This window comes from Stenotrophomonas sp. SPM (assembly GCF_003105135.1).
In the GTDB taxonomy this organism is placed as follows: domain Bacteria; phylum Pseudomonadota; class Gammaproteobacteria; order Xanthomonadales; family Xanthomonadaceae; genus Stenotrophomonas.
The window spans coordinates 1-56,862 of record NZ_QETL01000002.1; the positions used below are offsets into that span (position 1 = coordinate 1).

General features: G+C 67.7%; 49 protein-coding genes, 1 tRNA gene and 1 pseudogene (1 of these 51 only partly in view). 28 read left to right on the forward strand and 23 right to left on the reverse strand.

The features are described from left to right. On the reverse strand, nt 1-449 hold a 449-nt coding region (locus tag DCO49_RS01410), incomplete at its 3' end, for a hypothetical protein (RefSeq protein ID WP_116862561.1). Nucleotides 450-607: 158 nt separating this feature from the next. Here DCO49_RS01410 and DCO49_RS01415 point away from each other — a divergent pair. Both DCO49_RS01415 and DCO49_RS01420 read left to right on the forward strand, forming a co-directional pair. Then, complete coding sequence (locus DCO49_RS01415) at nt 608-1,570, forward strand: pyridoxal-phosphate dependent enzyme (RefSeq protein WP_116862480.1); 963 nt, start codon at nt 608-610, stop codon at nt 1,568-1,570. Then, the gene (locus DCO49_RS01420) at nt 1,555-2,199 is read left to right on the forward strand and encodes a YdcF family protein (RefSeq protein WP_165835659.1); all 645 of its coding nucleotides are present in this window, start codon (nt 1,555-1,557) and stop codon (nt 2,197-2,199) included. Before DCO49_RS01415 ends, DCO49_RS01420 begins: the two co-directional genes overlap by 16 nt. Before the next feature lie 53 nt (nt 2,200-2,252). Here the strand turns inward: DCO49_RS01420 and bioC are convergent, their stop codons facing one another. From bioC to bioB, 5 genes are all read right to left on the reverse strand, one after another. Beyond that, nucleotides 2,253-3,137 carry a malonyl-ACP O-methyltransferase BioC gene (gene bioC, locus DCO49_RS01425; RefSeq protein ID WP_116862481.1) on the reverse strand — a complete coding sequence of 295 codons (885 nt, stop codon included), beginning with the start codon at nt 3,135-3,137 and terminating at the stop codon, nt 2,253-2,255. A gap of 12 nt (nt 3,138-3,149) precedes the next feature. Next, nucleotides 3,150-3,929 carry an SDR family oxidoreductase gene (locus tag DCO49_RS01430; protein WP_116862482.1) on the reverse strand — a complete coding sequence of 260 codons (780 nt, stop codon included), beginning with the start codon at nt 3,927-3,929 and terminating at the stop codon, nt 3,150-3,152. 29 nt (nt 3,930-3,958) lie between these two features. Then, nucleotides 3,959-4,738: a pimeloyl-ACP methyl ester esterase BioH gene (gene bioH / locus DCO49_RS01435; protein ID WP_116862483.1), complete on the reverse strand. Its 780-nt coding sequence runs from the start codon at nt 4,736-4,738 to the stop codon at nt 3,959-3,961. A gap of 19 nt (nt 4,739-4,757) precedes the next feature. Beyond that, the gene (gene bioF / locus DCO49_RS01440) at nt 4,758-5,981 is read right to left on the reverse strand and encodes an 8-amino-7-oxononanoate synthase (protein WP_116862484.1); all 1,224 of its coding nucleotides are present in this window, start codon (nt 5,979-5,981) and stop codon (nt 4,758-4,760) included. 79 nt (nt 5,982-6,060) lie between these two features. Next, complete coding sequence (gene bioB / locus DCO49_RS01445; RefSeq protein WP_116862485.1) at nt 6,061-7,104, reverse strand: biotin synthase BioB; 1,044 nt, start codon at nt 7,102-7,104, stop codon at nt 6,061-6,063. Between the two features lie 144 nt (nt 7,105-7,248). Between bioB and DCO49_RS01450 the strand changes: the two genes are divergently transcribed. Both DCO49_RS01450 and DCO49_RS01455 read left to right on the forward strand, forming a co-directional pair. Further along, nucleotides 7,249-7,794: a CbrC family protein gene (locus tag DCO49_RS01450; protein WP_116862486.1), complete on the forward strand. Its 546-nt coding sequence runs from the start codon at nt 7,249-7,251 to the stop codon at nt 7,792-7,794. A 9-nt stretch (nt 7,795-7,803) separates the two neighbouring features. Continuing rightward, nucleotides 7,804-8,154 carry a hypothetical protein gene (locus DCO49_RS01455; protein WP_116862487.1) on the forward strand — a complete coding sequence of 117 codons (351 nt, stop codon included), beginning with the start codon at nt 7,804-7,806 and terminating at the stop codon, nt 8,152-8,154. Between the two features lie 30 nt (nt 8,155-8,184). Here the strand turns inward: DCO49_RS01455 and DCO49_RS01460 are convergent, their stop codons facing one another. Continuing rightward, entirely contained in the window at nt 8,185-8,934 is a 750-nt protein-coding gene (locus DCO49_RS01460; protein ID WP_116862488.1) for an SDR family oxidoreductase, read from the reverse strand. Between the two features lie 125 nt (nt 8,935-9,059). On the opposite strand from DCO49_RS01460, the gene DCO49_RS01465 reads away from it, so the two are divergent. Then, nucleotides 9,060-9,971 (forward strand): LysR family transcriptional regulator, encoded by a 912-nt coding sequence (locus DCO49_RS01465; RefSeq protein ID WP_116862489.1) that lies wholly within the window; start codon nt 9,060-9,062, stop codon nt 9,969-9,971. On the opposite strand, the gene DCO49_RS01470 is transcribed toward DCO49_RS01465, so the two are convergent. Together DCO49_RS01470 and DCO49_RS20255 are read right to left on the reverse strand one after the other, a co-directional pair. Continuing rightward, nucleotides 9,968-10,600: a DNA-3-methyladenine glycosylase gene (locus tag DCO49_RS01470; RefSeq protein WP_243402620.1), complete on the reverse strand. Its 633-nt coding sequence runs from the start codon at nt 10,598-10,600 to the stop codon at nt 9,968-9,970. The genes DCO49_RS01465 and DCO49_RS01470 overlap by 4 nt on opposite strands. 8 nt (nt 10,601-10,608) lie before the next feature. After that, entirely contained in the window at nt 10,609-10,767 is a 159-nt protein-coding gene (locus DCO49_RS20255; RefSeq protein WP_165835655.1) for a hypothetical protein, read from the reverse strand. Nucleotides 10,768-10,926: 159 nt separating this feature from the next. Here DCO49_RS20255 and DCO49_RS01480 point away from each other — a divergent pair, with 159 nt between their 5' ends. The 4 genes from DCO49_RS01480 (at nt 10,927) to DCO49_RS01495 (ending at nt 14,133) form a co-directional block, all read left to right on the forward strand. Then, a complete protein-coding gene (locus DCO49_RS01480) occupies nt 10,927-11,613 on the forward strand; it encodes a ComF family protein (protein ID WP_116862491.1) in 687 nt (228 codons plus the stop codon). Between the two features lie 81 nt (nt 11,614-11,694). After that, nucleotides 11,695-13,023 (forward strand): retropepsin-like aspartic protease, encoded by a 1,329-nt coding sequence (locus DCO49_RS01485; protein WP_116862492.1) that lies wholly within the window; start codon nt 11,695-11,697, stop codon nt 13,021-13,023. A gap of 82 nt (nt 13,024-13,105) precedes the next feature. Further along, nucleotides 13,106-13,666 (forward strand): DUF308 domain-containing protein, encoded by a 561-nt coding sequence (locus tag DCO49_RS01490; RefSeq protein WP_116862493.1) that lies wholly within the window; start codon nt 13,106-13,108, stop codon nt 13,664-13,666. Continuing rightward, nucleotides 13,663-14,133, forward strand: coding sequence for a hypothetical protein (locus DCO49_RS01495; RefSeq protein ID WP_116862494.1), 471 nt, complete (start codon nt 13,663-13,665; stop codon nt 14,131-14,133). The genes DCO49_RS01490 and DCO49_RS01495 overlap by 4 nt, the downstream gene beginning before the upstream one ends. 53 nt (nt 14,134-14,186) lie before the next feature. On the opposite strand, the gene DCO49_RS01500 is transcribed toward DCO49_RS01495, so the two are convergent. From DCO49_RS01500 to DCO49_RS01525, 6 genes are all read right to left on the reverse strand, one after another. Then, nucleotides 14,187-15,965, reverse strand: a complete 1,779-nt coding sequence (locus DCO49_RS01500) for an MFS transporter (protein ID WP_116862495.1) — start codon at nt 15,963-15,965, stop codon at nt 14,187-14,189. Nucleotides 15,966-16,070: 105 nt separating this feature from the next. Further along, nucleotides 16,071-17,183, reverse strand: coding sequence for an N-acetylglucosamine-6-phosphate deacetylase (nagA, locus tag DCO49_RS01505; RefSeq protein ID WP_116862496.1), 1,113 nt, complete (start codon nt 17,181-17,183; stop codon nt 16,071-16,073). Further along, nucleotides 17,180-17,956, reverse strand: coding sequence for a DeoR family transcriptional regulator (locus tag DCO49_RS01510; protein WP_116862563.1), 777 nt, complete (start codon nt 17,954-17,956; stop codon nt 17,180-17,182). Before DCO49_RS01510 ends, nagA begins: the two co-directional genes overlap by 4 nt. 34 nt (nt 17,957-17,990) lie before the next feature. Beyond that, complete coding sequence (locus tag DCO49_RS01515) at nt 17,991-19,325, reverse strand: D-tagatose-bisphosphate aldolase, class II, non-catalytic subunit (RefSeq protein WP_116862497.1); 1,335 nt, start codon at nt 19,323-19,325, stop codon at nt 17,991-17,993. 17 nt (nt 19,326-19,342) lie between these two features. After that, nucleotides 19,343-20,281 (reverse strand): ROK family protein, encoded by a 939-nt coding sequence (locus tag DCO49_RS01520; protein ID WP_116862498.1) that lies wholly within the window; start codon nt 20,279-20,281, stop codon nt 19,343-19,345. Continuing rightward, nucleotides 20,274-21,440, reverse strand: coding sequence for an SIS domain-containing protein (locus tag DCO49_RS01525; RefSeq protein ID WP_116862499.1), 1,167 nt, complete (start codon nt 21,438-21,440; stop codon nt 20,274-20,276). Before DCO49_RS01525 ends, DCO49_RS01520 begins: the two co-directional genes overlap by 8 nt. 323 nt (nt 21,441-21,763) lie before the next feature. On the opposite strand from DCO49_RS01525, the gene DCO49_RS01530 reads away from it, so the two are divergent. From DCO49_RS01530 to DCO49_RS01550, 5 genes are all read left to right on the forward strand, one after another. Beyond that, nucleotides 21,764-25,123 (forward strand): TIM-barrel domain-containing protein, encoded by a 3,360-nt coding sequence (locus tag DCO49_RS01530; RefSeq protein WP_116862500.1) that lies wholly within the window; start codon nt 21,764-21,766, stop codon nt 25,121-25,123. A 131-nt stretch (nt 25,124-25,254) separates the two neighbouring features. After that, complete coding sequence (locus tag DCO49_RS01535) at nt 25,255-28,230, forward strand: TonB-dependent receptor (protein WP_116862501.1); 2,976 nt, start codon at nt 25,255-25,257, stop codon at nt 28,228-28,230. A 65-nt stretch (nt 28,231-28,295) separates the two neighbouring features. After that, complete coding sequence (locus DCO49_RS01540) at nt 28,296-29,651, forward strand: Gfo/Idh/MocA family oxidoreductase (RefSeq protein ID WP_116862502.1); 1,356 nt, start codon at nt 28,296-28,298, stop codon at nt 29,649-29,651. 165 nt (nt 29,652-29,816) lie between these two features. Next, entirely contained in the window at nt 29,817-30,521 is a 705-nt protein-coding gene (locus DCO49_RS01545) for a DKNYY domain-containing protein (protein WP_116862503.1), read from the forward strand. A gap of 41 nt (nt 30,522-30,562) precedes the next feature. Further along, nucleotides 30,563-30,877 carry a hypothetical protein gene (locus DCO49_RS01550; protein WP_207776448.1) on the forward strand — a complete coding sequence of 105 codons (315 nt, stop codon included), beginning with the start codon at nt 30,563-30,565 and terminating at the stop codon, nt 30,875-30,877. A gap of 119 nt (nt 30,878-30,996) precedes the next feature. On the opposite strand, the gene DCO49_RS01555 is transcribed toward DCO49_RS01550, so the two are convergent. Next, a tRNA-Arg gene (locus tag DCO49_RS01555) sits at nt 30,997-31,073 on the reverse strand. 129 nt (nt 31,074-31,202) lie between these two features. Then, a complete protein-coding gene (locus DCO49_RS01560; RefSeq protein WP_116862505.1) occupies nt 31,203-32,369 on the reverse strand; it encodes a nucleotide sugar dehydrogenase in 1,167 nt (388 codons plus the stop codon). 143 nt (nt 32,370-32,512) lie between these two features. Here DCO49_RS01560 and ubiA point away from each other — a divergent pair, with 143 nt between their 5' ends. Both ubiA and DCO49_RS01570 read left to right on the forward strand, forming a co-directional pair. Continuing rightward, a complete protein-coding gene (gene ubiA / locus DCO49_RS01565; protein ID WP_116862506.1) occupies nt 32,513-33,406 on the forward strand; it encodes a 4-hydroxybenzoate octaprenyltransferase in 894 nt (297 codons plus the stop codon). Between the two features lie 213 nt (nt 33,407-33,619). Next, the gene (locus DCO49_RS01570) at nt 33,620-35,011 is read left to right on the forward strand and encodes a TIGR00366 family protein (protein WP_116862507.1); all 1,392 of its coding nucleotides are present in this window, start codon (nt 33,620-33,622) and stop codon (nt 35,009-35,011) included. Between the two features lie 74 nt (nt 35,012-35,085). On the opposite strand, the gene DCO49_RS01575 is transcribed toward DCO49_RS01570, so the two are convergent. Together DCO49_RS01575 and DCO49_RS01585 are read right to left on the reverse strand one after the other, a co-directional pair. After that, a complete protein-coding gene (locus DCO49_RS01575; RefSeq protein ID WP_116862508.1) occupies nt 35,086-36,750 on the reverse strand; it encodes an AMP-binding protein in 1,665 nt (554 codons plus the stop codon). 592 nt (nt 36,751-37,342) lie between these two features. Next, nucleotides 37,343-37,963: pseudogene (locus tag DCO49_RS01585) on the reverse strand (YiiX/YebB-like N1pC/P60 family cysteine hydrolase); the annotation flags it as partial. A gap of 156 nt (nt 37,964-38,119) precedes the next feature. Here DCO49_RS01585 and DCO49_RS01590 point away from each other — a divergent pair. The 3 genes from DCO49_RS01590 (at nt 38,120) to DCO49_RS01600 (ending at nt 42,062) form a co-directional block, all read left to right on the forward strand. Beyond that, the gene (locus tag DCO49_RS01590; protein WP_116862509.1) at nt 38,120-38,641 is read left to right on the forward strand and encodes a hypothetical protein; all 522 of its coding nucleotides are present in this window, start codon (nt 38,120-38,122) and stop codon (nt 38,639-38,641) included. 112 nt (nt 38,642-38,753) lie between these two features. Next, complete coding sequence (locus tag DCO49_RS01595) at nt 38,754-40,571, forward strand: M3 family metallopeptidase (protein ID WP_243402625.1); 1,818 nt, start codon at nt 38,754-38,756, stop codon at nt 40,569-40,571. A gap of 210 nt (nt 40,572-40,781) precedes the next feature. After that, entirely contained in the window at nt 40,782-42,062 is a 1,281-nt protein-coding gene (locus DCO49_RS01600; RefSeq protein ID WP_165835656.1) for a TPM domain-containing protein, read from the forward strand. Nucleotides 42,063-42,159: 97 nt separating this feature from the next. Here DCO49_RS01600 and DCO49_RS01605 read toward each other — a convergent pair whose 3' ends face one another. The 3 genes from DCO49_RS01605 to DCO49_RS01615 all read right to left on the reverse strand — a co-directional run bounded on the left by DCO49_RS01605 (nt 42,160) and on the right by DCO49_RS01615 (nt 44,867). Next, the gene (locus tag DCO49_RS01605; protein ID WP_116862512.1) at nt 42,160-42,828 is read right to left on the reverse strand and encodes a VOC family protein; all 669 of its coding nucleotides are present in this window, start codon (nt 42,826-42,828) and stop codon (nt 42,160-42,162) included. A gap of 121 nt (nt 42,829-42,949) precedes the next feature. Next, nucleotides 42,950-44,011 carry an alpha/beta fold hydrolase gene (locus DCO49_RS01610; protein WP_243402621.1) on the reverse strand — a complete coding sequence of 354 codons (1,062 nt, stop codon included), beginning with the start codon at nt 44,009-44,011 and terminating at the stop codon, nt 42,950-42,952. Nucleotides 44,012-44,039: 28 nt separating this feature from the next. After that, nucleotides 44,040-44,867: an AraC family transcriptional regulator gene (locus DCO49_RS01615; protein ID WP_116862514.1), complete on the reverse strand. Its 828-nt coding sequence runs from the start codon at nt 44,865-44,867 to the stop codon at nt 44,040-44,042. Between the two features lie 226 nt (nt 44,868-45,093). Here DCO49_RS01615 and DCO49_RS01620 point away from each other — a divergent pair, with 226 nt between their 5' ends. The 6 genes from DCO49_RS01620 (at nt 45,094) to DCO49_RS01645 (ending at nt 51,804) form a co-directional block, all read left to right on the forward strand. After that, nucleotides 45,094-47,502 (forward strand): TonB-dependent receptor, encoded by a 2,409-nt coding sequence (locus DCO49_RS01620; RefSeq protein WP_116862515.1) that lies wholly within the window; start codon nt 45,094-45,096, stop codon nt 47,500-47,502. Then, nucleotides 47,502-48,803 carry an aminotransferase class V-fold PLP-dependent enzyme gene (locus tag DCO49_RS01625; RefSeq protein WP_116862516.1) on the forward strand — a complete coding sequence of 434 codons (1,302 nt, stop codon included), beginning with the start codon at nt 47,502-47,504 and terminating at the stop codon, nt 48,801-48,803. Before DCO49_RS01620 ends, DCO49_RS01625 begins: the two co-directional genes overlap by 1 nt. Nucleotides 48,804-48,952: 149 nt before the next feature. Then, a complete protein-coding gene (locus DCO49_RS01630; protein ID WP_116862517.1) occupies nt 48,953-49,279 on the forward strand; it encodes a DUF2185 domain-containing protein in 327 nt (108 codons plus the stop codon). Between the two features lie 168 nt (nt 49,280-49,447). Continuing rightward, nucleotides 49,448-49,888 carry a DUF2231 domain-containing protein gene (locus DCO49_RS01635; RefSeq protein WP_116862518.1) on the forward strand — a complete coding sequence of 147 codons (441 nt, stop codon included), beginning with the start codon at nt 49,448-49,450 and terminating at the stop codon, nt 49,886-49,888. Continuing rightward, nucleotides 49,881-51,191, forward strand: a complete 1,311-nt coding sequence (locus DCO49_RS01640; protein ID WP_116862519.1) for a sorbosone dehydrogenase family protein — start codon at nt 49,881-49,883, stop codon at nt 51,189-51,191. Before DCO49_RS01635 ends, DCO49_RS01640 begins: the two co-directional genes overlap by 8 nt. A gap of 205 nt (nt 51,192-51,396) precedes the next feature. After that, nucleotides 51,397-51,804 (forward strand): hypothetical protein, encoded by a 408-nt coding sequence (locus DCO49_RS01645; protein WP_133249375.1) that lies wholly within the window; start codon nt 51,397-51,399, stop codon nt 51,802-51,804. Nucleotides 51,805-51,966: 162 nt separating this feature from the next. Here the strand turns inward: DCO49_RS01645 and DCO49_RS01650 are convergent, their stop codons facing one another. Further along, on the reverse strand, nt 51,967-52,629 hold the full coding sequence (locus DCO49_RS01650) for an exopolysaccharide biosynthesis protein (protein WP_116862521.1): 663 nt from the start codon (nt 52,627-52,629) through the stop codon (nt 51,967-51,969). A 169-nt stretch (nt 52,630-52,798) separates the two neighbouring features. Here DCO49_RS01650 and yidA point away from each other — a divergent pair, with 169 nt between their 5' ends. The 3 genes from yidA to DCO49_RS01665 all read left to right on the forward strand — a co-directional run. Beyond that, nucleotides 52,799-53,632, forward strand: a complete 834-nt coding sequence (gene yidA, locus DCO49_RS01655; RefSeq protein ID WP_116862522.1) for a sugar-phosphatase — start codon at nt 52,799-52,801, stop codon at nt 53,630-53,632. A gap of 333 nt (nt 53,633-53,965) precedes the next feature. Beyond that, on the forward strand, nt 53,966-56,272 hold the full coding sequence (locus DCO49_RS01660; RefSeq protein ID WP_116862523.1) for a TonB-dependent receptor: 2,307 nt from the start codon (nt 53,966-53,968) through the stop codon (nt 56,270-56,272). A gap of 246 nt (nt 56,273-56,518) precedes the next feature. Further along, nucleotides 56,519-56,862, forward strand: partial view of a hypothetical protein gene (locus DCO49_RS01665; RefSeq protein WP_243402622.1) — the 5' portion only. The gene runs 22 nt beyond the window's last position; 344 of the gene's 366 nt are visible here — the first part of the coding sequence; its start codon is at nt 56,519-56,521; its stop codon lies beyond the right edge, outside the window.

Below are 56,862 nucleotides of genomic sequence, written 5' to 3' on the forward strand. Positions count from 1 at the left end.
GGCGGCGCGGACGGGCGAGCCTGGGGCGCAGACGGACGCGCCTGCGGCGGACCCGACGGGCGGCCGGCCTGCGGCGGGCGACGCATCGAGTCCATGTTCCGCCACGGCGAGCCACCGTTGTTCTGTCGCGGCGGCGGCGGCGGACGGTTCTCACCACCGTTGCCCGGACGCGGCGGCGGCGGCGGGCGGTGGTTGTGCGGCGGCCGGTAGACCGGGCGCGAGTAATACGGGTTGCCGTAATAGCCGTAGCCGTAACCGCCGCCATAGCCGCCGTACCCACCGTAGTAGGGGTAGCCATAGGTGGACGGGTAGCCATACGGATAGCGGTACTCCGTCGACGGGGCACCGTGGTAGTAACTGCCACCGCTGCCACCGCCGACATAGTCGTAGGTGGAACAGCCGGTGAGGGCCAGCAACAGGCCACCGGCAAGCAACAGGCGCGTTTTCATGTGGGTCCCCCCAAGGACGGGTGTAGAGCCAGCTTCAGGCGTGGGCATTGAATCGACCCTTAATTGTGCCGGCCCAGTATGAATGGCGATGAAGGCCTGCATGCTGGCATGGCCGGGTGCGTGGCCGCCAGCGTCGGGGCATACGTTAATCTTGCGTCATGAGCGATTCACTGTTGCCCCGCGCCGAAGATGTCCTGGCCGCCGCCGCGCGGATCGCGCCGCATGCCCATGTCACGCCGGTCCTGCGCTCGCACGCGCTGGATGCGCTGGCCGGGGCGCAGCTGGCGTTCAAGGCCGAACATCTGCAGCGCGGCGGGGCGTTCAAGTTCCGTGGTGCCTGCAACGCGGTCTGGTCGCTGGACGCCGGGCGCGCCGCGGCCGGTGTGGTCACCCATTCCTCGGGCAACCACGGTGCGGCGCTGGCCCTGGCCGCCCGCACCCGCGGCATTCCCTGTCACGTCGTGGTGCCCGAAGGGGCGGTGGCCGCCAAGCTGGCCAACATCGCCCGCCATGGCGCCACCCTCTGGCGCTGCCCGCCCACCATCGCCGACCGCGAGGCCACCTGCGCGCAGGTCCAGGCCGATACCGGCGCGACCCTGGTGCATCCCTATGCCGACCCGGCGGTGATGGCCGGGCAGGGCACGGCAGCGCTGGAACTGCTGCACAGCGACGGCCCGTTCGACGTACTGGTGGTGCCGGTGGGCGGCGGTGGCCTGGCCAGCGGCACTGCGCTGGCCCTGCAGCACGCCAGCCCGCAGACCCGCCTGGTGCTGGCCGAACCGGCCGGCGCCGACGACACCGCGCGTTCGCTGGCTGCCGGCCAGCGCGTGACCGCCTTCACCCCGGACACGTTCTGCGATGGCCTGCGCACGCTGGTCGGCGCGCCGAACTTCCAGCTGCTGCAGGCGGCGGGCGCCGAGGTGATCGTGGTGGACGATGACGCCACCCGTGCGGCGATGCGCCTGCTGTGGGAGGTGCTGAAGCAGGTGGTGGAGCCGTCCTCGGCCATTGTGCTGGCAGCGGTGCTGGCCCAGCCGGCGCGGTTTGCCGGCCAGCGCGTGGGCCTGGTGCTGTCCGGCGGCAACGTCGATCTGCCAGCGCTGCGCTGGGAGGTGGCGTGAGCCGCGGCCGTCATCGACCGCGCACAGGCCTGCTGGGCTGGCTGTGGCGCCTGTTCGTGCTGGTGCTGGTGTGGCTGCTGGGCGTGACCGCCTGGATCGTCTGGGTGGGTGAGCGTGACCAGGCCGCCAAGGCCGACGCGATCATCGTGCTGGGCGCGGCGGCCTACGATGCCAAGCCGTCGCCGGTGTTCGAAGAACGCATCCGCCACGGCCTGGACCTGTACCAGGCCGGTTATGCACCGCTGCTGATCTTCACCGGTGGCTACGGTGGCGCGGGCGCGCGCTTTTCCGAATCGCAGGTGGCACGGCGCTATGCGCTGAAGCACGGCGTGCCGGATGACGCGATCCTGATCGAGACCGCCTCGCGCAACACCGTGCAGAACCTGGTGGAAGCCAAGCGGCTGATGGAGCAGCGCAAGCTGCACACGGTCATCATCGTCAGCGACCCGCTGCACATGGCGCGCGCGCTGCGCCTGAGCCAGGCGCTGGGCATCGAGGCGCTGGCCTCGTCCACGCCGAGCACGCGCTTCCGCAGCTTCCACACCAGCTGGCGTTTCCTGGTGCAGGAAATCTATTTCTTCCACCGCGACCTCGTGCGCCCGCCGCTGAGTTCGCCGGCGAATACCTGAGCGCCAGGCCGCGCCGCTGCGCTCGCCGGGCCATGCCCGGCGGCGGCTTTCGGTCAGGGCTGCTTGCGGCGGATCGGGATGGCCGACACGGGTACCGATGCGATGTCGTGGCCGCCTTCGCGGATCGGCGCGCCCGGGTCCGGCGCCCAGGCGTGGGCGTAGATCACTTCCCAGCTGCTGGGAAGCTTGCCGTCGGTACGGCGCATCGGTTCGTACGCGGCTGCAGCAGCGGCGAAACGACCGCGGCCGGTCAGCGTGTGGCGGCGGTCCACCCGTGCATTTGTCGCGCCCATCGCGCGCAGCTCGCGCATCAGCGCCGGCAGGTCGTCGTAGGTCAGGGTGAACAGGTCGCGGTCCAGCACCGGGTCGCGGAAGCCGGCCATCATCAACGCATCGCCGAACTGGGCGATCTGCGCGAAGCGGCTGACATGCGGGCGGTCATCGGCGGCGGCGAACGCTTCATTGAGCTCGACCAGCGTTTCCGGGCCGAAGGTGGAGCACAGCAGCAGGCCACCGGGCTTGAGCACGCGACGGAAACCGGCGAACACCGCCGGCAGGTCGTCCAGCCACTGCAGGCACAGGTTGCTGAAGATCACGTCGACGCTGTTGTCGGCCAGCGGCAGCGCGGCGGCATCACCGCACAGGCGCTGGAACGGCTTCCACCAGCCGGCCTGGCGCTTGGCCTGGTCCAGCATCGGCAGGGCCACGTCCATCGCGATCACCTGCGCCTTCGGCCAGCGCTTCTTCATCAATGCGCTGGCGTGGCCGGTGCCGGCACCGATGTCCAGCACCACTTCGGGCGTGCGCGCTTCCAGGTAGTCCAGCGATTCGATCAGCCGCGATTGCACCTCGCGCTGCAGGGCAGCGGCGGCGTCATAGCTGTTGGCGGCGCGGGCGAACGCGCGGCGGACGTGGCGGGCATCGAAGTGGGACGGCATTGCGGAAGTCTCTTAGAACGTACCGGGGTAGGCGCCGCCGTCGATCAGCAGGTTCTGCCCGGTGAGGTAACCGGCCTGTGCGCTGCACAGGAAGGCGCAGGCGGCGCCGAATTCGTCCGGCGTGCCGAAGCGGCCGGCGGGGATCTGCTGGCGGCGGCGGTCGGCCACCGCCTGCACGTCGCCGTTCTGGCCCGCAGCGTGGGCGAAGTTGGCGCGCAGGCGGTCGGTGTCGAACTGGCCGGGCAGCAGGTTGTTGATCGTGACGTTGTGGCCGACCGTGCGCCGCGCCAGCCCCGCGACGAAGCCGGTGAGGCCGCTGCGCGCACCGTTGGACAGTGCCAGCGTGTCGATCGGTGCCTTCACCGAGGACGAGGTGATGTTGACGATGCGGCCGAAGCCGCGCGCGATCATTGCGTCAACCGTGGCGCGGATCAGTGCGATCGGCGCCAGCATGTTGGCATCCAGCGCGGCGATCCAGTCGTCGCGCTCGAAGGTGCGGAAGTCGCCAGGCGGCGGGCCACCGGCGTTGGTCACCAGGATGTCGACCTGCGGGCAGGCGGCCAGCGCCTGCGTGCGCCCAGCCTCGGTGGTGACGTCGGCGGCGATCGTGCGCACCTCGGCGGCACCGGGCAGGGCGCGCAGTTCCTCAGCGGCGGCCTGCAGGGCGGTTTCGCCACGGGCCACGATCACCACGTTCACGCCTTCGGCCACGAGGGCGCGCGCGCAGCCGAGGCCGAGACCCTTGCTTGCGCCGCAGACCAGTGCCCAGCGGCCGGAAATACCGAGATCCATGCGTCAACCCTGCCGAATGCGGAAAGTGCTCATTGTCCGCCATCGGCCGGTGACAGGCCGGCAACGAAGTGTTGCAGGGCAGCGGCCACCTCGTCGGCGTGGCCGAGGAAGGGCGCATGGCCGCCGTGGGCGACGGTCAGCGCCTGCGCGCCCGGGGCCAGCGCGGCGGCGGCCTGCATCGCGGCCGGCGATACCAGACGGTCGCGCTGGCCGGCGATCCACAGGCTGGGCCTGCCCAGCGTGGGCAGGGCGCCACGCAGGTCGGTGCCTTCCAGCAGGCGCAGGCCTTCCAGCAGGGCGCGCTCGCTGGGGGCGCCGCGCTCGACCAGGCGCTGGCGCAGGGTGCGCAGCTCCTCGCGGGCATGCGCCGAACCCATCACGTCCAACGCCAGGAAGCGCTCCAGGGTGCCGCCGAAGTCCGTGGCCAGATCACGCCCGAACTGCTCGAACACCGCCGGTTCCACCGCGTGCGGCCAGTCCTCGCCGCGCACGAAACGCGGCGTGGCGGCGATCATCGCCAGCCCGCGCACCTTCGGCAGGGTTGCCGCCGCATGCAGGGCAAACAGCCCGCCCAGCGACCAGCCACACCACACCGCTGGCGGCGTGGCCGCGGCAATGGCGTTGACCACGTGCGGCAGGCGCAGCGGCGTGCTGTCGTCGCGGCTGTGGCCATGGCCGGGCAGGTCGACCAGATGCAGGGTGAAACGGTCGGCCAGGCGCTGTACCAGAGGCGCGAACACGCCGCCCTGCAGGGCCCAGCCGTGGATCAGAACCAGGTCCGGCCCGTGGCCGGTGACTTCGATATGCATGGGGTACGGCGCGTGCGGGTCAGGCCAGCGCGGGTAAAGCCGGCGGCAGCGCTTCGCTCGGCCCGGCAGCGACGCGGTCGCGCGCCTGGGCGATGGCTTCGACCAGTTCCCGCACCTGTTCCGGCGTATGCAGTGCCGACAGGGTGACGCGCAGCCGCGCCTTGCCTTCGGGCACCGTTGGCGGACGGATCGCGCCGACCAGCCAGCCGGCCTGCTCCAGCGCCTGCGACATCGCTACGGCGGTGTGGTCATCGCCACACAGCAGCGGCTGGATGGGGGTTTCCGAAGCCATCAGGTCGAGGCCACGGCGGCGCGCCTCACCGCGGAACAGGGCGATCAGGTCGGCCAGCTTGGCCCGGCGCCAATGATCGCGGCGGGCCAGGCGCACCGCTTCCAGTGCCGAGGCGGCCAAGGCCGGCGGCAGGGCGGTGGTGTAGATGTAGGGGCGAGCGGTTTCGGAAAGGTGCTCGACCAGGTCCTCGCGGCCCAGCACCAGTGCGCCGGAACTGCCCAGCGCCTTGCCGAGGGTGACCAGCTGCAACGGCACGTCGTCCACGCCCAGGCTGGCGGTGGCGACGGCACCACGGCCATCGCCGAGCACGCCCACGCCATGCGCGTCGTCCACGTAGAACAGGGCCTGCTGCAGGCGCGCGACCAGCGACAACGCACGCAGCGGTGCAACATCGCCGTCCATGCTGAACACACCATCGGTGGCCAGCATCGCCGCACCCTCGGGCGCGTGCTTGAGCTGGCGCATGGCGCCTTCCGGATCCAGGTGCGGGTAGCGGCGCAGGCGCGCACCGGCCAGCCGTGTGGCATCGAGCAGGCTGGCGTGGTTGAGCTTGTCCTGCACGCAGACGTCGTTCTCTTCGCTCAGCAGCGCCTGCTGCACGGCCAGGTTGGCGGCGAAGCCACTGCCAAACAGCAGGGCGCGCGGGTAACCGAGCCAGTCGGCCACTTCGCGTTCCAGCGCGTCGTGCAGTGCGTGGTGGCCGCAGACCAAGTGCGAGGCACCGGCACCGGTGCCATCGCGCGCGGCCGCATCCTGCAGCGCGTTGACCACGCTGAACTGCTGGGCCAGGCCCAGGTAGTCGTTGCTGCAGAACCCGGTCAACCAGCGCCCGTCAATTTCCAGGCGCACACCATCACGACGGGTGACCGTGCGCCGCGGGCGGCGACGGCCTTGTGCATCGCGCAACGCGCGCTGGGCTTGGAGGCGGGCGGTCAGGTCGGGGCGGGCCATGCTGGCTACAGGCGACGACGGGGCGGCTAGGGTAGCGCGTTGCCGCCACGCCTGCTCGACGCCCCGATCACGCGGCGTGTCACGCGGCGTGGGCGCAGCCACAGCCGGGGCCATCGGCGCTGATATCGGCATGCACGGTACCGCCGTGGTCGTGGCTTTCGGCGTCCACCTGCACCGGCATCGGCTGCAGGCCCAGGCGCGCGAACAGGGCAAGGTCGCGCTCGCTTTCCGGGTTGCCGGTGGTCAGCAGTTTCTCGCCATGGAAGATCGAGTTGGCACCGGCCAAGAAGCACAGCGCCTGCAGCTCGTCACTCATGGCTTCGCGACCGGCCGACAGCCGCACCATCGAACGCGGCATCGCGATGCGTGCCACCGCGATCATCCGCACGAACTCGAACGGGTCCAGTTCCGCGCTGCCATGCAGCGGCGTACCGGCCACCTGCACCAGCTTGTTGATCGGCACGGAATCGGGATGGGCCGGCAGCGTGGCCAGCGCCAGCAGCAGGCCGATGCGCTGCGCACGCGTTTCGCCCATGCCGACGATGCCGCCGCAGCAGGTCTTCAGCCCGGCGTCGCGCACGTGGCCCAGCGTATCGAGGCGATCCTGGTACTGGCGCGTGTGGATGATCGAATCGTAGTAGTCCGGCGCGGTGTCCACGTTGTGGTTGTAGTAGTCCAGGCCGGCGTCCTTCAACGCGCGCGCCTGCTCGCCACTGAGCATGCCGAGGGTGGCGCAGGTTTCCAGGCCGAGCGCCTTCACTCCGGCGATCATCGCAGCCACCTTCGGAATGTCGCGGTCCTTCGGCGAACGCCATGCGGCGCCCATGCAGAAGCGCGATGCACCTGCGGCCTTGGCCTGGCGTGCCTTGGCCAGCACGGCATCGGTATCCATCAGTTTCTGCGCGCTCACGCCCGTGGTGTAGCGCTGCGCCTGTGGGCAATACGCGCAGTCTTCCGGGCAGCCACCGGTCTTCACCGACAACAGCGTGGACACCTGCACCTGGGCCGGATCGAAATGCGCGCGATGCACGCTGGCGGCGCGGAACAGCAGTTCGGGCAAGGGCAGGTCGAAAAGCGCCTGCAGTTCATCGTGCTGCCAGTCATAGCGGATGGCAGGAGCCATGGCGGGACCTTGGAGGGCGTGGAGCGAGGGCGGCAGTGTGGGTGGCTTGGTGAGGCCTGTCAACTACATTGTGCTTGCGATGGTTTACAAGATATTTGGCCCTGACCGCACCGCTACACTGGGCCGCCCAGCAACGGAACTGCCATGGATCTGCCGCGCTTCACCTATCACCCCGATCCCATCGCCACCGGTAGCGTGATCGCCGCCGATACGTCGTGCGTGTGCTGCGGACAGTCGCGTGGCTACGTCTACACCGGGCCGGTCTATGCCGAAGAAGAGTACGGGCACGAAATATGCCCGTGGTGCATCGCCGATGGCTCCGCGCACGAGCGACTGGGCGTCACCTTCAGTGATGAGGAAGGCGTCGGTGGTGGCGGCGAGTGGGATGAAGTCGATGAGGAGATCAGCGACGTGATCGCGCAGCGTACGCCCGGCTTCAACGGCTGGCAGCAGGAACAGTGGTGGACCCATTGCGGGGATGCCGCGCAGTTCATCGGCCGCGCCGGTCGCGCCGAACTGGAAGCGCACGGTGAATCCGCGCTGGCGGCGATCCAGGACAGCACCGGGCTGGACGACGGACCCACGTGGCAGCACTTCCTTGCCGCGTTGGACAAGGATGGATCACCGAGGGCGTACCTGTTCCGCTGCAGGCGCTGCGGTGTGGTGGGTGGTTACCAGGATTGCGATTGACGCGTTCTGATGCAGCCATTTGACGCCCGCACAGGATGCTGGAAGCCAATCACCCGCGAAGAGTTCGATGCGTTGGTTGCCGCCCAGCTCGCCCGCTGCACGCTCGACCAGCAGGCGGCCTTCGCGGCGCAGCGCGTGGCGTTCCATACGATGCCACTGCATCGCCTGGGCGAAGTCGAGCCGGTCTGGGTCGTCGCCCATCTCGCTGACGGGTGGCTGTACTACGAGGATGTGGAAGAGGGATTCGAGATGGGTATCCCCGGCGAAGACGGTGCACTGCCGGAGCGAGCCTGCAACCAGTACGAGCTGACGCACATCCTGTATCAGCAAGCGCATGCCGGCCTGGGCCGGCAGCGCTGATTCAAACTCGATCGCAGTGGCCGACCGGCATTACACCTGGGCCATGCCGCCATCAACGAAGAATTCGATGCCGTTGACGAAGCTGGACGCATCCGAGGCCAGGAAAGCCACGGCATTGGCCACTTCCTGCGGTTCACCGAGGCGGGCCAGCGGCACCTGCGCGGCGAGGTGATCGAACAGGCCCTGGCGGGCTTCGTCGGGCACCAGGTCGCCCAGGCCGGGGGTGCGGATCGGGCCGGGGCTGACCACGTTCACCCGGATGCGGCGCTCCTTCAGGTCCAGCGCCCACGAGCGGGCGAAGTTGCGCACGGCGGCCTTGCTGGCGCTGTACACGCTGAAGTTGGCCGTGCCCTGGATCGAGACCGTCGAGCCGGTGAGGATGACCGAAGCGCCATCGACCAGCAGCGGCAGCGCCTTCTGCACGGTGAACAGCACGCCGCGCACGTTGGTGGCGAAGATGCGGTCGAAGTGTTCTTCGGTGATGGCGCCCAGCGGCAGCATGTCGCCACCACCGGCGTTGGCGAACAGGATGTCGAGGCGGCCGGCTTGGCGGGCAATCTGCGCGTAGACCGCATCCAGGTCGCTGGGCTGCGCCGCATCGGCGCGGATGCCGGTGGCCTGCGCGCCGATGGAGGCCACGGCGGCGTCCAGTTCCGGCTGGCGGCGGCCAGTGATGAAGACCTTGGCGCCGAGGCTGGCCAGGTGCTGGGCGGTGGCCAGGCCGATGCCGGTGGTGCCGCCGGTGACGAGGGCGATCTTGTCGTTGAAATCAGTGCTCATGGTGTTCTCCTGCAAGGGCTGCCGGGGAGGGGTGGTAGCGGGTGGGAGAATGATGGGCGGCGGCGCGGCTGCAATAAATCCTGCGCAATGACAATGACTGTGCATGCACGTGCATAATCGATGGCATGAATCAGCTCACTGCCATCCGTGCCTTTGCCCGCGTCGTCGAGGCCGGCAGCTTCACCCGCGCCGCTGATTCGCTGGACATGCCGACCACCTCGCTGAGCAAGCTGGTGCGCGAACTGGAAACCCACCTGGGCGTGCGCCTGCTGCAGCGGACCACGCGCCGCGTGGCGGTCACCGCCGAAGGCCAAGCGTATTACGAGAAGGCCGGCCGCCTGCTGCGCGACCTCGAGGATGTCGACGCCTCTTTCAGCGCCGCACGCGGTGCACCGCGCGGGCTGCTGCGCGTGGACATCGGTGGCTCCACCGCACGCGATGTGCTGATTCCGGTGCTGCCGGAATTCATGGCGCGCTACCCGGACATCCGCATCGAACTGGGTGTTTCAGACCGCACGGTCAACCTGATCAGCGAAAACGTGGACTGCGTGATCCGCGGCGGCGCACTGGATGACTCCACGCTGGTGGCCCGTCACCTGGGTGATGCGCACCTGGTCACCTGCGCCAGCCCGCGCTACCTCAAGGCGCACGGCATTCCTGCGTACCCGGAGGAGCTGCGCAACGGCCACCGGTTGGTCAGCTACCTGCTGCCGTCCAATGGCCGCGCGGTACCGTTCCGCTTCCGGGGCGAGGACGGTGCGTTCGAGATCAAGGCCGAGCACCGCATCGGCATCAACGAAAGCAATGCGCATCTGGCCGCCGCCGTTGCAGGCATGGGCCTGGTGCAGACCTTCAGCTACGCGGCCGGCGCTGCGTTGCGTAGCAAGGCGCTGGTGGAAGTGCTGCAGCCATGGCGACCGGCACCGTACCCGTTCCACGTGGTGTACCCGAACAACCGGCACGTGACGCCACGGCTGCGGGTGTTCATCGATTGGCTTGGGAAGGTGCTGCCGCCGTTGCTGGCGGGCGAGCGCTAGCGTGTGCGTGGCCGGACCGACACATGTGGATGGTCCGGCACGTGCCAGCGCCAAGGGAAATCCACCGCGCGACTGATGCCGATGCGTGGCCCTACCACCGGTGATGGCGGTGGCGGCGTGCCATCACAGACAATGACGACACCGCGGTCTGCAGTGACCAGGTCTGCGCCATCCAGATCGCGCGTGATGCCCAGTGCCTGGGACAGTTTGCCCGGTCCGCTCGCCAGATCGCGATCACGCTTGGCTGCCGGTCGCGCGGCCTGCATGGCGCCCATGCCGGACACCGGCTCGGCGGCTCTGAGCAGCACGCCAACACCTTCGCCAACCTCGCCACATACCGCGTTGCTGCCCCAGTGCATTCCGTAGCTGAAATAGACATATAGATGACCCGCCTCGCCAAACATGGTGGCGTTGCGTGCCGTCTGGCCACGATAGGAATGCGCAGCGGGATCCTCGCTGCCTGCGTAGGCCTCAACCTCAACGATGCGTGCGGCGCGACCATCGTCACGCACGATCAGCTTGTTGAGAAGTTGCGGTGCTACGACGGTGGGATGCCGGCGATAGAACTCGCGGGGCAGCACTTTCCAGCCGTCGGGCAGCCAATCGCGGGCGGTAGGTCCGGGGCGCACGGAATCGATCAGGGCTTGGCCTGCTCCTGCTGCATCTTCTGTGCCTCCTTCTGTAACCCGGCGTCTTGGGTCTCGCCCTGTTTGACGTACCACAGCAGGCTGGGCAGGGCCATCGCCAGCAGGCCAACGACCAGCACGATGACAACGATCCGGGTCCGCTTGTTCATGTAGAGTCCGAAGAGGTGATACAGATCGGGCACGCTAGCAGCGGGAATGTGCAGTGACCGTGTCGAAGCCTTTCCCGGTAAGCAGACAAGCCCCACTCTGACTGCCGCATGGGTTGACGCCCGATTCCATCGCGAAATGGCCGCACGCAGACTTGTTGAATGCTGAAAACGCTGTTTCCGCGCACTGTCGCGTCGGCATTGCGCGCACTGCTGCCACTGCGCTGCCTGGTCTGCGACGATCCCGGCCACGATGGCCTGGATCTATGCGCCGCCTGCCTGGCCGATACGCCCTGGTCCGGCCGCGCCTGCCTGCGCTGTGCTCTGCCATTGCCCGACAGCGCGCTGCCGGTCTGTGGCACCTGCCGCGAGGAGCCACCGCCGCAGGCTGCCACCCATGCCAGCCTGCTGTACCTGCCGCCGGTGGACCAACTGCTGGTGCGCTACAAGTTCCATCAGGACCTGGCGGCGGGTCGCCTGCTTGCGCAGCTGATGCAGCGCAGGCCGCCATCGTGGGCGTGCCCGCCGCTGGTGGCGGTGCCGCTGCATCCGCGGCGGTTGCGCCAGCGCGGCTATGACCAGGCCGGGCAGTTGTGCCGCTTGCTGCGCCAGCCGGTGTGGCGCGGCCTGTACCGGCGCCGGCATACGGCACCGCAGTCGGAGCGCAGTGCCGAACAGCGCCGCGAGAATCTGTTCGATGCTTTCGATGTGCGCGGTGCGGTGCCACCGCGCCTGACCGTGGTGGACGATGTGATGACCACCGGCAGCACGGTGCTGGAAGTGGCGGAAACGCTGCGGTTGGTGGGCGCGCAGGAGGTGCGGGTGTGGGTCTGCGCGCGGGTACCGTGAGCGCTGTCACCTGCTGCGAACGTACCTGGGCTAACGTATGGGATCTGCGCTGAATCGCGATCTTTGCCCAGGAGTTGTCTGATGGAATGGAATTCCGTACGGCGTAGTCGGCGTCTTGCCCTGCCACTGTGGTCCGCACTGTGTGCCGCGGCCGCAGTGGGCGCGCAGCCCGCACAGCAGCCCAAGGGCCTGCCTTTCCTGGACAGTGAAGTGGCGATGGCCGTAGGTGCCACCGATTACCTGCGCAGAAGTGGTGACCAGTCGCCGGTCCGCGCCTACCCTGCGCGCGCCGCGTATTTCCGCACCCGCGGCGAGATCGCCAACTCCGACAAGTGGGCGCAACGCTGCATCGACGATCCCGCCGTGCAGGCCGAGCCGGATTCGCTCTCGCTGTACCAGTGCCTGGGCATCCTGGCCGGCAACCATCTGTGGCACGGCGAAATTGGTGCCTGGGCCGAGACCATGGTGAAGGTCCGCCGCCTGGGCAGTGGCACCCCTTATCTGGCCGGTTCGGCGCTGTACCAGCAGAGCGCCCTGGGTCAGTTGCCCTTCGAGTCCTTTACCGGGCGCCCCACCGCGCAGGTCGTGGCGCGCCCGGAAGGCGTAGTGGAAGTGCCGGTGCGGTATGAGAAGGGTTGGCCCATCATGGTGGCGACGCTGAGCGGAGGCACCGGCCCCGGCCGCAACGTAAAGGTCGAGTTCCTGGTGGATACCGGCGCGACGCAGTCGTTCATTGCCCCCGCGTTCGCACGACAGTTGAAACTGCAGTCCACGCCGGGCTTCCGCCAGGAAGAGCAGGGCGGCACCGTCGTCACCACCGCGCTGGTCGAGCCGGTCGATCTGGAAATCGGCGGCGTGCGCATCAAGGATGTGTCGCTCGCACAGACGGACGCCATCCCGTTCGCGATCATCGGCCTGGACGTATTGCGGCAACTGGGGCCGCTGCTGCTGTCCGACGACGTCCTGCGCGTACTCGGGCCTGCATGGAAGTACACCGGTTGCCAGAGCCCGCTGCGTGTCACCTCTGATCCCTGGGGCCGCTACTGGAACGTGCGCAGCCCGATGAAGATCGACGGCGTTGACAAGCTGGTGATGGCCGACACCGGAATGACAGGGCTGCTGGAAGTGCGGGACACGCGGGAGCCGCAGCCGGCGGACGCGCGGTGGAATGACCATGCCATCACTACGATGATGGGGCGTGTCGACCGCCGTGTGCGTACGCAGACCGTGCAGGTGGCCGGTGCCGGTCTCGCAGGGCGGCTGCAGGCCACCATCGTGCAGCCACCGGAACGCATGCTGGCAGCGGAAAACTGGATGATTGGCGGCGAGATGCTGAAGACCCACAACCTGCTGCTCAACGCGGACCGCGCGCAGATGTGCTGGCAGCGCCGCGAGGGCGCAGGCAGTTGAGCGCTGGCCTGCGACGGACCTTCATCCGCCCGTGCACGCTGGACGCTAGGATGGGGCACGGAACCTGATCGAAGGAGTGGTCATGCTGTCTCCCGAATCCTCACCGTCGCCGTTGTTGTCGGCCATCGGCCGCAGCTGGTCGATCCTGCTGCTGTATGGCGTGGTCGCCCTGGGCTTCGGTATCACTGCGATCGGCTGGCCGATGGCTGCGGCCACCGCGCTGGCCTGGGCGTTGGGCCTGATGGCCATTGTTGAAGGGGTCATCAGCCTGCTCGCGCTGATCAGCGGTGGCAGTGGCGCGCCACGTGGCTGGCTGCTGCTGTACGCGGTGGCGTCGCTGGGCTTCGGCACGCTGGCGGTGATCAACCCGCTGGCTACCGCCAGCGTGCTTGTGCTGCTGCTGGCCGCCTGGCTGCTGGTGGCGGGCATCTACCGCATCGTGTTCGCCGTGCGCGTGCGCAGGCACATCCAGGGCGAATGGGTGCTGATTCTCAGCGGCGTGCTGGCCATCGTGCTGGGCCTGCTGTTTGCGGCCAACCCGCTGGCCGGGGTGGCTGTCACCACGTTGTGGATCGGCATCGGCAGCCTGTTGTATGGCCTGCTGCAGATCGTGGTGGCACTGAAACTGAGGAAGCTGAAATGAGGGGCGCGCGCGCACTGTTGCTGGGCGCGGCGCTGGCCCTGACCGGATGCATGCCGGCGGCAACGCCTGAGCCAATGACGGGCCCGGCGCATGCACCGCGTCCGGGCGTGGACGTACGCCTGAGCGCGGTCGATGCGACCGGCAAGGGCACGCCCGCGCAGTGGCAGGGTGAGACCCTTGCCCTGCGCGAGCCGCCGATCGCCAGCAGTGCCGATATCGCCGATGTGCGCTATGTGCTGGACCAGGCCAATCACCCCGGCCTGCAGATCCGCTACCGGCCCGAATCGCGCCAGCGCATCCACCATGGCACGGAGGCCCTGGTGGGCCAGCGCGCGGCGATCAGCGTGGACGGCCGCGTGCTGACGGTAGTGACGGTGGCCGGACCGTTCGGTGAATCGATGATGCTCAGTGGGCTGTCCAGCGTGGCCGAAGCGCAGGCGCTGGAGAAGCACATCACCGGCCAGTGATCGGCGCGCCGACACACCCCGCGATGCGCACGGAGGTCGACCAAGGTCGACCGCTACCTGGCAAACCGCGCTTCGATCTCCTCCAGCGACTTGCCCTTGGTTTCCGGCAGCCACAGCGCGGCCACCAGGAAGAACACGAATGTGCAGCCGGCCCAGAACAGGAACATGCTGGCGTAGCCATGGTGCCCCACGGTGGGCAGGAACAGCGCGGCAATGGTGGTGGACACGAACTGGTTGATCAGCAGGGCGATGCTCATGCCGTTGGAGCGGATGCGGTTGGGCATCAGCTCCGATAGCGCCAGCCACACGCAGACACCGGGGCCGACCGCGAAGAACGCCACGAACACCAGGATGCACATGGCCACCGCCCAGCCATGGGCCGGCGGCGGCACCGGGCCGATGCGCGCCTGTTCGATACGCAGGGGTGCCTGCGCGGCACTGGCCGGGTCGGCAAATGGATTCAGGTGGAGTTTGCGGAAGAACGCACCGATCACGCTGTCCGCTTGCACGGTACCGGCACGTTCGACGCGCAGCTCGCGGTCACCCAGGTTGTCGCTGCGCAGGGCGCGTACGTTGGTGAAATCACCATACGCATAGGACACGGTCAGCTGCAGCGGCCGGCCATCGCGGTCGGTGCCGCCCGCCAGGCGCTGCCACTGCGCCTCATCCAGTACCAGCTGCAGGCCATCACCACTGACCGCCGCCTGCAGCTGCGGCTGCACGTCGGCGCGGCCGCGCTCGGCCTGGAAGAACAGCGTCGCCGCAGCCAGCAGGGCCACGCAGATGCCGCCGCTGCCCAGCATCAGCAGGAACTTGCGGCCCTTGCGGTCGACCAGCAGCAGGGCGACCACGGTCATCACTGCGTTCAGCAGCTTGATCGCCACGTCGGCGCCGTTGGCCACCGAGCCGGACAGGCCGGCCTGGTTGAGGATGTTGACCGCGTAGGCCAGCACCGAGTTGATGCCGGTGGCCTGGGTGCAGGCCAGTACCACGCAGGCCAGCAGGAACGGCACCACGTAGCGGCGGCTGAGCAGCGGATCGCGGCGACCGTCGCTGCTGCTCGATTCCGGTGCCTGGATCTGCGCCAGCGTGGCCTCCACGTCGGCATCGGGCAGCACGCGCTGCAGACTGCGGCGCGCATCCTCCACGCGACCGCGGCGCACCAGCCAGCGCGGTGATTCGGACAGCCAGAAGATGCCGGCGCAGAACAGCAGGCCCGGCGCCAGGCAGCTCCAGAAGATGGTGCGCCAGGCGTGGTCCTTCACCACGAACAGTTCCTGTGCCTGCTGCGCCAGCGGCAGCGAACGCACGGCCTCGGCGGCGGCGTCCACGGCGTGCGCCTGGTACAGGCCGATGAGTGCGGCCAGCACCAGGCCGATGGTCAGCAGCAGCTGGAACATGGCGGCGCCACGCCCGCGGCGCTCGGGGCTGAGCACTTCGGCCAGGTACAGCGGCACCACCACGCCGATCAGGCCGCCACTGACGCCCTGCAGCAGGCGGCCCAGCAGCAGCGGCGTGTAGCCCGAGGCCAGCGCCATGATCGGGATGGACGCGGTGAACAGCAGGCCGGCCAGCAGCATCGCGCCGCGGCGGCCGATCAGGTCGGCCACCATGCCGGCGAACAGCGAGGACAGCACACTGCCCAGCAGCACCGCGGCGACAACGAAACCGAGCTGCTGGCTGCTGAGCTGCCAGGCGTGGCTGGCGGTGGCTTCCAGGTAGGGCAGGGCGCCGGCGATGATGCCGATGTCGATGCCGTACAGCAGGCCGCCGAGGCCGCCGATGAACAGCAGGTAGCGTACGGGCCAGCGCGGGGCGGTGCGTGCAGTCATCGACAGGTTTCCTGTGCGGCGTTTCGGTGCGGATTGCTTTCTGTAGAGTCGAGCCATGCTCGACTGCTTTGCCGCGCCATGCGGTCAGTCGAGCATGGCTCGACTCTACAAATCGATTAGCCGCCCGCCGACGACCACCTGCTGCAGGCGCAGTCCGGCGTCCAGCACCACCAGGTCGGCACGGGCGTCGGGCGCGATGCGGCCGCGATCCTCCAGGCCAAGGTAGGCGGCAGGGAAGGTGGAGACACGTTGCGAGGCATCGGCCAGGTCCAGGCCCACCTGCACCAGATTGCGCAGTGCCTGGTCCATGGTCAGCGCACTGCCGGCCAGCGAGCCGGTGGCCAGGCGCACGCAGCCGCCGCACTTGTGCACGCGCTGTTCGCCCAGCGCGTACTCGCCATCGGGCATGCCGGTAGCGGCCGTGGCGTCGGTCACCGCGTACAGGCGCGGAATCGCGCGCGCGGCCAGCCGGATCACGCCGGGGTGGATGTGCTGCAGGTCGGGAATGATCTCGGCGTACTGGGCATGCGCCAGCGCGGCGGCGGCAATGCCCGGACGGTAGTGGTCGACGCCGGTCATGCCGTTGAACAGATGGGTGAAGCCCGAAGCACCGGCCTGCAGCGCGGCGACGCCTTCCTCGTAGGTACCGGCACTGTGGCCCAGCTGCACGCGGATGCCCATCGCTGCCAGCGCAGGAATCAGCGCGGTGTGCTCGCCGATTTCCGGCGCCAGGGTCATTACCCGGATCGGTGCCAGTGCATGCAGCTGCTGCACCCGTGCCAGCGTCGCCTCGATCGTGCGGTTGGGCTGCGCGCCCAGCCGCTGCGGGCTGATGAAGGGGCCTTCCAGGTGCACGCCGGCGATGCTGGCCGCCTCGGCATCGGGGGATGCCATCGTCGCGGCCACGCCCTGCAGGGCATGCTCGATCTCGTCCAGGCCGGCGGTCATGGTGGTCGCCAGCAGGGTGGTGGTGCCGAAGCGCAGGTGGGTGCGGGCGATGGTGCGGGCCACGTCGCCGCCCTGCATCAGGTCCACGCCGGCCGCGCCGTGCACGTGCAGGTCGATGAAGCCAGGCAGGATCACCGGCAGCTGCAGGTCATCGGCGCCGCTGTGGTCATCCACCTGCAGCTGGCGGATGTGCGAATCGAACTGGACGTGGCCACGGCGCCAGCCCAGCGGAGTCAGGATGCGGCCGTGCAGGCGGCGGGTGTCGGTCATGGCGGTGTCTCGGCGATGATCACTTCGGTGCCCAGCCGCTGCAGCCCCTCGCGGGTGGCATCGTCGATGCCGGCGTCGGTGATGATGGCGTGGATCTGGTCCAGCAGCGCGATGCGGTGCAGGCTGACGCGGCCGAACTTGGAGGCGTCGGTGAGCACCACGATGCGGCGCGCGCGCTCGACCATGCGGTGGTTGAGCCGGGCTTCGGCTTCATCGTGGGTGGTCAGGCCGAACTGCAGGTCCAGGCCATCCACGCCCAGGAACAGGGTGTCGAAGCTGTAGGAGTTGAGGCTGGCCTCGGCCTGGCTGCCCTGCAGCGACAGCGACTGCTGGCGCAGCAGGCCGCCGGTCAGCAGCACGGTGATGCCCGGCGCGTTGGCCAGTTCCCAGGCGATGTTCAGGCCGTTGGTCATCACCGTCACGTCGCGATGGCCGCGCAGGTGGCGGGCCAGGGTCATCGTGGTCGAGCCGGAGTCGATGATGATGTTGTCGCCGGCCTGCACCAGCCGCGCCGCGGCGGTGCCGATGGATTCCTTCAGCGGCAGGTTCAGCGCATCCTTTTCGTGGATGTCCTGTTCCTGCGGCGGCGTGCGCACCAGAGTGGCGCCACCGTGGGTACGGGTGGCCAGGCCCTGCGACTCGAAGTGGGTGAGATCGGCACGGATGGTCACCGCCGACACGCCGAAGCGCTCGACCAGATCGGCCACCTGCACCGAGCCATGCTCGATCAGCAGCTGCAGGATCTGTTGCCGGCGGGAGCGGGTGTTGCGCATGGCCATCTCTCGGTTTCGTCAGGAAAGGTAGAGATTAGCCGTTCGCAAGAACGGAGGCAGCCGAACTTGCGTTCTGCCTGCGGCTGCCGGCCCGGTTGGCGCTGCAGGCGCGGGCATATTCGCCCAGGCACTGGCCGATGCGGTGCTGCGCCAGCGCGCTGGGGGTATTGGCCAGGGTGCCTTCGCGCACGGCGCGGTACTGCTCGGGCAGGTACTGGCTGAGCAGCACCAGCGGGGGCGCCTGCTGTTCCAGGTTGGCGAACAGGGTCTGCACCGCCTGCAGCAATGCCGGTTCGCCCCAGTAGTAGCGGCAGCGGTCGCTGAAGGAGAAGCGGCGCAGCAGGCGCAGCTCGGCCTCGTCGCCCTGGTAATACGGCTGCCAGTACTTCGGCTGCGCCTGCATCACCTCGTCCAGCACCTGCGGCAGGCGCGAGCATTGTGCGTCCGGCAGCAGTTCGGCTTCGATGGCGGCCAGCGCGAACAGCGCCTCGCGGTAGGCGAACGTCGCCGCTGGGCCCACCTTGAGGATCGCGAAGTGGTCGCGCACCAGTGCGTGCAGGCCGCTCTCACGCTGGTAATCGGTGGAATGCGCTTCGAACACGATGCGCGGCTGCTGTTCGAGGAAATCCGCGAGCGCACTGGCGGCCGCCGGGTCGTACTCGTGCACGCTGCTGTGGTCGAAATCCACGCCTGGCTGCACCACCATCGCGATCACGCGCTGCCAGGCATCGCGCAGCTGCGGTGTATCGAAGGCCTGCTGGTGGATGGCCAGGGTCTGCGCGGCGGCGGCTGGCGTGGTCACCTGCAGGCCACCGGCCAGCGAGGCTTCGCCACCGGGCACCGGCACTTCGGTGCCGATGACATAGACCGGCGGCGGCAGGCCGTGTTCGGTGGCGGTGCGCTCGGCGATCTCGGCCAGCTCGGCCGAGCGCGCGGCAACGATGGCATCGGGCAGCGGCACCGGGTCATCGGCGCAGGACATGCTGCAGTCCAGGTGGATCTTGTGGAAGCCCGCGGCCACATAGGCCTCGATCAGCACGCGCGCGTGGGTCATCGCTTCGGCGGCCGGGCGCTTCTGCCAGGCATTCGGGCCCAGGTGGTCACCGCCGAGGATCAGCCGCTCGCGCGGGAAGCCTTCTTCATCGGCCAGCGCGCCGACGTAATCGCGGTACTGCGGCGGGGTCATGCCGGTGTAGCCGCCGAACTGGTCGACCTGGTTGGAGGTCGCCTCGATCAACAGCACGGTGCCGTGCGCCAGCGCCACGCGCATGGCCGCGCGCAGCACCTGTTCGTTGCTGCAGCAGACGCTGTACAGGCCGACGTTGGCACCGGCGCGGTGGGAAGCAAGCAGGGTCTGCAGCGGGGACATGGTCAGGCTCCGGTCGATCAGGAAAACGAGGATTGGCAGGCGAGCAGGGCGGCACCGCGTGCACCGCCGGCATCGCCGAAGCGCGGCGGCACGATGGGCGGCACCTGCGCGCCGTTGAACAGATGCGCGGCGACGGCGGCGGGCAGCAGCTGGTACAGCGGCGCGTACTGCGAAAGGCCGCCACCGAGCACGATGACGTGCGGGTCCAGCGCCAGCACCAGTGCGGCCAGGCTGTGGCCGAGCAGGTCGCGGTGGATGTCCAGCGCCTGCCGGGCACGCACATCGCCGGCCTCGGCCAGGGTGATCACTGCGCTGGCGTCGCGCGCGCTGCCGCCGAGATGGCGCTCGATCATCGCCACACCACTGCCGGACACGTAGCGCTCCACGCAGCCCTGCAGGCCGCAGCCGCAGTCCAGCAGGGGCAGGCCGTGGCGCTGCAGCAGGTGGCCGGGCACGCTCCAGTGGCCCCACTCGCCGGCCAGGCCGTTGAAGCCGGTCAGCAGGCGGCCCTGCAGGCAGAAGCCACCACCGGCACCAGTACCGAGGATGGCGCCGAACATGCTGGGGTAGCCGTCGGCAGCACCACCGTGCGCCTCGGACAACGCGAAGCACTGCAGGTCGTTGCCGAAGTGCAGCGGACGCTGCAGGCGGGCCTGCAGGTCCTGCGCCACGCACTGGCCGGTCAATGCCGGCACGTTCGCGCTCAACTGCCGGCCACTGCGGCGGTCGCGCACGCCGGGCAGGGCGATGCCGATGGCGGCGTCACTGCGGCCCAGCGTGGCATCGGCCTCGGCCACCAGCGCGACCACCGCCTGCAGGAAGCCGGCGTAGTCGCCCTGCGGCGTGGCCACGCGGCGGCGCCAGGTGACCTGCATCGCCGCATCGCACGCCACCAGCTCGATCTTGGTGCCGCCGATGTCGATGCCGTAGCAGGCGTGGGCGATCAGCTCAGCCATGGTGGATGGTGACGCCCTGGACGACGCGGTTGACGGTGCCGTCCGGGAACGGATTGTCCGGGGTCAGGCCCAGCGCGGCCGAACGCTGCAGCGCGAACAGCTGGGCAAAGCCGAGCCACACCGGCGCGAGCCACGGGTCGTCGAGCGCCGGTTCAAGCACGGGCACGCTGAGGGTATGGTCATCCTCGGCACCGATATCCGCATGCGGGCCGATCGCCAGCACCTGGCCGGCCACGCCGTCGCGGCGCAGTTCTTCCAGCAGGTCCTGTTCGTAGCGGCGTGCCAGCGGCTGCACGCTGCGCAGCACGACCACCAGGGTGTCGCCGTCCAGCGTGGACTTGGGGCCGTGGCGGAAGCCAAGCGGGGTATTCGCAAGGGCCAGCACGCGACCGGCGGTCAGCTCCAGGACCTTCAGCGCGCACTCGCGGGCCAGCGCTTCCAGCGGACCGCTGGCCAGGTAGATCACCCGGTTGAACGGGCGCTGCGCGAGAGCCGCGACCGGTGCATCCCACTGTGCCAGGCCTTCGCGGTCGAGCGCGGCGATCTGCTTCAGGCGCGCGACGCGTGACTCCCACGGCGAGCGGTCGAACACGGTCAGCGCGGCCAGCAGCATGCAGGTCAGGCTGCTGGTCATGGCGAATGCACGATCGCAGCTGGCCGAGGGCATCAGCAAGGTGCAGGTATCGCTGCGGCCGGCACCGCGGCGGGCCAGTTCGCCATCGGCGTTGCAGGTGATGTCGAGGAAGCGGGCATCGGCCACGTCGCTGCGCACGCGGTCGACCGCGGCCACGCTTTCCGGGCTGGAACCGCTGCGGCCGAACGACACCAGGAGGGTGGGGCGGTCGCGCTGCAGGTACAGCGCCGGGTGGGTCAGCAGGCTGGTGGTATGCACCACGCGCACCTCGGCCGGCCACTGCGCGTTGATCGCATCGGCCACCATCTCGGCGATGAAGCCGGAGCTGCCGGCGCCGGTGAACAGCACGCGCTGGTTGGGGTCGTTCAGGCTGTCGCCGAGGAAGGCCTGCAGGCGGTCGCGGGCACGCGACAGGTCCTGCGCAAGGGCTTCCCACAGCGCCGGCTGCTGGGCGATTTCGGTAGCGGTATCGGCTCCGCCGCGGCGCTGCCAGGCGGACACATCGGAAAGCAGGGTGACGTCCATTCGGAGGTTCCAGTTGGGCCAGCGCACCATCTGCGTTTTCTTTCGAAATGTCAAACATCGAAAGCAAAAAGAAAGAAGCGGGTCGGCCTGGCGTATCCGGGATGAGGCCGATCGCGAAACGCAAGAATCGGCCGGATGCCGTATCGCACAATGCTTAACAGGGGGTTGCAAGCGCTTACACAAAGTATTGCGGCGCACCAACTTTCGTTTCTATCAAATATATCTTCCTTTTTCCTTTCAGTTTATTGACATCTTTCGAATCACTGCCCTAGAGTCGGCCGCAACTGCTTTCGAAACGCCCGGTGAACGGGTTGGGAGTTCGTGTGGAGAACCGCATTCGTCGCTCGCAGCTGCTGCTGGCCCTGCTGCCGGCATTGATGCTGGCAGCGACATCGGCCCAGGCCGAGCCGGTCGGCAACCTGCGTTCGGTCAGCGCCAGTGACAGCCGTGACGGCGTGCACGGCTGGGATCTGCAGACCGACAGCGGCGCGCGCATCCGCATCGAACTGCCGGCCGCGGACATCATCCGCGTGCAGGCTGGCCGCAAGGGCACCCTGACCGGCGCCGGTGACAAGGCCGCGCCGATCGTGCTGCCGCAGCCCAAGGCCAACGTGCAGGCGCAGCTGGAAGAAGACGCACAGGAGATCCGCGTGCGCACCGACGCACTGGTGCTGCACGTGCAGCGGCAACCGCTGCGCCTGCGCCTGGAACGCCTGGACAACGGCCAGCCGACCGCGCTGTGGCAGGAACTGCAGCCGCTGGACCTGGATGCCGCGCAGAGCGTGCAGGTGCTCTCTTCGCAGGCCGACGAAGGCTACTTCGGTGGCGGCCAGCAGAACGGCCGTTACCAGTTCAAAGGCCGCGAACTGGAAGTGTCCTACTCCGGCGGCTGGGAAGAAGGTGATCGCCCGAGCCCGGCGCCGATGCTGCTCAGCAGCCGTGGCTGGGGCATGCTGCGCAACACCTGGAGCGATGGCAGCTACGACCTGCGCCAGGCCGACCAGGCCACCCTGCTGCACCGCGAAGACCGCTTCGATGCCTATTACTTCGTCGGTGCCGACCTGCCGAAGCTGATCGAACGCTATACCCAGCTGACCGGCCGCCCGAACATGGTCGCGCGCTGGGCGCTCTCCTACGGCGATGCCGATTGCTACAACGATGGCGACAACAGCAAAAAGCCCGGCACCGTGCCCGAAGGCTGGAGCGACGGCCCGACCGGCACCACGCCGGATGTGATCGACAGCGTGGCCAAGCAGTACCGCGAACATGACATGCCCGGTGGCTGGATCCTGCCCAACGATGGCTACGGCTGCGGCTACCAGAAGCTGCCGGAGACGGTGCAGGGGCTGGCGAAGTACGGCTTCCGCACCGGCCTGTGGACCGAGAACGGCGTCGACAAGATCGCCTGGGAAGTGGGCAAGGCCGGCACCCGCGTGCAGAAGCTGGACGTGGCCTGGACCGGCAAGGGCTACCAGTTCGCGATGGATGCCAACCGCCAGGCCTTCAACGGCATCCTCGACAGTTCCGACTCGCGCCCGTTCCTGTGGACGGTGATGGGCTGGGCCGGCATCCAGCGCTATGCCGTGGCCTGGACCGGCGACCAGAGCAGCAGTTGGGATTACATCCGCTGGCACGTGCCGACCCTGGTCGGTTCGGGCCTGTCCGGCATGGCCTACGCCAGCGGCGACGTCGATGCGATCTTCGGTGGCAGCGCCGAAACCTTCACCCGCGACCTGCAGTGGAAGGCGTTCACTCCGGTGCTGATGGGCATGAGCGGCTGGTCGTCGAACGCGCGCAAGCATCCGTGGTGGTTCGACGAGCCCTACCGCAGCATCAACCGCGATTACCTGAAGTTGAAGATGCGCCTGACCCCGTACATGTACGGGCTGGTGCACGAGGCCGCGCAGACCGGCGCGCCGCCGGTGCGTGGCCTGATGTGGGACAACCCGCGCGATCCGCATGCGCAGGATGAAACCTACAAGTACCAGTTCCTGCTCGGCCGCGACCTGCTGGTGGCGCCGGTGTACCGCAGCCAGGCGGCCAGCCGTGGCTGGCGCCGCGACATCCATCTTCCCGCCGGTGGCTGGATCGATTACTGGGATGGCCGACGCGTGCAGGCCGGTACCGAGGGTCGCCAGCTCGACCGCCAGGTGGATCTGGCCACGCTGCCGGTGTTCGTGCGTGCCGGCGCCATCCTGCCGATGTATCCGTCGATGCTGTTCGACGGCGAAAAGGCGCTCGATGAAGTGACCTTCGACCTGTACCCGCAGGGCGATGCGCAGTACACGCTGTACGAAGATGACGGCACTACGCGCCGCTACCAGAAGGGCGAGTCGAGCACGCAGGTGGTGCGCGTGCAGGCCCCGGCGCAGGGCAGTGGCCCGGTGCAGGTGCAGATCGACGCGGTGCAGGGCAGCTACAACGGCCAGCTGGCGCAGCGCCGCTACGGCCTGCGGGTGCTCAGCCGGCAGGCGCCGCGCGCGGTGCAGGCCGCTGGTCGCGCGCTGCCGGCGCTGGCCGATGCGGCCGCGTTCAACAACGGCAGCGAGGGCTGGTTCTTCGATGCCAAGGATCGCCGCGGCACGCTGCATGTGCGCACCGCCACGCAGGACATCCGCCAGCCGCTGCAGCTGCAGCTGGACTTCGCCGTCGCCGCTGCGGCCGGCGATGATGCCTTCCCGGCCGCACCGGTGCTGGGCCGCGAACTGCCGGCCGACAGCCTGCTGGTGGTCAACCGCCCGGCGGAAGAACCGGGCCACGCGCTGGAAAACGCCTTCGACGATGATCCCAACACCTGGTTCCGCAGCGTGCGCAACCAGGCCGTGCGTACCGGCGCGCACGAGTGGGTGGTCGGCTTCGGCGAGCGGAAGATGATCGACGGCATCGACATCGCCCCGCGCAACGACAAGAACTGGAAGCACGGCCAGGTCCGCGACTACGAGGTCTACCTGGGTGACAGCAATGGCGAGTGGGGCGAACCCATCGCGCGTGGCCGCCTGCAGTTGAAGGAAGGCGTACAGCGCATCGACTTCCCGGCGCATGCCGGCCGCCTGCTGCGCTTCCGCGTGCTGAGCGTGCAGAACCCCGAAGGCGACGGCGCCAGCAGCACCGATCCGATGGTCACCGCCGCACAGGGCAGCGCCCGCGCCTTCGATGCACTGCAGCCGCGCGATGTCGGTCCGATCGCGCTGTCCACCTTCCACATCCTCGAACACCAGGAACCGGAGCGACCGGCCCGGCAGCAGTATCTCTCCGAGCTGCCGGTGCCGGCCGCGCTGGCCAGCCAGGTCCGCGCCGACCAGTCCTTCCGGGGCGACGCCGGCCTGCGCATGAACGGCCTGCAGTTCCGCCGTGGCCTGGGCGTCGGTGGCAACAGCCGCATCGACCTGCGCCTGCAGGGCGGCTGGAACCTGCTGCGCGCCGATCTCGGCATCGACGATGCCTGCCGCAGCGCCGGGGGCCTGCAGTTCCAGGTCTGGGGCGATGGCCGCCTGCTGTACGACAGCGGCCTGGTGAAGGCACCCGGCGTGGTCAAGCCGGAACTGGATATCCGTGGTCTTTCCACCCTGAGCCTGCGCACGCTGGGTGCGCAGGGCAGCCAACCCGCCCAGGTCTGCGCCAACTGGGCCAACGCCGTGCTGATCGGCCAGGAGGGCGACTCCGCCAGCATCGTCGCCCCATGACCCCCACGTAACACCGCTCCTCCCCCGCCCATTCCGACTACGGCTCCAGAGCCGTGGCCCGGGAGCGTTTTGCCCGCCAATCGCTTTCGCGCCGCCCACCCGCCGCGCACCCCTGCCAGGAGAGAACCCCGATGTTGCCCGCACGCCACCCCCGTCCGCCCTGTCGTTCCTTCGCCCCGCTGTCGCTGGCCATCGCCGGCGTGCTGCTGTCGATCGCCCTGCCTGCTGCCGCCCAGGACAGCAAGGACACCGCCACCGACCTGGCCCGCATCGAGGTCACCGGCTCCAACATCCGCCGCACTGACGTCGAAACTGCATCGCCGGTGCAGGTGATCAGCAAGCAGGACATCCAGAACATGGGTGCGCGCACGCTGCTGCAGGTGCTGGACAACCTGCCGGCCGCACGGCCCGCGCAGCAGGATTCGCGCTCGCTGTTCACCGGTTCGGACGGCGCCTCGCAGGCCAACCTGCGTGGGCTGGGTGCACAGGGCACGCTGGTGCTGCTGAACGGTCGCCGCCTGTCGTACTACGGCGCACCGGCGGGCTTCCAGACCCAGTTCGTCAACATCGATGCCATTCCCGCCGCCGCCATCGAACGCATGGAAGTGCTGACCGACGGCGCCTCGGCGGTGTACGGCACCGATGCGGTGGCCGGCGTCATCAACGTGATCACCAAGCGCAATTTCCAGGGCGCGGAGATCAACTTCACCAACGACACCTCCTCGCGCATCGATTCCTACGGCGAGCGCCAGGCCAGCATCACCGCCGGCTTCGGCGATCTGACCGAGAACCGCTTCAACGTCTATGGCGCGGTGAACATGTACCGCCGCGACGCGATTCCGCTCAGCGATTTCTACGACAAGCGGCCCAGCCAGTACTACGTCAACAACCCCAATTACCTCAGCGGCCTGCGCCTGGGCGTGGGCAGCAAGCCTGGCGAGTTCAATCCGGGCACCTACTTCGCTTTCGATCCGGTCACCGGCCGCCGCGTGCAGGAAGCCGCACCGGGCTGCCAGAACGTGCTGCAGGGCCAGGCCGCCGGCCCCAGCTGCGTCTGGGAAACGTGGATGAACAACGAGATCGACGCGGGCGCCAAGTCCGAGCGCAACACCGCCTACCTCAACGGCACTTTCCTGGTGGGTGACAACACCGAGATCTTCGCTGAGGCCACCTATACCGATATCGACCTGCGCGCCAACGGCGGCACGCCACGCACCTACAGCACCACCACCGGCAACCCCAGCAGCTGGTTCTCGCGCGATACCGGCAACACCGTCAACCAGTTCCTGTACCCGTACCTGGGCCCGAACAACGAATACAACCACGCCAGCCCCGAACTGAAGGCGATGATGGGCGGCGTGGTCGGCCTGCAGTACCTGCTGCAGGATGCTGGCGCCAACTACTTCGGCCAGCGCAACACCGACCAGAGCTACCGCGTGCTGACCGGTGCGCGTGGCAACGTCGGCGACTGGAACTGGGAAACCGCGTTTGCCACCGCAGGTTCGCATTCCACCACCTACCAGACCATCAACGTCAACCTGAAGGGCTTCGAGAAGGCCTTTGGCCCGTACTCGGTGGATCCGGGCACCGGCCGCGTCATCATCTCCGACCACCCCGCCTATAAATTCGGCGAGATCAGCGAGGCCAACGCTGCGCTGATCCGCGAGGCCTTCCCGACCTTCGACATCCAGTCCTGGACGCGCCTGCATACCCTGGACGGCAAGATCGAAGGCCCGCTGTTCCAGCTGCCGGCCGGTGAAATGCGTGCGGCGTTCGGCTTCAACGCCAGCCGCGAAACCTTCTATACCCCGGGCAACCCGGATGCCGCCGCCGGCCTGATCACCCAGCAGGGCGGTTCGTGGTTCGATGGCGCGCGCAACACCTACGCGCTGTTTGCCGAAACGGTGGCGCCGATCACCGACAAGCTGGAACTGGACGCCGCGCTGCGCGTGGACAAGTACCCCAACTTCAGCGCCAACGTCGCGCCGAAGATCGGCTTCAAGTACCAGGCCTTCGACCAGTTGATGCTGCGCGGTACGTACTCCACCGGCTTCCGTGCGCCCAGCCTGGCCGAGTCGGGCAGCGGTGGTGTGTTCGCCCAGCTGGGTGGCTACCGCGATGAAGTGCGCTGCGCCGAGACCAACGCCATTGCCGATCTGCTGCGGCAGTCGCAGCGTGCGGGCGATGTGGACCTGGGCAAGAGCCTGGCCAACGCCGACTGCAGCCGCACCGTGGCCCGCATGACTCAGCCCAACCAGGACCTGAAGCCGGAGAAGGCCAAGATCGCCACCCTGGGCTTCGTCTACGAGCCGGCCAGCTGGCTGTCGGTGTCGGCCGACTACTGGTTCATCTACCGCAACAACGAAATCGTCGCCCCGGATTTCAGCCGGGACACCGACATCATCTCTTCCACTCGTTCGCCGATCACCGATGCCGACCGCGCCAATCTGGCGCAGCTGGCGGCGATGTGCGCCGCCCCGGCCAGCGGCGTGAGCTGCCCGGCCGTGCTGCCCGGCTACAGCGTGGGCAACGTGGCCAGCGTGGTGGGCCAGTACAAGAACCGCGGCAAGACCCTGGTCGACGGCTTCGACATCGATGCACGCAGCCGCTTCTCGCTGGGTGAATGGGGCGGGCTGAACGTCGGCCTGGCCGCCACCATCGCCAACCGCAACCGCTACTACATGGATGATGAAAGCGGCTGGTACTACGGCGACGTGGTGGGCTATTACAACAACCCGCGCCTGCGGGCCACGCTCAACGCCGACTGGACCTACAAGCAGGTGACCACCAGCATGTTTGTCAACTACGTGGGCGGCACCAAGTGGGCGCGCGACCGCGTGGACGAAGTGGACAACAACAAGGACACCTGCACCGCCGGCTTCCTGGCCCTGGAGGCCAGCAAGTGCGACGGCGCACCGTCGTGGTGGACCGCCAACCTGAGCGTCACCTGGCGCCCGGACGACGCCTGGAATCTCAGCTTCACGGTGAAGAATCTGTTCGATCGCCTGCCGTTCTACGATCCGAACAGCTTCCTGGGCGATTCCAGCGACTACGCCACCATCTTCGGCCGCGGCTACAGTGTGACCGTCGGCTACCGGTTCAAGTAATTCCGTTCGTGTGACCCGGGTGTGCCGGTCGTGGCCGGCGCACCTTCAAGAGGAGAGTGTTTGCCATGAAGCGTAGGGAATTCATCGCGGCCAGTGCCGCCGTCGCCGCCAGCAGCCTGCTGCCACAGACGCCCGCCTGGGCGGCCGGCCGCAAGGTGCGCCTGGCCCTGATCGGCACCGGCATGCGTGGCCTGGTGCTGCTGAAGGAGCTGGTGCGGCGCGACGATGTGGAGGTGGTCGCGCTGTGTGACATCGAGCCGATCATGCTGGGCCGCGCCGTGGACATGGTGGCCAAGGCCGGCAAGCCCGCGCCGAAGACCTACGGCCAGGACCGCGACACCCACGCGTGGAAGCGCCTGCTGGAACAGAAGGGCATCGATGGCGTGATCATCGCTACGCCGTGGGAGTATCACGCACCGATGGCGATCGCCGCGATGCAGGCCGGCGTGGCCGTGGGCTGCGAAGTGGTGGCCGGCATCACCCTGCAGGACCACTGGGATGTGCTGAAGACTCAGCTCAACACCGGCACCCCGTACATGCTGCTGGAAAACGTCTGCTACCGCCGCGACGTGATGGCCGCGCTGCAGATGGTGCGGCAGGGCCTGTTCGGCGAGCTGGTGCACCTGCAGGCGGGCTACCAGCACGACCTGCGTGGAGTGAAGTTCAACTCCGGCGACCCCAACCAGCCCTACGACAGCGGCGTGGAGTTCGGCCCGAAGGGCTGGAGCGAAGCGCGCTGGCGCACCGAGCATTCGGTGCAGCGCAATGGCGAGCTGTACCCCAGCCATGGCATCGGCCCGTGCGCGATGTACACCGGCATCAACCGTGGCAATCGCTTCACCCACATCAATGCGTTCGCCACCAAGGCGCGCGGCCTGCACGACTACACCGTGGCCAAGAGCGGTGGCACCACCCACCCCAGCACGAAGGTGAAGTTCAAGCTGGGTGACATCGTCACCACCACCCTAGCCTGCGAAAACGGCGAGACCATCCTGCTGCAGCACGACACCTCGCTGCCGCGCCCGTATTCGATGGGCTTCCGCGTGCAGGGCACCAAGGGCCTGTGGATGGACGTGAACCAGTCGATCCACATTGAGGGCCGCAGCCCGCCACACCAGTGGGAAGCGTTCAAGACCTACCAGGACCAGTACGAACACCCGCTGTGGAAGCAGAATGCCGATACCGCCGCCAGCGCCGGCCACGGCGGCATGGACTGGTTCGTCATCCACGCCTTCGTGGAAGCGCTGAAGGCCAAGGCGCCGATGCCGATCGACATCTACGATGCGGTGACCTGGAGTGCGATCACGCCGCTGTCCGAGCAGTCGATCGCCAACAGCTTCCAGACGCTGGAATTCCCGGATTTCACCGCCGGCGCGTGGAAGCAGCGCAAGCCGATCTTCGCATTCGACGGCAAGTACTGACCGGCTTTTGTAGAGTCGAGCCATGCTCGACTGCTTTCAATGCAACGCCGGGCCATGCCCGGCGTTGCTGGCGGATCCCCTGTAGAGCCGAGCCCACGCTCGGCTGCTGTCCTCGCCGCCTCCATTACACTACGGGCCAACCCAAGGACGGCGGAATCCCAACCCATGGCATGGCAGAAGATCATCGACCTGCCGGACCAGCGTTTCATCGGTCCGTACGGCATCGAGTACTGGCGCGTGCACGACGGCCAGGTCTTCCACCAGGGGCGGCCGCTGCGCAAGGCCGACGCCGCGAGCTTCGAGTTCATGCCGGCGCCCCACTTCATCGGCCGCGATGCACACGCGGTCTACCACGCGTGGAGCCGCCTGCCCGCCATTGACCGCGACAGCTTCCGCCAGTGCGGCGCGTACTGGTTGGATGACCACGCCGTTTACTTCCAGTACGAGACTTCGCTGAAGGCGCTGCCCGGGGCGGAGTGCACGACGTTCCGTGATCTCGGCGGTGGCTATGGTGCCGATAGCGAGGGGGGCTGGTACTGCGGCCGGCGGATGAAGCATTGCCTGCGCGGCGACCTGCTGCAGGGCGTGCCGCAGGAGCCGCTGTACGCCTTCGATGACAGCAACGTCTACTGCGACGGGAAGCCGCTGCCCAGAGTGGATCGCGCGCGCTGGCGGCTGCTGGGCGGGTACTTTTCGGGCGATGGCAGCCGGGTCTATTACCTGGAACGGAAGCTGCCGCGGGTGGATGCGGCGACGTGGCGCTGGCTGGAGGGGAGTTGGTCGCGGGATGCGACGCAGTTGTTCAGCATGCATCTGGTGGAGAGGGATGCCGGGGTGCGGGCGCTGCATGGGTTGGCCGCAGCACCCTGAAAGACAGGAGACGAGACCCGATGGTGGAAGGACGGAACGTGGTGGAACTCCAGGCCGATAGCGTGGTGTTCTACTCCAGGCAGGATGAGGCGAGCTTCTTCGCGAGGCTGCAGGAGCTGCCCTGCGTGGTCGACGTTGCCGGGATGGGGCGGACTCTCCATATCCAGGTGGATCGCCAGCGGGTGGATGACGAGGCGCTGAGGGAGCTCCTGGCGCTGTTCCATCGCTACCAGGTGGACATGCGGCAGTTGAGGGTGTTTGACGAGCGGCGCTTCGCACGCTGGTTCAGACGACGCCAGCGCTACTGGCACGACGCCGTGTTCGGGCAACAGGGGCGCGCCGGGATCGTCGAGTGAGGTGGGAGGGCGCCGCTCGACGCTTGGTGCTTCGGCCGGACACGGCGTCGCGCGGCCGATGCTGCAGGCCATGGTGCGTGTGGGGCCGGGGCTCCTGCGCTGATGAGGGCAGGGAAAGATGGCGCGCCCGGAGGGATTCGAACCCCCGACCAATGGCTTCGGAAGCCACTACTCTATCCGGCTGAGCTACGGGCGCGTTGTACGGCCACCACCGGTTATCCGGCGGTAGCGGGGGATTCTAGCGGACTCCGCGACAAAAATCTGCCCTGGCCGGCGGCGCCTGGCCCTGCCAAGGCGGGGCGCCGTCCGACTAGAGGCCTCGAAGTCAGTCGTTTCCGAACAGATCCCGGGTGTAGACCTTCTCTGAGACGTCCGAAATCTCCGGCGACAGCCGGTTGGCCAGGATCACGTCGCACTCTGCCTTGAAACGCTCCAGGTCATTGTTGACCCGGGAATTGTAGAAGTGCGGAACCTGCAGGACCGGCTCGTGGACGACCACCTCGATACCCTTGGCCTTGATGCGCTTCATCACGCCCTGGATGGCCGAGGCGCGGAAATTGTCCGAGCCGGATTTCATCACCAGGCGATAGATGCCGACCACCTTGGGCGAACGCTTGATCACCTCGTCGGCGATGAAATCCTTGCGGGTGCGGTTGGCTTCCACGATGGCGTGGATCAGGTTCTGCGGCACGTCGCTGTAGTTGGCCAGCAGCTGCTTCGTGTCCTTCGGCAGGCAGTAGCCGCCGTAGCCGAACGAAGGGTTGTTGTAATGGCTGCCAATGCGCGGATCCAGGCTCACACCATCGATGATCTGGCGCGTGTCCAGCCCATGCGAGGCAGCGTAGGTGTCCAGCTCGTTGAAGTAGGCAACGCGCATGGCGAGGTAGGTGTTGGCGAACAGCTTGATCGCCTCGGCCTCGGTGGAATCGGTGAACAGCGTGGGCACGTCCTTGCTCACCGCGCCTTCCTGCAGCAGCGCGGCAAACGTCTCGGCGCGCTCCGAACGTTCGCCCACGATGATGCGGCTCGGGTGCAGGTTGTCGTACAACGCCTTGCCTTCGCGCAGGAACTCGGGCGAGAAGATGATGTTGCCGGTGCCGAAGCGTTCGCGAAGCTCGTCCGTGCAGCCCACCGGGATGGTGGACTTGATGATCATCACGGCGTCGGGATTGATGGCCACGACATCGCGGACAACCGACTCCACCGACCCGGTATTGAAATAGTTGGTCTGCGGATCGTAATCCGTAGGCGTGGCGATGATCACGAACGCGGCGTCAGCGTAGGCATCCTTCGGATCCAGCGTCGCCCGCAGGTTCAGGGACCGCTGCGCCAGGTACTCCTCGATCTCACGATCTTCGATCGGCGCCTTGCGGGAATTGAGGAGCTGGACGCGGTCCGCGTCGATGTCGAGCGCGACCACCTCGTGGTTCTGCGCAAACAGAACCGCATTGGAGAGGCCGACATAGCCGGTGCCGACGACGGCGATCTTCATCTGAATTCCTTTTGCAGCCAGCGAAGTCTTGGGGGAGACCGACCCGGCTGGAAGGGCCCGGGTGGGGGCCGCAATACTACTACACGGACCTGAACTGCCCGGGTTGCAGCGCTGCAGCACCAACGCAGGAGTATCCTATCCCCATGGCTGACACCCCCCTTTCCGCGCCGCATCCGGCGCCGACGCCGCGCTGGCGTCACTACTGGTCCCTGATGCGCGCCGATCGACCGATCGGCACCCTGCTGCTGCTGTGGCCCACCTGGTGGGCGCTGTGGCTGGCCACCGGCGGCCTGCCGCCGCTGTGGACGCTGTTCGTGTTCACCGCCGGCGTCTGGCTCACCCGCTCGGCGGGCTGCGTCATCAATGACTACGCCGACCGCTGGCTGGACCCGCACGTGGAACGCACCAGGTCGCGGCCGCTGGCGACCGGCGCGATCAGCGGCCGTGCGGCGCTGGCGCTGTTCGCCGTGCTGATGCTGGTGGCCTTCGGCCTGGTGCTGACGCTCAACTGGCTGACCATCGGCCTGAGCTTCATCGGCGTGTTCCTGGCCGCCAGCTACCCCTACCTGAAGCGCTACACCCACCTGCCGCAGGTCTACCTGGGCATGTCCTTCGGCTGGGGCATCCCGATGGCCTTCGCCGCCGTGCAGGGCGAGGTGCCGATGCTGGCATGGCTGCTGTATGCGGGCAACATCCTGTGGTCCACCGCGTATGACACCTGGTACGCCATGGTCGACCGCGAGGACGACCTGAAGATGGGCTCGCACTCCACCGCCATCCTGTTCGGCGAGCTGGACCTGGTCATCCAGGGCGTGCTGTACGCGCTGTTCTTGGCAACGATGGCCCTGGTGGGTGTGCGCGGCGGGCTGGGCGGGTACTACCTGGCCGGCGTGGCCGTGGCCGCCGTGCTGGTGGTGTACGAATTCTGGATCTGCCGCAACCGCGAGCGCGGCCCGTGTTTCAAGGCGTTCCTGCACAACAACTGGGTGGGCGCGGCGCTGTTCGCCGGCATCGCCGTGGACCTGGCGCTGCGCTGAGAAGCACAGCCGAGCGTAGGCTCGGCTCTACAGGGGGCAACCCCGGTAGCGCCCGAGCCCATGCTCGGGCGGCGGCGCGCAGCGCCGGGCATCCCGCCAGCTACGACCAATAGGTGGCTGACAGCCCGCACCCTACCGCCCAGAATCGGTCCATCGAACCTGGGAGGGTAGGCGATGGCCTCGTCAGCAACGGCAGCAGCACAGGACGGCTGGATGGCGCGCGCAGCGCTGCGCTCGGCCGCCTGGGCGGAAAGGTGGTTCCCCGACGCGTACGTGTTTGCGGTGCTGGGCGTGGTCATCGTCGCGGTGGCGGCGATGGGCTTCGGCTCGACCCCGCAGGCCACGGCCAGTGCCTTCGGCGACGGCTTCTGGAGCCTGATCCCCTTCACCATGCAGATGGCCTTCGTGGTCATCGGCGGCTATGCGCTGGCCACCGCGCCGGTGGTGGCGCGCTTCATCGATTTCCTCGCGCGGGTGCCGCGCACCGGCCGCGGTGCCGTGGTCTACGTCGGCCTGGTCAGCATGCTGGCCTCGCTGCTCAGCTGGGGCTTCTCGCTGGTGTTCGGTGGCCTGCTGGTGCGCGCGCTCGCCCGCCGCACCGAGCTGCGCATGGATTACCGCGCTGCCGGTGCCTCGGCCTACCTGGGCCTGGGCGCGGTGTGGGCGATGGGCCTGAGCTCCTCGGCCGCGCAGCTGCAGGCCAACCCGGCCAGCATGCCGCCCGGCCTGGTGGAAATCACCGGCGTGCTGCCCTTCACCGAAACCATCTTCCTGTGGCAATCGATCGCGCTGACCGCAGTGCTGATCCTGGTCTCGCTGCTGATTGCCTGGCTGACCGCGCCGGCTGCGGGCAGTGCACGCACCGCCGAGGATTTCCCCGGTGCCGCACAGGCCGAGCCCGAGCCGCTGCAGCAGCGCACGCGCCCAGGCGAATGGCTGGAATACAGCCCGCTGCTGACCGTGCTGCTCTCGCTGCTGGCCTTCGGCTGGCTGTTCAACGAGTTCGCCAACAAACCGGTGGTCACCGCCATCGCCAACCTCAACACCTACAACTTCCTGTTCATTTCGCTGGGCCTGCTGCTGCACTGGCGCCCGCGCAGCTTCCTCAACGCGGTGGCCAAGGCGGTGCCCAGCACCACCGGCGTGCTGATCCAGTTCCCGCTGTACGGCGGCATCGCGATGATCCTCACCCATGCCGCCGGCGGCGACGGGCAGACTCTGGCGCATCGCCTGTCCAGTCTGTTCGTGCACGTGGCCAGCACCGATACCTTCGCCCTGGTGATGGGTGTCTACTCGGCGGTGCTGGGCTTCTTCGTGCCGTCCGGTGGCGGCAAATGGATCATCGAAGCGCCGTACGTGATGCAGGCCGCCAACGAACTGAAGGCGCACCTGGGCTGGGCGGTGCAGGTCTACAACGCGGCCGAGGCGCTGCCGAACCTGATCAACCCGTTCTGGATGCTGCCGCTGCTGGGCGTGCTGGGCCTGAAGGCCCGCGACATCGTCGGCTTCACCTTCATCCAGCTGCTGGTGCACATCCCGCTGGTGCTTGGCCTGCTGTGGCTGCTGGGCATGACCCTGACCTATGTGCCGCCGGTGATGCCGTAGCGCCTGCGGGGTTGTAGAGCCGAGCACATGCTCGGCTGCTCGTAACAACAGCCGAGCGTGGGCTCGGCTCTCCATCAGCCGGCTGCCGCCTGCTTCTCGATCTCCGCCTTGCGCAGCAGGAACCGCTGCACCTTGCCGCTGGGCGTCTTCGGTACCTGCACCACGAACTCCACCTGGCGCGGGTAGGCATGCGCGGACAGCCGATGGCGCACGTGCTGCTGCAGTTCGTGCGCCAGCGCGTCGCTGCCCTCGAACCCGTGACGCAGGATCACGAAGGCTTTGACGATCTCGGTTCGCTCCGGATCGGGCACGCCGATCACCGCCACCTCGGCCACCGATGGATGCTCCATCAGCGCGCTCTCCACATCGAACGGGCCGATGCGGTAGCCGGACGAGGTGATGAGGTCATCGGAGCGGCCAATGAAACTGATCGAGCCGTCGTCCTCGCACTCGACCGAATCGCCGGTGCGGTAGTAGCCATCGGCGATGGCCGGCGTCTCCGCCTGGTAGTAGCCGGTGAACCACATGATCGGCGACTGCTTCAGGTCCACCGCGAGGATGCCGGGCGTGCGCGGTGGCAGCTCGTTGCCCTGGTCGTCCAGCACCGCCACGCGGTAGCCGGGCATCGCAAAGCCCGACGACCCCGGACGCACGCTGTGGGCCAGTGCGTGGTGGTTGTTGACCACCATGCCGGTCTCGGTCTGCCCGTAGTGGTCCAGCACCGTGGTCTGCAGGTGCTCGGCAAACCAGCGGGCGATTTCCGGGTTCAGCGGTTCGCCGGCGCTGCTGACCACGCGCAGCTGGCCCTTGATGCCGGCACTGGCGGCGGGGCCGGCAGCAATGATCTGCCGGTACGCGGTGGGCGAACCGGCCAGGTTGGTCACCCCCAGCTGGCCGATGATCGTGTTCAGGCCATGCACGCTGAAGCCGGCTTCGCTGAAGGTGGTGGCATGGCCAAGCATCAGCGGGCCGATCACCGCGTAGTACAGGCCGTAGGCCCAGCCGGGATCGGCGATGTTCCAGAACACATCGTCGGCGCGCAGGTCCACGGCCAGTTCCATGTAGCTGGCAAACGCCATCATCGCGCGCAGCGGCACGGGCACGCCCTTGGGGCTGCCGGTGGTGCCGGAGGTCGAGAGCAGGGCCATCAGCGCATCGCCCGGCAGCAGCACGGGCTCCAAAGTTGGCGCGGCCGCCGCGGTGGCAGCACGCCAGTCGATGTCACCCTCGCGCAGTGCCTGGCCGGGCGTCAGCACGGTGGCCACCTGCGGGCAGGCATCCAGTTCGTCCAGCTTGCCGCGGTGCGCATTGTCGGTCACCACCAGGCGGGTGTGGCCGGTCTTCAGGCGGCTTTCGATGGCCTTGGGGCCGAACGCGGTGAACAGCGGCTGGTAGACCGCGCCAATGCGCCAGGTGCCGAGGATGGTGGCCAGCAGGTCGGGCGTGCGCGGCAGCAGGCCGGCCACCACATCGCCAGGGCCGACACCGGCGGCACGCAGCACCTGGGCGGCGCGGGCGGCGGCATCGCGCAGGTCATCGAAGGTGTACAGGTGCAGCGCACCCTGTGCGTCGATCCAGCGCAGGGCCAGTCGATCACTCCCGCAGTAGCGGTCACAGCACTCCACGCAGGCATTGAGGCCCTCGTCCGGGCGCCCTTGGAACCGGGCCTGCCACTGCGCGATATCGAAGTGGTCGCGGGCTTCATCGTAGGAAGGACGTACTGCGGTCTGCGGGGCCATGCGCGTCTCCGGCGGGTGTCCGCCTGACCATAGCGGTGCCGCGCGCGGCTGCAAATGGGACCTTGGGATGAGGCCGTCATGCGCGCGTCACACGTGCCAAGGCCGCTGAATGCGGCTGGTGCCGTGCGGGCACGAGCACATGCACACGCCGCATGAATCCTTCAGGGGCTTGTGCGGCAAGGGGCGCGCGGTGTTTTTGCGGGCGCGTGAACGCCAGGCTAGCTGGGTTGCAACGCATGGTTAACCTTCGGCTGCAGACGATGGCCCCGTCCACCGCATTCCGCGCGTGGCTTCGGAGACACGGACATGGCACAGCAGAACCAGCAGAACCAGCAGAACCAGAAAGGTCAGCAGAACCAGCAGGGTCAGCAGAACCAGCAGGGTCAGCAGAATCAGCAGGGTCAGCAGAATCAGCAGGTTCGTGACCAGCAGCAGCAACAGCAGCAGGACCAGCAGAAGCAGGACCAGCAGCAGAAGCGCAACCAGCAGCAGGGCGGCAACGACGAAGAAGAATGAGCCCGGCCCCCGCCAGCTCTGAACGCTGAAGCCCCGCCTCGTGCGGGGCTTCGCTTTTTAGAACATGCCGATTCAAAAGCACGCCCACCCGTTCCAGCACCGCGCTGGCGGCCATGTCGTTGGGGTTGGTGCCGGGCAGGCCCTGCGGCACGTCCATGCCCATGCCGCGGTACAGGTCCACCCAATGCTGGGCGATCTCCCCGGTCTGCAAGTTGCGGAAGTTCATCGGCTGCAGCGCGAACACATGGTGGGCGCGGAAGGCACGCTCGATGAAATCCGAGCAGTAGTAGCTGTCCTCGTTCAACACATAGGCCGTGTTGTACGGCTTGCCCAGCATCGTGCGCGCCTTGGCGACCGCATCGGCGATTGCACCGGCCGGCGCCGCACGCAGCCGGTACACCACGATCTGCCGCTGCTTGCCGCGCGCGTCGCGCTGGAAGTCCACCAGCGTCTGCTGCCGCGAGCCCTTCTCATCGGCATGCAGTACCTGCCAGCCATGCGCACCGGCAGCCACCAGGGCCACGTGGTCGAAGCTGGTTGCGCCCTGCGTGGCGGTGGCATCGTCGATGGCCGCACTCAGGCCGCTGTGCCCGGCGGTGACGAACAGCAGGTCGCCCTCGCGCACCTGCACGCCTGCGGCGAGCGCGGTCGAGAAAGGGGAGAGCAGCAGGCCGATGACCAGCAGGAAGGTGCGCACGGGAAACCAGGGTCGGGCGGGAGCGGGCTAGTCTACCCCCGCGGCCCGCGGCAGTTCGTGGCCACGGATGTGGAAGCGCAGTCAACCCGACCGTGGCTATGCTTGCCTGCCCCGCGCCAGGCACCCGCGCGACCGACCCGGAATCAGGAGGATCCCTTGAACCAGCTTCACTACGCCGCCCTGGCACTTGCCCTCGGGCTTGCGCTGTCGGCCTGCAAGCCCGCGCCACAGGCAACACCGGCCGAAGCTGCGGCGCCGGCCCCGGCCAGCACGGCCGCCACCGCCAGCGCCCCGGCCGCGCCGGTTGCCGCCCCGGCCGATGCGGGCACGCAGTGCCCCCACCCGGTCTTCGAGGAGTTCCTCGCGCACTTCGGTCATGAGATCGCCCTGCAGGAAGCGGCCACGGCCGATCCGCTGGTGGACAGCTACATCGATGCCGGCGCCGAGCCCGAACCGGCCACGGTTCAACGCCCCCTGGCGCTGGCTGACGTCGAGTGGCCGGTGATGCCGGACCCGGCCACGCTGAAGGGTCGCGGCCGCGAAATGCAGGTCACCGCCCTCGCCGATGGCCAGATGCAGGTGCAGATGCGCACCCCTGACACCAGCGACCAGCAGACCTACACCTTCGCCCGCAGGCCGTGCTGGCAGCTGGTCAAGCGTGAAGACGAATCGATCTGACCCTGCCGCAGGTTGGGTAATGGCGTAGAGTCGAGCTTGCTCGACTGCTTCTGCCAGGCGCAGTCGAGCATGGTTCGACTCTACAAAGGACGTTGTCATGAACACCCGCAGGATGCGATCGATCACCGCCAGCGTGCTGCTGCTCGCCACAGGCGCGCTCAGCGCGCAGACGCTGCACGCCGACGACAGCGGCTGGTTCGCCGATGCGGCGGCCGAACAGGCGGCACGCACCAGACTCTCCGCTGCTGTCGCCACACTGCGCGATGCCGGCCCGACGGACCCCGCCACGCGCGTACAGCAGGCCGAGCGCCTGCTCGGCGAATGCCAGCGTCATCGCGCCTACCTGCACCTGCAGGCCGCCCGCAATGCACGTGACTCCCGCCCGGTGCAGGCGCAGCGGGCCGTCGCGGATGTATGCGATGACGCCGCCGGAATCGCGCGCAAGGCGTTGGTCGATGCACCGGCCGACGCGCGCTGGGTGGCGCCCTATGCCTGGCTGCGCACGCGCGCGCTGGGCAACACCGGCATCTCCACGACGCCGCCTGCCGCAGGCGTGGAAGATGCCGTGGACGAGGTTGCCAGCCCGGCCCTGGATGCATTCGCACGCCTGCAGCGGCAGCTGCTGCAGCACGCCAGCTATCCGTCGTTCCCCAGCAACGGCGGACTGCTGGACAGCCGCAAGGACAGCACGGCGCTGTCACGGCACCCGGACCGTGCGCTGCGCGAGGCCGGCTGGAAGGGCTACTGGCAGGGCGTGGCATCGCAGCGCGAGGCCATGGCCAGCACGCTGCTGGCGCTGGTGCAGGTCAACGATCGCGCCTCGCAACTGCAGGGGGATGGCAGCGCCCCCGAGCACAGCTACCGCCGCATGGGCCTGGACCCGGACGCGGTACAGGCCACCCTGGCCGCCGTGCAGCGCCATGCTTCGCAGCGCCGTGCCTACCAGCACGAGCTTTTGCGGCATGCCGAGCATATGGGCATGGCCGACCCGCAGATCTGGGATCTCAGCCTGCCCGATGCAGGCTTCGTACCGCCGGTCCTCACCCTTGAGCAGGTGCGCGATACCGCCACCGATGCGATGCGCGGGCTGGGACCCGCGTACGCCGGTGGAGTACGCGCACTGCTCGACCCGGCGCAGCGGCGCATGGACATGGCCCCGACGCTGGGTCCGCGTAGCGCCGACGCCTTCCCGGTAACAGCTCCAGGTGTGCCCTCCCTGCTGTTCGTCGGCCAGCGCGGTGGCACGCTGGAAAGTGATGTGGAGGTCGTGCACGAGGCCGGGCATGCCGTGCATGGGCAATGGATGGAGCGTGGGAACGTGTCGGCGTTCTATCGCAATGGCACGTCGTGGTTGAACGAGGCCTACGCGATCTTCAACGAGCTGGAATTCCGCGACCAGCTGTACCAGCAGGCGCAGGACCCCCGCGCCAAGGCGTACTACCTGAAGTCGCTGCTGGATGACATCGTGCTGCAGCTGTTCATCGCCTCCGAGGAGGCGCAGCTGGAGCAGTCGATCTACCAGGGCGTGGCCGCCGGCACGCTGGGTACGGCCGATGACCTCGATGCGCTGACACTGAAGGTGCTGTCCGGTTACGGGATGATGGCCGATCGCTACCCGGCACTGGGTGCCACCTGGGAAACCAAGCGGCTGATGTACGAAGATCCACTGTATCTGGCCAACTATCTGTTCGCCGGCCTGGTTGCCGTGCAGCTGTACGTGCAGGAGCAGCAGGATCCGCAGGGCTTCCGCCAGCGCTTCCTGGCCGTGTTGTCCGAAGGCTTCGACCGCGCGCCACAGGAACAGGTGGCGCAGCTGCTGGGCCACGCACCGGACTGGTCAGCGCTGGTGGATGCGGACCTGCAGGTGTTCGACGCCCAGGTGTCGCGCCTGCAGGCGCTGCATGCGGAGATCGAAGCCGGCGCCATGTAGAGTCGAGCCATGCTCGACTGGTCTTGGCATTTGTAGAGTCGAGCCATGCTCGACTGCTCTTGGCATTTGTAGAGTCGAGCCATGCTCGACTGCTCTTGGCATTTGTAGAGTCGAGCCATGCTCGACTGCCTCTGTCAGGCGAAGTCGAGCATGGCTCGACTCTACACAAGACGTTGCAGGGCGGCCGAAGGAAAGACGATGGAGAAGGTGATGGCACGACCGCAACGAATGCACCGGCACCTGCTGTCCTACCTGTGGTGCGCGATGCTGCTGTTCGCAGTGCCCTTGCCGGCCATCGCCCAGACCCCGATCCCCGCGCTGGATTCGCCGGTGGTCGATCCCACCGGTGTGCTTTCGGCCAGCACCACCGACCGACTGCAGCAGCAGTCGCGCGCGCTGTTCGAGCGAAGCGGCGGCGCGCAGCTGCAGGTGCTGGTGGTGGGCAGCACCGGCGATGAAAGCATCGAAGCCTATGCCCAGCGCGTGTACGACCAGTGGCAGCTGGGGCGCAAGGGTGTGGACGACGGCGTGCTGCTGCTGGTGGCCGTGCAGGACCGCCACGTACGCATCCAGCCGGGCTACGGCCTGGAAGGCGCGATTCCCGATGCGTATGCCAAGCGCATCATCGAAGAGACGATCCTGCCGCGCTTCCGCGACGGCGATATCGACCAGGGCGTGATCGACGGAAGTGCGCAGGTGGTCCGCTTGATCGATGGTGAGCCTTTGCCGGCGCCGCGCAGCAACCATCTGCTGGATCTGACCTGGCAGGCCATGGACAGCATCCTGTTGCTGGCCATGGCCTGCGCGTTCGGCCTGGGGCGCTGGCATGGCCGCCGTGCGGCCGTCCCGGCGCGGCGCTGGTGGTCGCGGCCCTGGAACTGGCTGGCCATCATCGTGCTGGCCGCCCTGGGCATGGCGGCGTGGCAGCCGCGCCTGGTGGTGCCGGTGGTGTTCCTGCTGGTCCTGCTGGTACCGCTGGCCTGGTCCTGCGGGCGGCGCTGGAACCAGAGCGCAGGCACCCGGCGACTGCTGTGGGCGATGCTGGTAGCCAGCACGGCCATCAACGTCTTCGTGCTGGTCACGCGAGGCACCGTACCGGGCCTGTTCGTGCATGTTGCGCTGTACTTCCTCACCGGCATCGCCTGTGGGGTGGTGGGGTTGCCGCTGGCGCTGGCACGCAATTGCTGGCAGACCAGCCAGCGTGGGTTTGTCGTACGCGCGCTGGCCTTCTGCGGCGTGTTCGGGGCAGGCCTGGGCTGGGCGCTGACCCGCGCCGATCCGTTCGACCCGGCCGCGCTGTTGTTCGTCTTCGGTGCAGGCGGCTACGTTGCCTGGAATGTGGCGATGCTGGTGGGACTTGGCAGCACCGGTAGCGGTGATGACGATGACCGTCGCAGCGGCCGCTCGGGCTCGTCGTCATCATCGTCGGACAGCAGTTGGTCCGGCGGCGGTGGCAGCAGTGGCGGTGGGGGCGCGTCGGGCAGTTGGTAGGTGTCAGCCGAGGTTGACACGTCCCTCCGCGCCGGGACAGCGTCCGCCGGCATGGCCCGGCGCTACCGTGGACCGCGCATCCACGCATGGCCTGGTTCTACGCGACCACCCGCCACCCCTGCGCTGCATCGGCCAGCTCGCCGCTGCCCTGCACATCACCCACGCGCAGCAGCAGACCCTGCGCGTTGGGCAGATCCTTCTGCTCGGGGAACCAGCGGCGGTCGGCGGCCACTACGATCAACAAGCCTTCGTCATCGCCCATCGGTGCGAAATGCGATGAGGGCGGGCTGAGCGGCTGCACTCCGAAACGCGCACTGGCCTGCGCACCCACCGCATCCACGTCCGCACTCGGCAGGCCCACTTCACTCAGGCAGGTCAGCTCACTGCCGTGGAACGCGCCACCATGCGTGCTGGCCGGCAGGCGCTTGCGGCCGATCAGTTCCAGGATCAATCCATCCGGCCCGGTGAAGTACACCGATTGCGACTGCCAGTTGCTCTCCAGCGCGAAGTAGTCGATGCCCTCGGGATTGCGCTGCAGCGGCACGCGCTCGCGCAGCCACGTCATGGCCTCGTTGAAGCGGTTGTCGGGCACGTTGAAGGCCAGGTGCACGCCGCCCAGCGGCTGTCCGTTGGCCGCTTGCAGTTCGATCGTGCTCCAGCCGATGTGCACGTGGTTGCCGACCACGCGCAGCTGCAGCACGTCGTGGAACCAGGCGGCGACAGTGCCCACGTCGGACACCGGCAGGGTGAGGTGTAGCAGGCGCATGATGCGGTCTCCTTGCGTGCGCGATGCTTCGATTCTACCCCGCGGCACTGCTTTGTCCTGGCAGATGCCAGCCGTGGTCGGCACGCTCTCCCGCACGCCACTCAGTGAAGCAGGCTGGCCTCTACTGAAGCGCCTGGCCAAAGAACGCGACGGCCTCCGCTTCAACCTCACGATGGGTGCGCGAGCGGGGCACCGTGCCGCTGCACAACGGCGCAATACGCTGTTCTCCCAGCGGCGTGCAAGTGGCCAGAAAATCATAGTGGCCCACGCCCGCAAGACGCTGCAGCGTCGCCCCGGGTACCTGCGCCGCCAGTATCTCGCCGTTCGTGGCCGGCGGAGCCACTGCATCGCCATCGCCAAGCACAACGGACACCGGTTGCCGCAGCGCCTGCAGCTGCGCGGGCGCAAACGCCTGCACGATCGCCGGCGCCAGCAGATAGACGGCACGCACGCCGCTGATCGCGCGCGACTGATCAGCCGCCGCCATGTACGGCCGCAGCTGCGGGGATGCAGCCGCTTGCAGCCGAGCCTGCAGCGTATGCTTCGCGGCTTCCTGCTGCGGTAGGCACACGCCGTCGTCCGGATGGCCCGTGCAGAAATCCAGCAGACGCTGCAGCTCGGGCCGTGCACCGGCGGCAAGCAAGGCGGTGTAACCACCAGCCGAGAAGCCGACGACGCCCAGGCGCTGCGCGTCCACATGCTGGCCCAGGCGAGGATCCGCCTGCACCGCCGCCAACGCGGCCTGCAGATCGTCAGCGCGCAACCAGGCCAGCATGCTGCCGGCCAGCGTCATTTCGTCGGCACCGTTGTTGCCGGGGTGGTCCACCGCAATCACCAGATACCCTGCGCGGGCCAGTGCCGTACCCAGCCATCCCATCATCCGTGCGCTGCCGCCGTTGCCATGCGACAGCAGCAGTGTGGGCAGTCGATCACCCGCGATGGGCGCGCCGATAGCCGATCTGCCCACGTCAAACAACGGGGCATCCGGCGCGCCAATGGTCAGCGGTGTCTCGTTGCTGGATGCGGGTGCCGGGTACCATACGGTGAAGCGCAGCGTGGCGCGCTGCTGAGCATCACGCACCCGTGCACTGGGCAACGCGGTCGTGCCGTGCTGTTCACCCGCCTTCCAGTCCTGCGCCAGCACGGCCGGCGGAAACACGCTGCACAACAGCGCCAACAGCATTCCCTTCATCTGCATTGCCTGTGTCCTTTCAGTGGGATCGTTCGGTGACCGGCAGCCAGATCTCCATGCCGCCATGGCCGCTGTGCTCATCGAAGCGCGCGTCGTAGCGCTCCAGTTCTTGGGTGTTGGCCAGATCCAGCCCGGCCGAGGGCAGGTAGGTGTCCAGCAGCCAGAACCAGGTTGAGCGGATGGCTGAGATGTGCCCGCCGTGCCACGCCACCAGATAGCGCTGCGCCGGCACCCGCACGCGCTGCCAGCCCGCGGGCACGGACGGCAGCGCGCTGGCCGGAAGCGCGGCCACGTAGTCGAAGCCGCCGTCATCATCGTGGTTGCAGCACACGCCGAAACTGACCGGAACCGGCGATTGCCAAGAGCGGTTCAGTCGCGCCCATTGGCTGGGGATGGCCCCGCTGCCCTCGCGCCCATGGCGTTGGCCGATGCCCGCCAGATCCAGCGCAGGCGCATCCAGCAGGCGTGGTGCTTCGGTGCAGGGTGAGGGCGCATCGTCCAGCCGCACGGCGTGTACCAGAGGCAGGCCGTCCAGGCCGTTGTCGCGCACCCGTTCGGGTGTCTGCCCGAACTGCTCGCAGAACGCGCGGGTGAATGCCGCATGGGTGGAGTAGCCGGCTTCCAGGGCGATCGGCAGGATGTCCGTCGCACCGGCCACCAGTTGCTGGGCCGCGGCGGTCAGGCGCCGCCCGCGCAGGTAGCGCACGACCGAGGTGCCGGTGCGTGCCTGGAACAGGCGCGACAGATGGAAGGGCGAAACGCCGGCAGCCGCTGCGATATCAGCCAATGCCAGCGGCCGCGCGGCGTGCGTCTCGATGTACCACAGTGCCTGGCTTGCCGCGCTCATTGCGCCCCCCGGGTTGCTTGCCTGGGAGCGTAGCGGATCACCGCGTGCAGCGTTTAGCAGTTCTTGCGGCACAGGCGATTTCCGGGCGTCACCAGGCGGGTTGGGCCGCGAAAACTGTCGTCTTCGCGTCATGCCCGCTTCACACATCGCGCCGAGACTGCGCGACTTGTCCAGGCCGCCTGTACAGGCGCGCCTGACCCTGTCGTGCAGTCCCGGAGTACCCGTCGTGCAGAGCTCGTTGTTGTCGCGTTCCATCCTCCTCGCCCTTTCCATGGTCAGCGCAGGAGGCGCGATCGCAGCAGATGCCAGTACGGCAGACACCCCTGATGGCGGCACCCATGCCGCCGCGCCGACCCAGCTGGACGCCATGCTGGTCACCGGCACCCGCGCCTCCAACCGCACCCAGTTCGAAACGCTGGCGCCGGTGGATGTGTTCACCAAGGAAGACATCAAGTCCGTTGATTCCACCGACCTGAAGGACGTGCTGGCGCAGCTGGTGCCGTCGTTCGTGGTGCAGCGCCTGCCGATGGCCGATGGCCAGGTGTTCGTGCGCCCGGCCACCCTGCGTGGCCTGTCGCCGGACCAGACCCTGGTGCTGGTCAACGGCCGTCGTTTCCACCGCAGCGCCCTGCTGGGCAACCGCGGCGCACAGGCCGCCGACCTCGCGCAGATTCCAACCAGCGCCATCAAGCGCATCGAAGTGCTGCGCGACGGTGCCTCGGCGCAGTACGGTTCGGACGCCATCGCCGGTGTCATCAACATCATTCTTGAGGACAGCCCCGGCACCGAGATTACCGCGGGCTACTCGCAGTACGCGCAGGGCGATGGTGCCTCGCGCGATTTCAGCGCCCGCACCGGCTGGGCGCTGGGCGACTACGGCAGCCTGGCGCTGTTCGCTGAATCGTCGAACTCCGATGCCACCTCGCGCACCCGCCAGCGTCCCGATGCCATCGCCTTCCAGGCCGCGCACCCGGATCTGGACGTGCCCAATCCCGTGCAGCGCTGGGGCCAGCCGGAGCTGGAAAGCCGCCGCGTGGGCTTCAACCTGAAGGCCAATGCCAGCGATACGCTGGAGGTCTATGCCTTCGGCCTGTATAGCCACAGCGATGGCGTCAGCGATTTCAACTGGCGCAACCCGGACACCACCACCGGCGCCTACCGCACCACCAGCATTTTCCCCGGCTGGGATCTGCGTTCCATCTATCCGGTGGGCTTCAGCCCGCAGTACGGCAACGTGCAGAACGACCTGCAGCTGGTGGGCGGCCTGCGCGGCGAGATCACTCCCAAGCTGCGCTGGGATGTCAGCGCGTCGTACGGCCGCAACGCCATCGATTACAGCCTGGACAATGCGATCAACGCCTCGCTGGGCCCGGACAGCCCGACCTCGTTCGACCTCGGCCGCCTGACCCAGGCCGAGAAGAACGCCAACGTCGACTTCAATTACGAGTGGGACGTCGCCGCGCTGGCCAAGCCGGTCAACGTGGCCTTCGGTGCCGAGTTCCGCCAGGAAACCTATGAAGTGCGCGCCGGCGATCCGGCTTCGTACGCGGTCGGCCCCGGCGCAGCGGCAGGCCTGGAAGCCAATGCCAACGGCGCACCGGGCTTCTCCGATACCCAGGCCGGCAAGTGGGACCAGCGCAGCCACGCCGCCTATGTCGATATGGAAGTGCCGCTGGGCGAGCGCTGGAGCATCGGTGCCGCCGGCCGCTATGAAGACTTCTCCAGCTTTGGCAATACCGTGGACGGCAAGCTGTCGGCCCGCTTTGCGATCACCCAGGACGTGGCCCTGCGCGGTACGTTCTCCACCGGCTTCCGCGCGCCGACCCCGGCGCAGTTGAACACCACCAGCACCACCCAGGGCCTGGACACGCGCACCCTGCAGATCTTCACCAGCGGTCGCCTGTCGCCGAATGATCCGCTGGCGCAGCTGCTCGGCGCCAAGCCGCTCACCCCGGAAGAATCGCGCACTGCCTCGCTGGGCCTGACCTGGCGCACCGATGTGGGCCTGTCCGGCTCGGTGGATGTGTACCGCATCAAGCTCAGCGATCGCTTCAGCCAGTCGGCCAGTTTCGCCATTCCGGCCGGCACGCCCAATCCGCTGGGCTATACCTCGGTCAACTACTTCACCAACGATTTCGACACCACCACCAGCGGCGTCGACGTGGTCGGCAACTACCTGCGCGACCTCGGCACCGGCCGCATGACGCTGACCCTGGCCTACAACTTCAACCGCACCCGCGTGGACAACGGCAGCACCTCGGTGGCCACCAACGAAACCCAGCGCGTGCTGTTCGAAGACCGCCTGCCGGAACACAAGGGCAGCTTCACCGGTACGTGGGACGTGGGCGCGTGGTCGCTGATGGCGCGCGTGCGCTACTACGGCGCCTGGACCGATTCGACCGGCAATGCGACCGGCGATATCTACCAGCGCTTCGGCGACATGACCTTCCTCGACCTGGCCGCCGGCTACCGCATCAACGAGCATCACAGCCTGCGCGTGGGCGTGGACAACGTGTTCGACCGTTACCCGGACAAGGCGACCTTCCAGGCCAGCCGCGGCCTGATCTACTCGCGCAACGCACCCTACGACACCGACGGCGCCAACGTGTACGCGCAGTACCGGCTGACCTTCTGATGGACAGCTGCCGTCGTAACCTGCTGCGCGCCGGCACCCTGCTGCCGGCTGCCGCAGCATTGTCTTCACTGCCTGCCATGGTCGCTGCACGCTATCCTGCAGCCATGGAAATTCCTGCAACGACCGTGGCGCCGGACGTGCTGGCCCGCGATGAAGGCTACTGGGCCGCCGTGGCCAGCCACTTCGATATCACCGATGAAGTGAACCACCTGGAAAACGGCTACTGGGGCGCGATGGGTCGCGAGACCCTGGCCAGCTACCAGCGGCACACCGCCGAGGTGAACCGCGGCAACGCCTGGTATGGGCGCCACACGTTCCCTGCCGAGTACATGGCCGTGCACCGCCAGGTGGCCGACATGCTGGGCGTGGGCACCGACGAGATCGTGCTGACCCGTGGCGCCACCGAGGCGATGCTGGCCCTGATCGGCGGCTACAACCGCCTCGCACCGGGCGACCAGGTGCTGTACGCCGATGTGGACTACGACAGCATGATCGGCGCCATGCGCTGGCTGCAGCAGCGGCGCGGCGTGCAGGTGGAGCGCATTGCCCTGCCGGCCGTGCCCGATCGCGCGCAGATCCTGCAGGCCTACGATGCCGCCTTCGCGCGGCTGCCGAAGCTGAAGCTGGTGCTGCTGACCCAGGTCAGCCACCGCCACGGCCTGGTGCTGCCGGTGGCCGAGATTGCCGAGCGTGCGCGTGCGCGCGGTATCGATGTGATCGTCGATGCCGCCCATGGCTTCGGCCAGATCGCCTTCGCCGTGCCGGACCTGAAGGCCGATTTCGTGGGCATCAACCTGCACAAGTGGATCGGCGCGCCGGTGGGTGTGGGTGCGATGTACGTGCGCAAGGGCCGCGTGGCCGACCTCGACCCGTACATGGGCGAGACCGACGATGGGCGCGTGGGCAGCCGCGTGCACACCGGTACGGTCAATTTCGCCGCGTATCTGGCGTTGCCTGAAGCGATTGCCTTGCACCAGCGCATCGGCTCGGCCAACAAGCAGGCACGCCTGCGTTACCTGCGCGAGCGCTGGACGGTGCCCGCGCGGCAGATGGCGCACCTGGAAGTGCTGTCCTCGCCGGACCCGGCATTGGCCAGCGCACTGGCCAGCTTCCGCCTGCGCGGCCGCACCAGCGTGGCCGACAACATGGCGCTGCAGAAGCGCTTGCTGGATGAGCACCGCGTGTTCACCACGTACCGCGATGGCCTGGAATCGGGCGCCTGCGTGAGGGTCACGCCGTCGGTGTTCACCCGGCCGCAGCAGATGGACGCGCTGGTGGACGCGCTGGCCTCGCTGGCCTGAGGCCGCCCTGGTGTGGGGTCAGAGCCCTTTGCGCCGCAAAGGGATCTGACCCCGACCATCGCCCTGGTGGGTGCCGACCGTTGGTCGGCACATCCCTCCGGGCTCGGCATACTTCTCCCATGCCATCATGCGTCCGCTGAGGAGGCACCATGAAGCCGAAACAATTCCGACTCACCGCCGAGCAGATCAGCCCGCTGCTGGAGGGCTATGGCGCATGCATCGCCACCGATCGCATCACCGTTGATGGCCAGCCCGTGGGCTACTGCTATCGCGAGGAGCCCGACAACGACGTCGACAGTGGCTGGCGCTTTCTTGCCGGCGACGAGACCGAGGATTACCTGGACGAACCAGGAAACTCCGGCGTGTACAACGTGAACACCATCGCCAACTACGATCGTGCCGTTCTGGCAGTGGTGGACGCGCCGGCGGGTACCGCCTTCGAACGCAGTGAAGACGGAAGGCTGCTGCCGGTCTGATCGCCGCGATTGGCCGGTGCCGCCGGTCGTGGCCATCCCGGTAGGTGCCGACCGTTGGTCGGCACATCCATCCAAGCCCGGCGCCACCCCCAACGGCCATCATCGCGCGACCTCCCCGCCGGCTGTGCTACTACGGCCGTGTACCCCCTTCCTATCCGGAGCACGACCATGGTCAATCCCGTCGCCCAGGCCCATCGCGGCTTGGGTACCACGCTTTTCAGCCTGCTGAATCCAATACCGTTCGGTTTCTTCGTGGCCGGCCTCATCTTCGACGTCCTCTACCTCAACACCGCCGAGGTGATGTGGGGAAAGTCCGCCGCCTGGCTCATCACCTTCGGTCTGCTCATCGCCATCATCCCGCGGCTGATCAACCTGTTCGCGGTCTGGCGCCGCAATGGCACCGCCACCGGCCTGGACCGCGTGGATTTCCTGCTGAACCTGGTCGCCATCGTGCTGGCCATCTGGAACGCCTTCGTACACAGCCGCGATGCTTACGCGGTGGCTGTGCCGGGCACCATTCTTTCCGCGTTGACCGTGGGCCTGATCGCCATCGGTTTCATCCTGCTGTCGCTGCAGCTCCCGGTGCTGCACGGAGGTCGTCATGGCTGATCGCATCCTGCCCGCGCTGGGCATCCTCTCGCTGTCGGTGATGCTGGCCGCCTGCGCGGGCAAAGCCGAATACCATCCGGCCGACCAGTCCGGTGCGCAGCCGCCGCTGCCCAAGCCGGCCAACTTCCTCATGCCACCCATGCAGGTGCCCAAGGGCGTGGGCTGGGCCGACGGCCAGGCGCCTACCGTGGCCGAGGGCCTGAAGATCGAGCGCATCGCCGCCAACCTGCAGCACCCGCGCCGCCTGCTCACCCTGCCCAACGGCGATGTGCTGGTGGTGGAAGGCAATGGCCCCGGCGAAGAGCCGGTCACCACGCCCAAGCAGTGGATCGCCGGCAAGGTGAAGGCGCGCTCGGGCAAGGCCGGCAAGGGCGGCAACCGGGTCACCCTGCTGCGCCGCACGCCGGGCACCGATACCTGGACCCAGCACGTCTACATCGAAGGCCTGCATTCGCCGTTCGGCATCCAGCTCATCGGTGACACGCTGTACGTAGCCAACACCGGCAACATCATGCAGTACCACTACGTGCCCGGCGAAACCCGCATGACCGACAAGGGTCGCGAGTTCACCGACCTGCCCAGCACCATCAACCACCACTGGACCAAGGATCTGCGCGCGAGCGCCGATGGCAGCAAGCTGTACGTGGGCGTGGGATCCAACAGCAACATCACCGAGAACGGGCTGGCCGTCGAGTACCGCCGCGCGGTGGTGCTGGAAGTGGACGTGGCCACCCGTGGCAGCCGCATCTACGCGTCGGGCATCCGCAACCCCACCGGCCTGGACCTGGAACCGAGCACCGGCAAGCTGTGGGCGGTCGCCAACGAGCGCGATGAGATCGGTGCCGACCTGGTGCCCGACTACCTGACCTCGGTGAAGGAAGACGGCTTCTACGGCTGGCCCTACAGCTACTACGGCCAGCACGTGGACGAGCGCGTGCAGCCGCAGCGGCCGGACCTGGTGGCCAAGGCCATCGTGCCGGACTACGCCATCGGCTCGCACGTGGCGCCGCTGGGCCTGATGTTCTACACGGCGCAGACGCTGCCGGCGAAGTACCACGGCGGCGCGTTCATCGGCGAACACGGCAGCTGGGACCGTTCGCCGCTGAGCGGCTACGAAGTGGTCTACGTCGCGTTCAAGGATGGCAAGCCGACCGGGCGCCCGGAAGCGGTGGTCAGCGGCTTCACCTCCAAGGATGAAAAGACCCTGATGGGCGCCCCGGTGGGCATGGCGATGGACGCCGACGGCGCGCTGCTGGTGGCCGACGATGTCGGCGATGTGGTGTGGCGGGTTTCCGCAAAATAGCCGGAGCGTTGTACTTGTAGAGCCGAGCCCACGCTCGGCTGCTCTGGCTCTGGCTTCTGTAGGGTCGAGCCATTCTCGACTGCTGTTGGTAGAAGCAGCCGAGCATGGTTCGGCTCTACAGAAGATCAGAAGCAGTCGAGCATGTCTCGGCGAAGTAGAGTTCGCCCATCACCAACACCAGGCCATAGGCCGAGGAGTGACAGGGATGTCCAGGGCAATGATGTGGGCCGCGCTGCTGTGCACGGGCCTTGTGGTTGCCAACCCGGTGTCCGCATCGGGTTGGCAGGGCAGCTACTCCAACGTCTGCGTGCACCCGCAATCGGGTGACCTGCTGGGCGCAGAGCTGTCCTTCATTGCCTACGGCGGCGGCACGGCCGTGCTCTGGCAGCCCTTCGAAGGCGAGGGACTGCCACCGCAGGTACTGGTGCTGCGCGAGGAAGGCGGCACCACGGTTGCGGCCGAGGCTGCGGGAGCGCCGGCGCTGTTGTCGATCACCCGTGAGCGCACGCGGATTCGTGTGCGCTATCTGCGGGGGCAGGATGGGGAAGCGATCGTGCTGCGGCCGGGTGCCGCGCAGTGGATGGGCGCCCGCCCGCCGGTGTGCCGGGCCTGAATTTGTAGATCCGGGCGCATGCTCGGCTGCTTTGGTTATGGCTCTTGTAGAGTCGAGCCGTGCTCGACTGCTGTTGATAGAAGCAGTCGAGCACGGCTCGACTCTACAAAAATCGAGAAGCAGCCGAGCGTGGGCTCGGCTCTACAAACGGCCAGCACCCGTTTACCCAGACGCGCTGCCACCCCGCATCCCACTGAACACCGATTCCGCTGCAAACCCCACCCCACCCAGCAGCACGCCGAAGTACACCACCGTGGCCACCACGAACGCATAACCCGCCGCCACCGCCGCGCCATCGCGCTGGATGAACCCGATCGCGAACGACATCAGCGCCAGCGCGGGCAGGGTGTTGCTGAAGGGAATCGGCCCCGCCGGCGCCATCAACAACAGCGTGGCAAACACCAGCGCCAGGTTGTTCAGCCGCATCATCTTCTTCGAACGCACCATCACCGCCAGCCGCATCGGCTGCGACAACCGCTCCATGCGGTGCACCCACTTCAGGGCGCGGCCCAGGTTGGCCTTCAGCTTCTCGGTCGCTACCTCGCGCTCGGCCAGGCGGCGCGGTACCCACAGCGGGCGGTCGCGCACGCGGCTCAGGCCGATCAGCAGGATGGACGCACCGAACACCGTGCTCAGCCCGGGAATCGACACCGGAATCAGGAAGATCGCCGAGAGCAGGATCACGATCAGCATCAGCCCCTCGTCGCCCAGCGCCTGCAGCAGCGTACCCACGCGGATGTGCTCGCCGGGCAGGCCGCGGATCAGGTCTTCGATCTGCTCGGCCAGCGGTGCGGTGTCGGTGGCCTCGGGGGCGCGGTAGGTCATGCGTCAGGATCTCCAGGGTAGGGCGGTCATGGGGGCCGTCCTGCGGTGGGGGGCGCACAGGCTTGCTGAGTATCCCTGCAGCCGCGCCCGGCGGTATGAACCGCGCATGAGGCGGGCAGGGGCGCGACTGCCCTAAAATAGCGGTCCCCACATGCAAGGTTGGACGTTGATGGACATGGGCCGCAGGCAATCGACCATCGCACTGGTCGCCATCGATATGGATGGCACCCTGCTGGACCCCGCCCACAAGCTCACCGAGCGGGCCAAGGCGGCGATCGCGCAGGCACGCGCGCTGGGCGTGCATATCGTGCTGACCAGCGGCCGTCCCGTGTCCGGCCTGGCGCCGTTCCTGCAGGAACTGGGCATCAACGGCGACGACGACTACTGCATCGCCTGCAACGGCGGCCTGGTGCGGCGACTGGGCACCGGCGAGAACGTGGCCGAGTTCCCGCTCAGCTTCGAAGACTTCCGCTACTGCGAACAGGTCGCGCGCGATATCGGCGTGCACTTCCAGGCCCTCGATGGCCAGCGCCTGTACACGCCCAACCAGGACATCAGCCGCTACACCGTCATCGATTCGCACCTCTCGCACGTGCCGCTGTCGTACCGCCGCGTGGAGGACATGGATCCGTCGATGTCCTTCATCAAACTGATGATGATCGACGAGCCCGAGGTGCTGGACGCGGCCATCGCGCGCCTGCCGGCCGAACTGACCGAGCGCTTCGCCGTGCTGAAGAGCGCGCCGTTCTTCCTGGAAGTGTTCGACCACCGCGCCGGCAAGGGGCCGAGCCTGCAGAAGCTGGCCGAGCACCTTGGCATCGACCGCGCCAACGTCATGGCCATCGGCGACCAGGAAAACGACCTGACCATGCTGCAGTTCGCCGGCACCAGCGTAGCGATGGGCAACGCCATCGACGCAGTGAAGGCAGTGGCGCGTTTTGAAACGAGCACCAATTCCGAAGATGGCGTGGCGCGGGCGATCGAACGGTTCGTGTTGCAGTAAGCCATTGCTCTGGTAGGTGCCAACCTTGGTTGGCACACGTAGACCCAGAGCGCCGACCAAGGTCGGCCTCTACCAGGCCCGCACGATACCCGCGTATAACCGCGCTGTACTACGGTGCAATGGCGTGCGCGGCACGGCAGTGCAACACTTCCGACCGTCGAAATCACTCCATCGCATCGCCTGGCAGTTGAACGTCTTCCACTGCCCCTGATCGGCGCGTACAGCGCCGCCGCCCCTTCAACGCAATCGCATTCCAGCCACAGCATCGCCGCCGGTGCTGCCACGCGCTGGGCGTGTGCCTGCGTCTTCTTCCCCCTGCACCTGGATCTGGCCATGAACACTCCACCCACGACGCTGCTCGCCTTGGCACTCAGCACGGCCCTCGCCGCACCGGTCTACGCCGCCGAAACCAACGACGCCCCCACCACCCTCAATGCCCTGCAGGTCATCGCCACGCCGCGCGGTGCCGCCGTCGCACCCACGCAGGTGGTCGGCCCCAACCGCTACATCATCAACGCCGCCGACCTCGATGGCATGGTTACCGGCAACAACGGGCTGGCCATGTTCAAGGCCGTGCCCGGCGCCAGCTACACCGCCACCGATGGCCTGGGCCTGGATATCTCCGCCACCAGCCTGTTCGTGCGCGGTTTCCGCATGAATGAAATGGGCATCACCTTCGAAGGCGTGCCGCTGAATGACAACGGCTTTCTCTCGCTCACCGGCACCAGCGTGGTGAATGTCGGCGTGCCCGATGGCATCGGCGCGATCACCGTCAGCCCGGGCGGCGCGCCGGTCAGTGTGTTTTCCAGCAGCGCCAACGGCGGCAGCCTGGAATATCGCCTGCGCGACCTGCAGGACACGGCAAGCCTGCGCATCAAGCAAGGCGTGGGCAGCAACCGCACCCTGGTCACCACGGTGTCTGCGCAGACCGGCCAGCTGGGCGAGCACGGCCCGAAAGTGCTGGTCGACGTGCAGCGCGTCTCGGCGGACAAGTACCAGGGCGCAGGCACGCAGGACTTTCTGCGCGGCAACCTGAAGGCGCAGCAGGATGTGGCCTGGGGTGACTTCACCGTCTTCGCCTCCGACAGCAAGGCCAAAGTCTGGGGTTACAACAACATCTCCTTCGACATGATCCGTAAGTTGGGCTGGAAGGCCGACAGTTTCTATCCCGATTATGCGTGGGCGTACTACGTCGCCTCGCCGGAAAATGCGGACAAATCCTGCGGTGCCTACACCTGCGGCGAGCTGTCCGAACTGATTCCCTACGACACCGGCCAGATCACCCGTGACCGCGTGGCGTCCATCAATCATCGTTTCCAGATCACGCCCACACTCAGCGGCAACGTGCAGCTGTACAACGCCAACAGCCACACCCAGGCCACGCTGACCGACCCCACCGTGCCATCGCCCAACGGCGCACCGTTCTCCGAGCAGGTGCAGACCCCGCGCGTGAACCGCCTGGGCGGCATGGCCAACCTGCAGTTCGAGATCGGCGCGCATACGTTCACCGCAGGGCTCTGGCAGGAACAGAGCAAGGCCGCCGCCCGCACCGACTGGTACGAGCAGCCGCTGCTGGGGCAGGGCAAGCCGCTGAAGGCCACTGGTCCGTTTGATGTGTATGGCCCGGCTTTCCTCACCGACAACGCCTCGCGCTGGGTCACCCGCTCGCAGCAGTTCTACCTGCACGATGACATTGCGCTGAGCGATACGTTGAAGCTGGGCGTCGGCTTCAAGGCCGTGGATTTCCACACCGAAGGCGGTGGCCTCGGCGATACGCCGGACCGGCCGGTGTATGGCGCGCTGCGTGCCAAGGACAACTTCCTGCCGCACGTTTCGCTGTTCTGGAGCCCCAGCGACTCCACCGATGCCTTCATCGACATCGCCAACACCATGAACGGTTACCGCGTGGCCCAGCGCGGCAACATCGGCTACACCGCCTCGGCGTGGACGATCAGTGACCAGGATGAGTTCGACCGTGTGGCCGGTACGCTGCGGCCGGAGAAGAACTGGAACTTCACCGTGGGCGCGACGCGCCGCTTCGAGCGGCTGACGCTGACCGGCGATGTGTTCTACAACGATATCCGCAACCGGTTGCTGTCAGCCGCCATCGGCACGCAGTTCGCGCAGATCAACACCGTGCGGCTGATGCCGAAGATGCATGTGATTGGTGCGGACCTGGGCATTACCGCGGACATTACCGACCGCGTGCAGTTCTACCAGGGCGTGGCCGTGGCCCGTTCGTACTACGGCAGCGATTTCGTGGTGGGCGATAGCGTGTACCCCATCAAGGGCAACGCCCAGCCCGGTTACCCGCAGGTTTCGCTGGTGAGTGATCTGTCGGCGCACTTTGGTGACTGGCGCTTTGGTGCCACCAGCACCTCGTACCTGCGCCAGCCGTTTACGTACGAGAACGATATCCGCGTGCCCACGTTCTGGCAGGTGAGCACCTATGCCGCCTACACACTGGGCGAGGGCAGTGTGCTGCCCGGGCTGGAACTGCGGCTGGATGTGAGCAACCTGTTCAACCGCAACAACATCGGCACCGCCACGATTGCCGGCTCCTCGTTCTCGGGCGATTACCAGACGCTGCAGCGCAGCGCCCCACGGCAGGTGATGTTCAGCACGTCGATAACCTTCTAAGTAGATCCACGCCATGCGTGGATGCTCCCTGCGCAATCCGGTAGCGCCGGGCCATGCCCGGCGGAATGTTTCCGGCACCGAAAAACCTCCCAACCAAGGTTGGCATCTACCAAAACGGCGCACGCGTCACCCGGGGTCAGAGCCCTTTGCTCCGCAAAGGGATCCGACCCGTCCCTTTGCCACACTTTGCACAACCCGCACTGATATTCCGGCACCCACGCAAGGTTCCCACAATGTTCCTGGGGCATGCTGTCCACCATGGCCCAGCCCGATCCCGCCTACCTGCCGACCCGCCCGCGTGCCCACGGGCGCCCGCGTCCGGTGCCCTACGCGGCGCCGACGGTCGATCTGCAGGCCGAATACCAGTTCTGGCAGGCCTACGAACGCCTCGTGCGCCCGCTCCCCGGCGGTGGCCTGCGCCTGGTCTGGCTGGTCTTCCAGAACGTCTACCGCGCCCGCGAACGCTTCCCCGATGACACCCACGAAGCCGCCCTCGCACGCGTCCTCTTCGGCAGCAACATGACACCCGGCCGTGCCGCAGAACTGCAGGATCTCTACGGCCTGGTCAGCCGTCGCCTGGCCACCGTCGC

Bases quoted from the DNA above. Each gene is read 5' to 3' on its own strand.
- DCO49_RS01415 (WP_116862480.1), top strand. From the start codon at position 608: ATGAGCGATTCACTGTTGCCCCGCGCCGAAGATGTCCTGGCCGCCGCC.
- bioC (WP_116862481.1), bottom strand. From the start codon at position 3,137: ATGCCGTCCCACTTCGATGCCCGCCACGTCCGCCGCGCGTTCGCCCGC.
- DCO49_RS01430 (WP_116862482.1), bottom strand. From the start codon at position 3,929: ATGGATCTCGGTATTTCCGGCCGCTGGGCACTGGTCTGCGGCGCAAGC.
- bioH (WP_116862483.1), bottom strand. From the start codon at position 4,738: ATGCATATCGAAGTCACCGGCCACGGGCCGGACCTGGTTCTGATCCAC.
- bioF (WP_116862484.1), bottom strand. From the start codon at position 5,981: ATGGCCCGCCCCGACCTGACCGCCCGCCTCCAAGCCCAGCGCGCGTTG.
- bioB (WP_116862485.1), bottom strand. From the start codon at position 7,104: ATGGCTCCTGCCATCCGCTATGACTGGCAGCACGATGAACTGCAGGCG.
- DCO49_RS01450 (WP_116862486.1), top strand. From the start codon at position 7,249: ATGGATCTGCCGCGCTTCACCTATCACCCCGATCCCATCGCCACCGGT.
- DCO49_RS01455 (WP_116862487.1), top strand. From the start codon at position 7,804: ATGCAGCCATTTGACGCCCGCACAGGATGCTGGAAGCCAATCACCCGC.
- DCO49_RS01460 (WP_116862488.1), bottom strand. From the start codon at position 8,934: ATGAGCACTGATTTCAACGACAAGATCGCCCTCGTCACCGGCGGCACC.
- DCO49_RS01465 (WP_116862489.1), top strand. From the start codon at position 9,060: ATGAATCAGCTCACTGCCATCCGTGCCTTTGCCCGCGTCGTCGAGGCC.
- DCO49_RS20255 (WP_165835655.1), bottom strand. From the start codon at position 10,767: ATGAACAAGCGGACCCGGATCGTTGTCATCGTGCTGGTCGTTGGCCTG.
- DCO49_RS01480 (WP_116862491.1), top strand. From the start codon at position 10,927: ATGCTGAAAACGCTGTTTCCGCGCACTGTCGCGTCGGCATTGCGCGCA.
- DCO49_RS01485 (WP_116862492.1), top strand. From the start codon at position 11,695: ATGGAATGGAATTCCGTACGGCGTAGTCGGCGTCTTGCCCTGCCACTG.
- DCO49_RS01490 (WP_116862493.1), top strand. From the start codon at position 13,106: ATGCTGTCTCCCGAATCCTCACCGTCGCCGTTGTTGTCGGCCATCGGC.
- DCO49_RS01495 (WP_116862494.1), top strand. From the start codon at position 13,663: ATGAGGGGCGCGCGCGCACTGTTGCTGGGCGCGGCGCTGGCCCTGACC.
- DCO49_RS01500 (WP_116862495.1), bottom strand. From the start codon at position 15,965: ATGACTGCACGCACCGCCCCGCGCTGGCCCGTACGCTACCTGCTGTTC.
- nagA (WP_116862496.1), bottom strand. From the start codon at position 17,183: ATGACCGACACCCGCCGCCTGCACGGCCGCATCCTGACTCCGCTGGGC.
- DCO49_RS01510 (WP_116862563.1), bottom strand. From the start codon at position 17,956: ATGCGCAACACCCGCTCCCGCCGGCAACAGATCCTGCAGCTGCTGATC.
- DCO49_RS01515 (WP_116862497.1), bottom strand. From the start codon at position 19,325: ATGTCCCCGCTGCAGACCCTGCTTGCTTCCCACCGCGCCGGTGCCAAC.
- DCO49_RS01520 (WP_116862498.1), bottom strand. From the start codon at position 20,281: ATGGCTGAGCTGATCGCCCACGCCTGCTACGGCATCGACATCGGCGGC.
- DCO49_RS01525 (WP_116862499.1), bottom strand. From the start codon at position 21,440: ATGGACGTCACCCTGCTTTCCGATGTGTCCGCCTGGCAGCGCCGCGGC.
- DCO49_RS01535 (WP_116862501.1), top strand. From the start codon at position 25,255: ATGTTGCCCGCACGCCACCCCCGTCCGCCCTGTCGTTCCTTCGCCCCG.
- DCO49_RS01540 (WP_116862502.1), top strand. From the start codon at position 28,296: ATGAAGCGTAGGGAATTCATCGCGGCCAGTGCCGCCGTCGCCGCCAGC.
- DCO49_RS01545 (WP_116862503.1), top strand. From the start codon at position 29,817: ATGGCATGGCAGAAGATCATCGACCTGCCGGACCAGCGTTTCATCGGT.
- DCO49_RS01560 (WP_116862505.1), bottom strand. From the start codon at position 32,369: ATGAAGATCGCCGTCGTCGGCACCGGCTATGTCGGCCTCTCCAATGCG.
- ubiA (WP_116862506.1), top strand. From the start codon at position 32,513: ATGGCTGACACCCCCCTTTCCGCGCCGCATCCGGCGCCGACGCCGCGC.
- DCO49_RS01570 (WP_116862507.1), top strand. From the start codon at position 33,620: ATGGCGCGCGCAGCGCTGCGCTCGGCCGCCTGGGCGGAAAGGTGGTTC.
- DCO49_RS01575 (WP_116862508.1), bottom strand. From the start codon at position 36,750: ATGGCCCCGCAGACCGCAGTACGTCCTTCCTACGATGAAGCCCGCGAC.
- DCO49_RS01595 (WP_243402625.1), top strand. From the start codon at position 38,754: ATGCGATCGATCACCGCCAGCGTGCTGCTGCTCGCCACAGGCGCGCTC.
- DCO49_RS01600 (WP_165835656.1), top strand. From the start codon at position 40,782: ATGGCACGACCGCAACGAATGCACCGGCACCTGCTGTCCTACCTGTGG.
- DCO49_RS01605 (WP_116862512.1), bottom strand. From the start codon at position 42,828: ATGCGCCTGCTACACCTCACCCTGCCGGTGTCCGACGTGGGCACTGTC.
- DCO49_RS01610 (WP_243402621.1), bottom strand. From the start codon at position 44,011: ATGCTGTTGGCGCTGTTGTGCAGCGTGTTTCCGCCGGCCGTGCTGGCG.
- DCO49_RS01615 (WP_116862514.1), bottom strand. From the start codon at position 44,867: ATGAGCGCGGCAAGCCAGGCACTGTGGTACATCGAGACGCACGCCGCG.
- DCO49_RS01625 (WP_116862516.1), top strand. From the start codon at position 47,502: ATGGACAGCTGCCGTCGTAACCTGCTGCGCGCCGGCACCCTGCTGCCG.
- DCO49_RS01630 (WP_116862517.1), top strand. From the start codon at position 48,953: ATGAAGCCGAAACAATTCCGACTCACCGCCGAGCAGATCAGCCCGCTG.
- DCO49_RS01635 (WP_116862518.1), top strand. From the start codon at position 49,448: ATGGTCAATCCCGTCGCCCAGGCCCATCGCGGCTTGGGTACCACGCTT.
- DCO49_RS01640 (WP_116862519.1), top strand. From the start codon at position 49,881: ATGGCTGATCGCATCCTGCCCGCGCTGGGCATCCTCTCGCTGTCGGTG.
- DCO49_RS01645 (WP_133249375.1), top strand. From the start codon at position 51,397: ATGTCCAGGGCAATGATGTGGGCCGCGCTGCTGTGCACGGGCCTTGTG.
- DCO49_RS01650 (WP_116862521.1), bottom strand. From the start codon at position 52,629: ATGACCTACCGCGCCCCCGAGGCCACCGACACCGCACCGCTGGCCGAG.
- yidA (WP_116862522.1), top strand. From the start codon at position 52,799: ATGGACATGGGCCGCAGGCAATCGACCATCGCACTGGTCGCCATCGAT.
- DCO49_RS01660 (WP_116862523.1), top strand. From the start codon at position 53,966: ATGAACACTCCACCCACGACGCTGCTCGCCTTGGCACTCAGCACGGCC.